This is a genomic window from Achromobacter sp. 413638, from assembly GCF_043119405.1.
Lineage (GTDB): Bacteria > Pseudomonadota > Gammaproteobacteria > Burkholderiales > Burkholderiaceae_B > Achromobacter.
In genome coordinates this window covers 1-55,861 of record NZ_JBICCO010000033.1, presented here as the reverse complement: position 1 = coordinate 55,861, position 55,861 = coordinate 1, and the positions used below count along the sequence as shown (strand labels likewise).

Annotated in this window: 48 protein-coding genes and 2 tRNA genes (1 of these 50 cut by a window edge); 26 read left to right on the top strand and 24 right to left on the bottom strand. The window is 68.1% G+C overall.

Annotated features, from left to right (window positions below; translation table 11 throughout):
- On the bottom strand, window positions 1–399 hold the start of the coding sequence (locus tag ACEU5R_RS15445) for an inositol monophosphatase family protein (protein ID WP_392410735.1). It extends 477 nt beyond the left edge of the window; only the first 399 of its 876 coding nucleotides appear in the window; the start codon lies at window positions 397–399; the stop codon falls past the left edge of the window.
- A 167-nt stretch (window positions 400–566) separates the two neighbouring features.
- Between ACEU5R_RS15445 and mnmC the strand changes: the two genes are divergently transcribed.
- The 6 genes from mnmC to ACEU5R_RS15415 all read left to right on the top strand — a co-directional run bounded on the left by mnmC (window position 567) and on the right by ACEU5R_RS15415 (window position 7,903).
- Window positions 567–2,447 (top strand): FAD-dependent 5-carboxymethylaminomethyl-2-thiouridine(34) oxidoreductase MnmC, encoded by a 1,881-nt coding sequence (gene mnmC / locus ACEU5R_RS15440; RefSeq protein WP_392410734.1) that lies wholly within the window; start codon window positions 567–569, stop codon window positions 2,445–2,447.
- A 281-nt stretch (window positions 2,448–2,728) separates the two neighbouring features.
- A complete protein-coding gene (locus tag ACEU5R_RS15435; RefSeq protein WP_103272517.1) occupies window positions 2,729–4,954 on the top strand; it encodes a TIM-barrel domain-containing protein in 2,226 nt (741 codons plus the stop codon).
- Between the two features lie 235 nt (window positions 4,955–5,189).
- The gene (locus ACEU5R_RS15430; RefSeq protein ID WP_392410733.1) at window positions 5,190–6,278 is read left to right on the top strand and encodes a methionine ABC transporter ATP-binding protein; all 1,089 of its coding nucleotides are present in this window, start codon (window positions 5,190–5,192) and stop codon (window positions 6,276–6,278) included.
- Window positions 6,235–6,888: a methionine ABC transporter permease gene (locus ACEU5R_RS15425; protein WP_103272519.1), complete on the top strand. Its 654-nt coding sequence runs from the start codon at window positions 6,235–6,237 to the stop codon at window positions 6,886–6,888. The genes ACEU5R_RS15430 and ACEU5R_RS15425 overlap by 44 nt, the downstream gene beginning before the upstream one ends.
- Window positions 6,889–6,929: 41 nt before the next feature.
- On the top strand, window positions 6,930–7,727 hold the full coding sequence (locus ACEU5R_RS15420) for a MetQ/NlpA family ABC transporter substrate-binding protein (RefSeq protein ID WP_392410732.1): 798 nt from the start codon (window positions 6,930–6,932) through the stop codon (window positions 7,725–7,727).
- Between the two features lie 100 nt (window positions 7,728–7,827).
- A tRNA-Lys gene (locus ACEU5R_RS15415) sits at window positions 7,828–7,903 on the top strand.
- 197 nt (window positions 7,904–8,100) lie between these two features.
- Here ACEU5R_RS15415 and ACEU5R_RS15410 read toward each other — a convergent pair.
- The 3 genes from ACEU5R_RS15410 to ACEU5R_RS15400 all read right to left on the bottom strand — a co-directional run bounded on the left by ACEU5R_RS15410 (window position 8,101) and on the right by ACEU5R_RS15400 (window position 9,513).
- On the bottom strand, window positions 8,101–8,391 hold the full coding sequence (locus ACEU5R_RS15410) for an MSHA biogenesis protein MshH (RefSeq protein ID WP_392410731.1): 291 nt from the start codon (window positions 8,389–8,391) through the stop codon (window positions 8,101–8,103).
- A 265-nt stretch (window positions 8,392–8,656) separates the two neighbouring features.
- Window positions 8,657–9,076, bottom strand: a complete 420-nt coding sequence (locus tag ACEU5R_RS15405) for a hypothetical protein (RefSeq protein ID WP_103272522.1) — start codon at window positions 9,074–9,076, stop codon at window positions 8,657–8,659.
- Complete coding sequence (locus tag ACEU5R_RS15400) at window positions 9,073–9,513, bottom strand: Fur family transcriptional regulator (protein ID WP_103272523.1); 441 nt, start codon at window positions 9,511–9,513, stop codon at window positions 9,073–9,075. The genes ACEU5R_RS15405 and ACEU5R_RS15400 overlap by 4 nt, the downstream gene beginning before the upstream one ends.
- Window positions 9,514–9,880: 367 nt before the next feature.
- Here ACEU5R_RS15400 and ACEU5R_RS15395 point away from each other — a divergent pair, with 367 nt between their 5' ends.
- Window positions 9,881–10,660, top strand: coding sequence for an AraC family transcriptional regulator (locus ACEU5R_RS15395; RefSeq protein WP_392410730.1), 780 nt, complete (start codon window positions 9,881–9,883; stop codon window positions 10,658–10,660).
- A 167-nt stretch (window positions 10,661–10,827) separates the two neighbouring features.
- Complete coding sequence (locus ACEU5R_RS15390) at window positions 10,828–11,019, top strand: hypothetical protein (protein WP_392410729.1); 192 nt, start codon at window positions 10,828–10,830, stop codon at window positions 11,017–11,019.
- Between the two features lie 9 nt (window positions 11,020–11,028).
- Here ACEU5R_RS15390 and ACEU5R_RS15385 read toward each other — a convergent pair whose 3' ends face one another.
- Complete coding sequence (locus ACEU5R_RS15385; protein ID WP_392410728.1) at window positions 11,029–11,496, bottom strand: YkgJ family cysteine cluster protein; 468 nt, start codon at window positions 11,494–11,496, stop codon at window positions 11,029–11,031.
- A 291-nt stretch (window positions 11,497–11,787) separates the two neighbouring features.
- Between ACEU5R_RS15385 and ACEU5R_RS15380 the strand changes: the two genes are divergently transcribed.
- Window positions 11,788–12,402: a DNA-3-methyladenine glycosylase I gene (locus ACEU5R_RS15380; protein WP_392410727.1), complete on the top strand. Its 615-nt coding sequence runs from the start codon at window positions 11,788–11,790 to the stop codon at window positions 12,400–12,402.
- Here the strand turns inward: ACEU5R_RS15380 and ACEU5R_RS15375 are convergent, their stop codons facing one another.
- On the bottom strand, window positions 12,403–14,307 hold the full coding sequence (locus ACEU5R_RS15375; RefSeq protein WP_392410726.1) for an LTA synthase family protein: 1,905 nt from the start codon (window positions 14,305–14,307) through the stop codon (window positions 12,403–12,405).
- A 329-nt stretch (window positions 14,308–14,636) separates the two neighbouring features.
- Between ACEU5R_RS15375 and ACEU5R_RS15370 the strand changes: the two genes are divergently transcribed.
- Window positions 14,637–16,769 (top strand): AsmA family protein, encoded by a 2,133-nt coding sequence (locus tag ACEU5R_RS15370; protein ID WP_392410725.1) that lies wholly within the window; start codon window positions 14,637–14,639, stop codon window positions 16,767–16,769.
- 19 nt (window positions 16,770–16,788) lie between these two features.
- Here the strand turns inward: ACEU5R_RS15370 and ACEU5R_RS15365 are convergent, their stop codons facing one another.
- Window positions 16,789–18,381 carry a diguanylate cyclase gene (locus tag ACEU5R_RS15365; RefSeq protein ID WP_392410724.1) on the bottom strand — a complete coding sequence of 531 codons (1,593 nt, stop codon included), beginning with the start codon at window positions 18,379–18,381 and terminating at the stop codon, window positions 16,789–16,791.
- An 11-nt stretch (window positions 18,382–18,392) separates the two neighbouring features.
- Window positions 18,393–19,022: a TetR/AcrR family transcriptional regulator gene (locus ACEU5R_RS15360; RefSeq protein WP_103272530.1), complete on the bottom strand. Its 630-nt coding sequence runs from the start codon at window positions 19,020–19,022 to the stop codon at window positions 18,393–18,395.
- 116 nt (window positions 19,023–19,138) lie between these two features.
- Here ACEU5R_RS15360 and ACEU5R_RS15355 point away from each other — a divergent pair, with 116 nt between their 5' ends.
- The 4 genes from ACEU5R_RS15355 to ACEU5R_RS15340 all read left to right on the top strand — a co-directional run bounded on the left by ACEU5R_RS15355 (window position 19,139) and on the right by ACEU5R_RS15340 (window position 22,484).
- A complete protein-coding gene (locus ACEU5R_RS15355) occupies window positions 19,139–19,885 on the top strand; it encodes a 3-oxoacyl-ACP reductase family protein (protein ID WP_103272531.1) in 747 nt (248 codons plus the stop codon).
- 140 nt (window positions 19,886–20,025) lie between these two features.
- Window positions 20,026–20,101: transfer RNA gene (locus ACEU5R_RS15350), tRNA-Lys, on the top strand.
- Window positions 20,102–20,432: 331 nt separating this feature from the next.
- Entirely contained in the window at window positions 20,433–21,356 is a 924-nt protein-coding gene (gene ppk2, locus ACEU5R_RS15345) for a polyphosphate kinase 2 (protein WP_392410723.1), read from the top strand.
- A gap of 102 nt (window positions 21,357–21,458) precedes the next feature.
- Window positions 21,459–22,484: a transporter gene (locus tag ACEU5R_RS15340; RefSeq protein WP_392410722.1), complete on the top strand. Its 1,026-nt coding sequence runs from the start codon at window positions 21,459–21,461 to the stop codon at window positions 22,482–22,484.
- A gap of 7 nt (window positions 22,485–22,491) precedes the next feature.
- On the opposite strand, the gene ACEU5R_RS15335 is transcribed toward ACEU5R_RS15340, so the two are convergent.
- Window positions 22,492–23,520: an isocitrate/isopropylmalate dehydrogenase family protein gene (locus ACEU5R_RS15335; protein WP_392410721.1), complete on the bottom strand. Its 1,029-nt coding sequence runs from the start codon at window positions 23,518–23,520 to the stop codon at window positions 22,492–22,494.
- Window positions 23,521–23,734: 214 nt separating this feature from the next.
- Here ACEU5R_RS15335 and ACEU5R_RS15330 point away from each other — a divergent pair, with 214 nt between their 5' ends.
- The 3 genes from ACEU5R_RS15330 to ACEU5R_RS15320 all read left to right on the top strand — a co-directional run bounded on the left by ACEU5R_RS15330 (window position 23,735) and on the right by ACEU5R_RS15320 (window position 25,621).
- Window positions 23,735–24,421: an HAD family hydrolase gene (locus tag ACEU5R_RS15330; protein WP_392410720.1), complete on the top strand. Its 687-nt coding sequence runs from the start codon at window positions 23,735–23,737 to the stop codon at window positions 24,419–24,421.
- 149 nt (window positions 24,422–24,570) lie between these two features.
- Window positions 24,571–25,218: an OmpA family protein gene (locus tag ACEU5R_RS15325; protein WP_392410719.1), complete on the top strand. Its 648-nt coding sequence runs from the start codon at window positions 24,571–24,573 to the stop codon at window positions 25,216–25,218.
- 79 nt (window positions 25,219–25,297) lie between these two features.
- Window positions 25,298–25,621, top strand: a complete 324-nt coding sequence (locus tag ACEU5R_RS15320; RefSeq protein ID WP_103272536.1) for a 4a-hydroxytetrahydrobiopterin dehydratase — start codon at window positions 25,298–25,300, stop codon at window positions 25,619–25,621.
- 57 nt (window positions 25,622–25,678) lie between these two features.
- Here the strand turns inward: ACEU5R_RS15320 and ACEU5R_RS15315 are convergent, their stop codons facing one another.
- The 3 genes from ACEU5R_RS15315 to ACEU5R_RS15305 all read right to left on the bottom strand — a co-directional run bounded on the left by ACEU5R_RS15315 (window position 25,679) and on the right by ACEU5R_RS15305 (window position 28,250).
- Complete coding sequence (locus ACEU5R_RS15315) at window positions 25,679–26,377, bottom strand: DUF6776 family protein (protein ID WP_103272537.1); 699 nt, start codon at window positions 26,375–26,377, stop codon at window positions 25,679–25,681.
- A 146-nt stretch (window positions 26,378–26,523) separates the two neighbouring features.
- Window positions 26,524–27,210: an N-acetylmuramate alpha-1-phosphate uridylyltransferase MurU gene (gene murU, locus ACEU5R_RS15310; RefSeq protein WP_392410718.1), complete on the bottom strand. Its 687-nt coding sequence runs from the start codon at window positions 27,208–27,210 to the stop codon at window positions 26,524–26,526.
- On the bottom strand, window positions 27,210–28,250 hold the full coding sequence (locus ACEU5R_RS15305) for an aminoglycoside phosphotransferase family protein (RefSeq protein ID WP_392410717.1): 1,041 nt from the start codon (window positions 28,248–28,250) through the stop codon (window positions 27,210–27,212). Before ACEU5R_RS15305 ends, murU begins: the two co-directional genes overlap by 1 nt.
- Window positions 28,251–28,418: 168 nt before the next feature.
- Between ACEU5R_RS15305 and ACEU5R_RS15300 the strand changes: the two genes are divergently transcribed.
- Genes ACEU5R_RS15300 through rsmA form a run of 3 tightly spaced genes read left to right on the top strand, consistent with a single transcriptional unit; the run spans window position 28,419 to window position 33,161 of the window.
- Window positions 28,419–30,791, top strand: a complete 2,373-nt coding sequence (locus tag ACEU5R_RS15300; protein ID WP_392410716.1) for an LPS-assembly protein LptD — start codon at window positions 28,419–28,421, stop codon at window positions 30,789–30,791.
- Window positions 30,788–32,362: a peptidylprolyl isomerase gene (locus ACEU5R_RS15295; protein ID WP_392410715.1), complete on the top strand. Its 1,575-nt coding sequence runs from the start codon at window positions 30,788–30,790 to the stop codon at window positions 32,360–32,362. Before ACEU5R_RS15300 ends, ACEU5R_RS15295 begins: the two co-directional genes overlap by 4 nt.
- 7 nt (window positions 32,363–32,369) lie before the next feature.
- Window positions 32,370–33,161 (top strand): 16S rRNA (adenine(1518)-N(6)/adenine(1519)-N(6))-dimethyltransferase RsmA, encoded by a 792-nt coding sequence (rsmA, locus tag ACEU5R_RS15290; protein WP_103272542.1) that lies wholly within the window; start codon window positions 32,370–32,372, stop codon window positions 33,159–33,161.
- A gap of 76 nt (window positions 33,162–33,237) precedes the next feature.
- On the opposite strand, the gene ACEU5R_RS15285 is transcribed toward rsmA, so the two are convergent.
- Window positions 33,238–34,380, bottom strand: coding sequence for a glycerate kinase (locus ACEU5R_RS15285; RefSeq protein WP_392410714.1), 1,143 nt, complete (start codon window positions 34,378–34,380; stop codon window positions 33,238–33,240).
- Between the two features lie 104 nt (window positions 34,381–34,484).
- Here ACEU5R_RS15285 and pyk point away from each other — a divergent pair, with 104 nt between their 5' ends.
- A complete protein-coding gene (pyk, locus tag ACEU5R_RS15280) occupies window positions 34,485–35,927 on the top strand; it encodes a pyruvate kinase (protein ID WP_103272544.1) in 1,443 nt (480 codons plus the stop codon).
- 106 nt (window positions 35,928–36,033) lie between these two features.
- Here the strand turns inward: pyk and ACEU5R_RS15275 are convergent, their stop codons facing one another.
- Window positions 36,034–37,263, bottom strand: a complete 1,230-nt coding sequence (locus ACEU5R_RS15275; protein WP_103272545.1) for a nucleoside recognition domain-containing protein — start codon at window positions 37,261–37,263, stop codon at window positions 36,034–36,036.
- Window positions 37,264–37,466: 203 nt separating this feature from the next.
- Here ACEU5R_RS15275 and ACEU5R_RS15270 point away from each other — a divergent pair, with 203 nt between their 5' ends.
- Window positions 37,467–39,710 (top strand): acyl-CoA dehydrogenase, encoded by a 2,244-nt coding sequence (locus tag ACEU5R_RS15270; RefSeq protein ID WP_103272546.1) that lies wholly within the window; start codon window positions 37,467–37,469, stop codon window positions 39,708–39,710.
- A 21-nt stretch (window positions 39,711–39,731) separates the two neighbouring features.
- On the opposite strand, the gene def is transcribed toward ACEU5R_RS15270, so the two are convergent.
- The 8 genes from def to glyQ all read right to left on the bottom strand — a co-directional run bounded on the left by def (window position 39,732) and on the right by glyQ (window position 47,264).
- The gene (gene def / locus ACEU5R_RS15265) at window positions 39,732–40,265 is read right to left on the bottom strand and encodes a peptide deformylase (protein WP_212312249.1); all 534 of its coding nucleotides are present in this window, start codon (window positions 40,263–40,265) and stop codon (window positions 39,732–39,734) included.
- A gap of 142 nt (window positions 40,266–40,407) precedes the next feature.
- Window positions 40,408–40,794 carry a lactoylglutathione lyase gene (gene gloA / locus ACEU5R_RS15260; protein WP_392410713.1) on the bottom strand — a complete coding sequence of 129 codons (387 nt, stop codon included), beginning with the start codon at window positions 40,792–40,794 and terminating at the stop codon, window positions 40,408–40,410.
- Between the two features lie 11 nt (window positions 40,795–40,805).
- Window positions 40,806–41,948 (bottom strand): 2-aminoethylphosphonate--pyruvate transaminase, encoded by a 1,143-nt coding sequence (locus ACEU5R_RS15255; protein ID WP_103272549.1) that lies wholly within the window; start codon window positions 41,946–41,948, stop codon window positions 40,806–40,808.
- A gap of 20 nt (window positions 41,949–41,968) precedes the next feature.
- Window positions 41,969–42,952, bottom strand: a complete 984-nt coding sequence (locus ACEU5R_RS15250; RefSeq protein ID WP_103272550.1) for a M48 family metallopeptidase — start codon at window positions 42,950–42,952, stop codon at window positions 41,969–41,971.
- Window positions 42,945–43,667, bottom strand: a complete 723-nt coding sequence (locus ACEU5R_RS15245) for a 1-acyl-sn-glycerol-3-phosphate acyltransferase (RefSeq protein ID WP_103272551.1) — start codon at window positions 43,665–43,667, stop codon at window positions 42,945–42,947. The genes ACEU5R_RS15250 and ACEU5R_RS15245 overlap by 8 nt, the downstream gene beginning before the upstream one ends.
- A 4-nt stretch (window positions 43,668–43,671) precedes the next feature.
- Window positions 43,672–44,217, bottom strand: a complete 546-nt coding sequence (gmhB, locus tag ACEU5R_RS15240; RefSeq protein WP_392410712.1) for a D-glycero-beta-D-manno-heptose 1,7-bisphosphate 7-phosphatase — start codon at window positions 44,215–44,217, stop codon at window positions 43,672–43,674.
- A complete protein-coding gene (glyS, locus tag ACEU5R_RS15235; RefSeq protein ID WP_392410711.1) occupies window positions 44,214–46,352 on the bottom strand; it encodes a glycine--tRNA ligase subunit beta in 2,139 nt (712 codons plus the stop codon). The genes gmhB and glyS overlap by 4 nt, the downstream gene beginning before the upstream one ends.
- A complete protein-coding gene (gene glyQ, locus ACEU5R_RS15230; RefSeq protein WP_103272554.1) occupies window positions 46,353–47,264 on the bottom strand; it encodes a glycine--tRNA ligase subunit alpha in 912 nt (303 codons plus the stop codon).
- A gap of 273 nt (window positions 47,265–47,537) precedes the next feature.
- On the opposite strand from glyQ, the gene ACEU5R_RS15225 reads away from it, so the two are divergent.
- A complete protein-coding gene (locus ACEU5R_RS15225) occupies window positions 47,538–48,305 on the top strand; it encodes a crotonase/enoyl-CoA hydratase family protein (RefSeq protein WP_392410710.1) in 768 nt (255 codons plus the stop codon).
- A 160-nt stretch (window positions 48,306–48,465) separates the two neighbouring features.
- The gene (locus ACEU5R_RS15220) at window positions 48,466–49,989 is read left to right on the top strand and encodes a fumarate hydratase (RefSeq protein ID WP_103272556.1); all 1,524 of its coding nucleotides are present in this window, start codon (window positions 48,466–48,468) and stop codon (window positions 49,987–49,989) included.
- 181 nt (window positions 49,990–50,170) lie between these two features.
- Here ACEU5R_RS15220 and ACEU5R_RS15215 read toward each other — a convergent pair whose 3' ends face one another.
- Together ACEU5R_RS15215 and ACEU5R_RS15210 are read right to left on the bottom strand one after the other, a co-directional pair.
- A complete protein-coding gene (locus tag ACEU5R_RS15215) occupies window positions 50,171–52,474 on the bottom strand; it encodes a filamentous hemagglutinin N-terminal domain-containing protein (RefSeq protein WP_392410709.1) in 2,304 nt (767 codons plus the stop codon).
- A 239-nt stretch (window positions 52,475–52,713) separates the two neighbouring features.
- Window positions 52,714–53,712 (bottom strand): LysR substrate-binding domain-containing protein, encoded by a 999-nt coding sequence (locus tag ACEU5R_RS15210; protein WP_392410708.1) that lies wholly within the window; start codon window positions 53,710–53,712, stop codon window positions 52,714–52,716.
- Between the two features lie 247 nt (window positions 53,713–53,959).
- On the opposite strand from ACEU5R_RS15210, the gene ACEU5R_RS15205 reads away from it, so the two are divergent.
- Both ACEU5R_RS15205 and ACEU5R_RS15200 read left to right on the top strand, forming a co-directional pair.
- Window positions 53,960–54,790 (top strand): MaoC family dehydratase N-terminal domain-containing protein, encoded by an 831-nt coding sequence (locus tag ACEU5R_RS15205; protein WP_392410707.1) that lies wholly within the window; start codon window positions 53,960–53,962, stop codon window positions 54,788–54,790.
- A partial coding sequence (locus tag ACEU5R_RS15200) for a CaiB/BaiF CoA transferase family protein (protein ID WP_392410706.1) occupies window positions 54,787–55,861 on the top strand: 1,075 nt, incomplete at its 3' end. The genes ACEU5R_RS15205 and ACEU5R_RS15200, both read left to right, overlap by 4 nt.

Genomic DNA, 55,861 nt, shown 5'->3' with positions numbered 1-55,861 from the left:
GGCCAGCGGCTGGCCGGCAGACACCGATGTGCCGGCGTGCGCGATCAATGCGATGGAAACCGCGTAGTGGGGGATGTCATGCAGGAAATTGGTGGTGCCATCCAGCGGGTCGATGTACCAGGTGGCGCTGCCTTGGGCCTGTCCACCGGTTTCCTCGGCCACGATGCCGAATTGCGGCGTGCGCGCGCGCAGCTCCTGGATAATGGCGGCTTCGGCTTCGCGGTCCGCCTGTGACACCAGATCGTTGCGCGCCTTGCGATCGATCACGAGATCGGCGCGGTGATGCGCGTAGGATTGCAGGATGGCGGCGCCGGCGTGCGCGGCGGTGACCGCCGCGTCGATCGTGGCGCACAGGTCTATGGGCGAACCCATCGAGCGGGGCTGATCGTAGGTATCCATGCGGCCAGTGTACGCCCCGCATGCGTCAGCCTTGTTGCGTCCGGCCCCAAAACCGCGCCGCGCGTGGCGCGCATCCAACGTCGGCGTCGCGTGGCCGGGCCGCGCTGGGCCGTCGCGTCGTCCGATAATTCGCGTCATTCCCGAATCTGCTTGAATCCTGGTCCCTCATGTCTTCGTCCTATGTTCCCCTGGCGCCGGCGACGGTTGCCCTCGATGCCGAAGGCCGGCTCTACAGTCCGGCCTATGGCGACGTCTACCATTCGCCGGCGGGGGCGCTGGGCCAGGCCGAGCATGTATTCCTGCGGGGCAATGGCCTGCCGGAACGCTGGCGCGGCAGGGATGCCTTCACGGTCTGCGAGACCGGGTTCGGGCTGGGCCTGAATTTCCTGGCGCTGTGGCGGGCATGGCGCGACGACCCGGCGCGCAGCGCGGCGCTGCACGTGCTGGCGGTCGAAGGCCATCCCTTCGCTCCGGCGGATCTGGCCGCGCTGTTGGCGCGCCACGCGCCCGGGCCGCTGGCCGGCCTGGCGCGCGAGCTGGCGGCCCAATGGCCGCTGCCACTGCCTGGCTTGCACCGGCTCGAATTCGACGGCGGGGCCGTCACGCTGACCTTGGCCTTTGGCGAGGCGCAAACCGTGGCGCCGCGTTTGGACGCCTGCGTGGATGCGTACTTCCTGGATGGTTTTGCGCCCGGGCGCAACCCGCGCATGTGGGAACCGGCGCTGCTGCGCGAACTGGCCGCCATGGCAGCGCCCGGCGCGACCCTGGCTACCTGGGCCTGCACCGGCGAGCTGCGTCGGGCATTGTCCGAATCCGGTTTCGACGCGCGCCGTGAAACCGGCTATGGCGGCAAGTGGCACATGACGGTCGCCACCGCCAGGGCAGAGGGCGCGCGGGCCGCGCAGGCGCGCGCCCGCATCCGGCCGCGTGGCCACGCCGTCGTGGTGGGCGCGGGCCTGGCCGGCGCCGGCATCGCGCAAGGGTTGGCGCTACGCGGTTGGCGCGTGACCGTGCTGGACGCCGCTCGTGCCGGTGGCGTGGCGGCGCATGCCGGTCACGTGGCGGCGGCGCTGACGCCGGTGGTGGCGCGTGACGACAATGCGCGCGCCCGGCTGTCGCGCGCGGGCAGCGCGCGGGCGCTGGCGCGTTGGCGCGACTTGCCCGAGGGCGCCGCGCCGCGCGTCTGCGGCACGGTGCAATTGGAGCGCGACGAAGGGCGCGCGGCGGCGCTGGCGGGCACCTTGGAAATGTTGGCGTTTCCCGCCGAGTGGGTGCGGCAGGTTGATCGCGATGAAGCCGGCGCGCTGGCCGGCATGCCGGTGGCGCGCGGCGGCGCTTATTTCGCGCAGGGCATGCTGATGCAGCCGGGCCGCCTGATCGAAACCCTGCTGGCCTTGCCCGGCGTGACGGTGCTGCCGGCGCAGGTCGCGCGCGTCCATCAGGATGGCGGGCAATGGCAGGCGCTGGACGCGGCGGGCCGGGAACTGGCGCGCGCGGACACGATGATCCTGGCCAACGCGGCCGGCGCCCGCGGTGTGTTGGACGCCAGCGGACTGCTGGAGCCCTGGCTGCCGCGCGTGGCGCAGATGCACGCGCTGGCCGGCGAGGTCACGCTGCTGCCCGCCGCGGCGCTGGAGGGCGGACCGCGTTGCATCATTGGCGGCGAGGGCTATCTGTTGCCCGATACCGGCGAGGGCTGCGTGGCCGGCAGCACCTATGTCCATGGCGCGGAACAGGCGCTGATCAGCGCAGAGGGGCAGCAGGTCACGTTGGGCAAGGCCGCCGGCTTGCTGGGCGCCGTCGGTCCGGCCTGGAATGCGCTGACGCCCGGCAGCCTGCCCGGTTGGGCGGGGTGGCGGGCGGTTCTGCCCGGTCGCCTGCCCGCCGTGGGGGAATTGGCCCATGCCCCGGGACTATGGATGGCCGCGGGCTATGCCTCGCGCGGCCTGTCCTGGTCCGCGCTCATGGGAGACCTGATCGGCGCCCGCCTGATGGGCGAACCTTCGCCGCTGGAGCGGGATCTGGCCGGATTGGTGACGCCTCGATGAAGGGCGATGCAAAAGAGGGGTAATTCCTATTGTGACAGGCCGTTATTGACGGCCAGTCACGGAAATTGCGTGGATTTGCCGCAAGATGGGCCCGGTTTCATAGGGCGTGGCAGCGTTTGCGAGGTGCCCGGACGTGCCGGGCCGGGGACCGATGTCAGGCTTTTACGGCCCTTTTTTTGTATGAATTGGTCGCCCAAAAGAGGGACCGAGTTTATTTCAAAGCCCAAATCCGTCAAAATAACGACTTTTGATGGTTTTTGGCTTAAGCCGGGGGATGCTCTGTGCCGCCCAAGTTCGACTTTGCCCATACTACCCAGCTCGATACCATCGAGCTGTTGACGTCTCGCCCCAGTCGCATCGATTTCGACGCGGGCGATGGGTTGCATCTGGTAGTCGAGGCGCATGCGCCTGGGGTTTTCCGCCTGCGCTTCGGCGAGGCGAGTCTGCTCAATGATGACAAGCCGGGCGCGCGTGCGCGCGCCGTCGCGGAAATGCTGCTCGCGCGCCAGGAGGCCGTGGGCGAGTCCACGATCAGTCCGCGCGACGACGGCGACGGCTGGCGTATCGCGCAAGGAGACGTGACACTCGAGGTCCGCTCCAATCCGGTGCGCGTGGCGCTGTACCGCGGCGAGACCAAGGTCTTCGAGTCCGAGGTGTCCGCGCATACGCCCGCATTCGGCCACAATGCGCTGGATGACACCGAGGCGGCCGCCTGGACCGCCGGTTTCACGCTGGGCGCCAACGAGCGCGTCTACGGCCTGGGCGAAACCCCGGGCGACCTGAACCGGCGCGAAGAATCCGTCGTGTCCGACGATCCCGAGCACCGCGCGCTGCCCCTGGCCTGGAGCCCGCAAGGCTGGGGCGTCTATGTGAACACCATGCGCCGCGTCGAGCACGCGGTGGGCGCCGCGCCGGCGGAGTCGGCCTATGTGCTGACCGTCGACGACGCCGTGCTGGACCTGTTCCTGTTCGCCGGCGAGCCGGGCGAGATCCTGAACCAGTACACCGCGCTGACCGGCCGCGCCGGCCAGCCCGTGCTCTGGGCGATGGGCGCCTGGCTGCAGCAGGCCAGCGGCGAGATGCCCACGCAGACGGTGGCCTTGCTGGCGCGCATGCGCGAGAACCAGATTCCGGTCGACGCCGTGACGCTGGCCCAGCCGGCGGCCTGGGGCTTCCTGTCCGACAAGACCGTGTTCGAATGGGACGCCCAGCGCTTCCCGGATGCCAAGCAGATGCTGGCCCTGTTCCACAAGCACAACGTGCATGTGGCGGCCTCCGGCTTTCCGGGCGTGCTCAAGAGCAGCCCGCTGTTCGAGGAACTGGAAGACCGGGGCTGGCTGCTGTCGAAGGACGACGGCTCGGCGCAGGTGTTCGACGGCATTCCCGCGACGTCCGGCCAGCCTTACGGCCTGCTGGACCTGACCTACCGCGACATCTATAACCTCTGGGTCGAACGTCATCGCCAGCTGATCGAGGACGGGCTCGACGCGCCCGCCTGCGACGCGCAGATCGCCATTCCCGACGGCGTGAACGCGCGCAACGGCGAGACCGGCGCGGCGCTGCGCAGCATGTATCCCCTGCTGGTGCGGCGCGCGCTGTTCGATGCCGTGGCCGGCCTGAAGGTGCCGCCCGAGGGCGTGGTGCCCAGTTCCGATCTGTTCCCCGCGGCGCAGCGCCTGCCCTGGCAGACGGGCCCGCAGGCTGAAAACAGCTGGGACGGCCTGCGCCACACGTTGCGCACCGCCTTGTCGATCGGCGCCAGCGGCGTGCCCGTGCAGGTGCACGGCATCGGTTCGGCCTCGCGCGATCTGGCGGGCATGACGCCCGAGCTGTACCTGCGCTGGCTGGCCATGGGTGTGTTCTCCGCGAACTTCTCGTTCCAGGGCGTGAACGGCCTGATGCCCTGGGATTTCGGCGACGAGGTCCTGGCGCATGTCCGCACCTGGATGCAGTGGCGTTATCGCCTGGTGCCCTATGTGCTGGGCGCGATCGAGGATTCCGCGCGCACGGGCCTGCCGGTGCAGCGCTCGATGGCGCTGTCCTTCCCCAACGACGAGCATGCCCACGATTGGGATCTGCAATACCTGCTGGGCCCGGCCCTGCTGGTGGCGCCGATCACCGAGCCCGGCAAGAGCGTGCGGGTGTACCTGCCCAAGGGCGACGCCTGGTGGGACCTGAACACGGGCCATCGCTACGAAGGCGGCACCACCTGGACGCTGGAGTGCGAACTGGGCCAGTTCCCGGTGTTCGGCCGCGAAGGCCACATGCTCTGTCTCGGCCCCGCCGCCCAGCATACGGGCGAGTTCAACTCGGCCCGCATCCTGGACGAGGTCTGGATGTTCGGCATGCCGGTGCACAACCCCGTTGTCATGCGCAACAAGATCCGTGTCATGCAGATGCAGGGCTCGAGCTACATCAAGGGCCTGGAAGGCTTGCGCATCTCGCCGTCCGAGGGGCTGGAGGTCAAGCGCCGCGGCGCCGAGGTCCGTATCTCGCGGGCGCGCTGAGCGACAGGGGCTGCGGCCGGACAGGTCGGCGCCCCCGGTTTTCCGCGCAACGCAAGCCGCGCTGAACAAGGGCAGTCAGGAAGGCTTTCCTTCCCGACTGCCCTTTGCCCTTGATGCGCGGACGTCGCGCTCATGTTTGCTAGCGCTGCTGGCAAATTCTATATTTCTTGTAGTTATAAAAAATGAAAAATACGGTCGTTCTCTTTAGAAGAGAAAAGATACAGAATCGCCTGCCATGATTCACATCGAGAACCTTTCCAAGACCTACGCCACGCCGCATGGCCTGTTCCAGGCCCTGCGCGGCATCAACCTGCACATCGAGCAGGGCGAGGTCTTCGGCATCATTGGTCCCAGCGGCGCTGGCAAGAGCACGCTGGTCCAGTGCATCAATTTGCTGGAGCGGCCGAATGAGGGCTCGATCGCCATCGGCGGCCAGCCGTTGACCGGCCTGGGCGAAGCGCAGCTGCGCGCGCAGCGCCGTCGCATCGGCATGGTGTTCCAGGGGTTCAACCTGCTGTCGCGCCGTACTGTGTACGGCAACGTCGCGCTGCCGCTGGAAATCGCCGGCGTGCCCAAGAGCGAGATCCCGGCGCGCGTGGAGCGCCTGCTGGCCCTGGTCGGCCTGGAGCACCTGCGCGACCGCTATCCCAGCCAGATCAGCGGCGGCCAGAAGCAGCGCGTGGGCATCGCGCGCGCGCTGGCCAATGACCCGGACGTGCTGCTCAGCGACGAGGCCACCTCGGCGCTGGATCCCGAAACCACGCACAACATCCTGGCCTTGCTGCGCGACATCAATCGCAAGACCGGCGTGACCGTGGTCATGATCACGCACCAGATGGAAGTGGTGCGCGAGGTCTGCGACCGCGTGGCCGTGCTGTCGCAAGGCGAAGTGGTGGAGATGGGCAGCACGCGCGAAGTGTTCGCGCAGCCGCGCCACGCAGTCACCCGCGCCATGGTGTCGGCGGCCACCGCGTCCGATCTGACCGACGCTACGCTGGCCGCCGCCAAGCAGCGCATCGAGACACTGGCCGCCGCCCAGCCTGGCCAGGCCGTGCGCCTGCTGCGCCTGTCGCTGACCGGCAACGACGCCTCGGGCGCCTTCCTGTCCGATCTGTCCCGCCAGTTCTCGCTGGACGTGGGATTGGTGCAGGCCCGTGTAGAAGATATCCAGGGCGTGGCCGTGGGCACGATGTTTGTGCTGGTCCAGGGCGCGCCCGCCGCGGTCAAGGACGCCGTCGCGGCGCTGGCCGCCCGTGACATTACCGTTGAAGAAATTGCTCATGAGCCCGCAACTGATCGACCTGCTTATTACGTCGCTGCTTGACACCCTGCTGATGGTGGGCGTGGCCAGCGCCATCGCGGTGTTGATCGGCATCCCGCTCGGCGTGACGCTGACCGTCACGGCGCGTGGCGCCATGCTGGAAAACCAGCCGGTCAACCACGTGCTGGGCGCCATCATCAACGCCACGCGCTCGGTGCCCTTCGTGATCCTGATGGTCGCCATCATTCCGTTCACGCGGCTGGTGGCGCAGACCTCGATCGGCACCACCGCCGCCATCGTGCCGCTGTCGGTCGCGGCCATTCCCTTCATGGCCCGCATCGCCGAGAACGCCATGCGCGAAGTCGATCCGGGCCTGGTCACGGCGGCGCGCGCTATGGGCGCCTCGCCCATGCAGATCATCGTCAAGGTGCTGCTGCCCGAGGCGCTGCCCGGCCTGATCGCCGCCACCATCGTCACCATCGTCAGCCTGATCGGCTATTCCGCCATGGCGGGCGCGATCGGCGGCGGCGGCCTGGGCGACCTGGCCATCCGCTACGGCTACCAGCGTTTCCAGACCGAGGTCATGGCGGCGGTGGTGGTGGTGCTGATCGTGCTGGTGCAGGCCATCCAGAGCTTCGGCGACCGTCTCGTGCGCCGGCTCTCGCACCGCTGAGCCCATTCTTTCCTACTTCCGACATTCGGGATATTCGCAACATGAGCATCAAGGTTTTGAAGTCGTTGGCCGCGTTCGCCCTGGGCGCCGCCGTGTTTGCCCAGCCCGCGCTGGCGCAGGACAAGCCGCTGAAAGTCGGCGTGACCGCCGGCCCGCATGCGCAGATCTTCGAAGTGGTGAAGCAGGAAGCCGCCAAGCAGGGCCTGAACATCCAGATCATCGAGTTCTCCGACTACGTGCAGCCCAACGTGGCGCTATCCTCGGGCGACCTGGACCTGAACAGCTACCAGCACCAGCCTTACCTGGACAACGCCAATGCCGACCGGGGCTACAAGCTGGTCAGCATCGCCAAGACCGTGATCTTCCCGATCGGCATCTACAGCAAGAAGATCAAGTCGCTGTCCGAGCTGAAGGAAGGCGCGCGCATCGGCCTGCCCAACGATCCGACCAATGGCGGCCGCGCGCTCCTGCTGCTGCAGGCCAACGGCCTGATCAAGCTGCGTCCGGAAGCCGGCCTGAAGGCGACGCCGATCGACGTGATCGATAATCCCAGGAAGCTGCGCTTCATCGAACTGGACGCCGCCCAGCTGCCGCGCTCGCTGGACGACACCGACGCCTCGGCTGTCAACACCAACTTCGCGCTCGAAGCCGGCCTGAACCCGGCCAAGGACGCGATCGCCCAGGAGTCGCCGGACTCGCCCTACGCCAACGTGCTGGTGGTGCGCGAGAAGGACAAGGACCGTCCGGAGTTCGCCAAGCTGGTGTCGGTCTATCACAGCGCCGCGGTCAAGCAGTTCATCGAGACCAAGTACAAGGGCGCCGTGGTGGCGGCCTGGTAAGTCAGAGACCGGGTACGCGGCCTGGCTGTTGCGCTGATCTTACGGTCGCAGGATTTTTTGACAAGATCGGGCAAATCAGCCATAATTTCTGGCTTCGGTCGGGTTGTTAGCTCAGTCGGTAGAGCAGCGGACTTTTAATCCGTTGGTCGCGAGTTCGAGTCTCGCACAACCCACCACCCCCCACCACCCCGAATTTCAGCGTATGCCGGGCTCTGTTCCTGGGCGATGCGCTGGTGAGGTTGACGATGACGCCGCTCTCTTTGAGAGCGGCGTTTTCTTTTTGGAGCGCGCTGGTCGGGGGCAAATCCAGGGGCAAATCCTGGGGCAAATTCGAGGTAACAACCCCCGGCATGGCGGAGCCAGGTCAAGCGCTTCAGGACAACAGCCGAGGCCGCATCGCCGCCGTCAGGTCATGCAGGCTCAGCCCGCAGCTGCGCGCGCGTTCGGACAGTGCGGCGCTGTGCTCGAGCGCGCGCTGGCTCTCGGCCAGCAGTACGTCCAACTGTTCTTCCAGCGTGGCGGCCATGGTCCAGGCGTGTTCGGCGAACTGGGAAAAGAAGCCTTCGGCGCAGGTCCTGCAGATCGCGGTGCCGTTTTTCTCCAGCAGCGGAGCGCCTTGCGCAAGCGTCGATAGGCAGAAGGCACAGGCGAGGGTGCGGCTCATGCGTTGAACGGCTCGTGAAATGGGTTGTCGGAAGTGCCCTGCGGCCAGGGCACTTACCAACAACGGCGCGGGCCGCCGACTCTTAAGGCCGGGAAGACGAGGATGACTTGCTCCTGTGCCCCAGCGCGGCTTTGCCAGGTTTTGGCAATTCCCGGGCGATTGTGCGGGTCGCACGCGCGAGACGGGCAAAAAAACGCGCCCCGAAGGACGCGTTGCAAATACCGGGCCTGTGGCCCGGCCAGGGGGTTGGGTTGAGCCGGACGCTTCAGCTCAGGTTGAAGCCGCCCGGGCCGGCCTGGCCCAGCACTTCGCGCGCGCACTGCATGGCTTCGGTGGCACTGGCGACCGCCAGGAACGGCATGTCGAAGGCTCGCGCCATCTTCTCGGCGCGCTTGCGGATCTTCTCCAGCGCCTCGGCGTCCCGCTCCACCGCGATGAAAGCGCGGCAGCGCGCGCGCAGTCGCGGCATGTTCGTCGTCTGCCATTCCACCATCGCCTTGCGGTCTTCGTGTCCGGCTTCCTGCCGCATGTCGGGCACCACCAAGACGAAAGGCTGGGGGTTGTTCACCAGCATCTCCATTTCGCGTATCCAACTGGCGGAATAGCCATCCGGGGCGCCGCCGTGCTTGGCGGTCACGATGGGGAAGTGGGACAGGTCGTGAAAGAAAAACTGATCTCGGTTCATTCGAATTCTCCGTGAAGGTGGGCGGCGGCGCCCTTGCGGCATCCGCAACCGCCGTAGAGCACCAGGCTGTAGGACTCCAGCGCGAAGCCGCTGCGCCTGGCGATGTCTCCGACCAGCCGCGACATCGAGGGATCGCTGGATTCCAGGATCCGGCCGCAATGCGTGCAGACCATGTGGTCGTGGTGCCCCTTGTCGTTTATTTCGTACACGGTGGTGTGCGCGTCGAGCTGCGTGCGCTTGAGCAGCCCGGCTTCCTCGAGTTGCGTGATCACCCGGTACACCGTGGCCAGGCCGATGTTGCTGCGGTCGGCGATCAGGCTGCGGTAGAGGTCCGCCGCGCTCATGTGCTCGCCCGCGTGTTGATGGAAGATGTCCAGGATCTTCAGGCGCGGATAGGTGGCCTTGATGCCTGCATCGCGCAATCGGGTGTGGTCCATGTGGGTTCTCCAGTCAGGGTAGGGCCGGCCTGATGAGAATGATGTCTATTTTCAAAATTTCCCGCTAACGGGATCCCGTCAATCAGTAGCGCAAACCTGCCAATCTCGATTGCGAGCGTATGCGGAGGGGGGGGGCGTGAATCGGGGGACAGTATCGAACCTCAAGCGAACTTCAGGTCAAGCATGTCGCAGCGGATGGACCACGCGATGTCTGCGCATGCGCAAGGCCCTGGGCCGTGCTCGCCAGGCGCCATCCGGGCGTGGGCACATGACGGCTTGCGTGGAATGCCGAGAAAATGAGAATGATGTACATTTGCATATCATCCGCAGACCGGGGCTTCATGTCCCAGCCCACGTTTTTACGATCATGTACCGCGAGGAATCCGCGCTTTTTTCCGGCAATCTCCTGCTGACCCCGCACAGCGTGCGCGGCCGGCGCGAGACCAAGGGCATATACGTGCCGCAACACCGTCACGACGAGGGCATGCTGGCGCTGGTGCACGAGGGCCTGGTGCTGGTCCAGGCGGGCAATGAGGTCTGGACGGTGATGCCGGGCAGCCTGGGCTGGATTCCGCCGGGCGTGATGCACGGCGCGCGCTGGTTCGGCGATGCCCATGGTTCTTTCCTGTTCGTGCGGCCCGACGCCTGCGCGCAGTTGCCCTCTGTCTGCCGGTCCTGGCCGTCGTCGCGGCTGATCGAGGCCGTGGTCGAGCGCATCGCCAGCGGTCCGCCCGGCATGCTGTCGGAAGCGTATCTGGCGCAGTTGTTCGAGGTGCTGCTCGAGGAGGTCCGCCTGCGCGAGCACGATCCCATGCCCTTGCCCATGCCCGAGGACCCGCGCCTGCAGGATCTGGCCAACACGCTCCTGAGCACGCCGGACGATCCTTCCGGCATCGATGACTGGGCGCAGCGCCTGAACATGTCGTCGCGCACGCTGATGCGCCGCTTCCGCCAGGAAACCGGCGTGACGCTCGGCCAGTGGCGGCAGCGGGCGCGCCTGCTGCGCGCGCTGGAGATGCTGGGCCGTGGCGGATCCGTCACCGAGGCTGCGCTGGCCGTGGGCTACGAGAGCACCAGTGCCTTCATCGGCAGCTTTCGGGCGGCGTTCGGCGTCACGCCGTCGCGTTACGTGGCTGGCCGCGACTAGCTCGCCGGCCGAGCGCGTTCCGGGGGCGTTGCTGGCGTCCGCATTTACCGTTCTTTACCCTTTTTCGACAGAATCGCCGATCTTCTGAAATGCCCGCTGTCTACGATGGCGTCAGGGTAGGACAGGCAGGTCTGGCCGTCCGCCCGCGATGCTTCAGGGGTGTACTCATGTCTGTTCAGACGATCCAGATTCTTTCCAGGGCTGGCAGCGGCGGCGTCATCGCGCGCGCCGTGCCCGCCGCGCATGCCGGCGTTCGTCCGCCTGTCGGCGTGCCTGCCTTTCCGGCCATCCTGTGCAAGATCCTCGCGTCGACGCGCAGCGCCTGGCAGCTCGACGGCGCGCCGGCCGGCAAGTCGTAGCGCTGTGGCTCAGGCGGCGGCGGGCTGGTCGGGATGCTGCGGCTGCGGGCCAAGCGGATCGTTTTCCGCGTCGGGGCGCGGCGGCACCGCCGGCAGGCCCAGGGCCAGGCGCAGGCGCTGGCAATCCGGGTTGGGCGTGCCGTCCGGCAGCCAGATATCGAACTCGCGGCAGGGCGTGGGGCGGTTTTCGTAGATGGCGCAGTGGATGCCCGGCTTGCCCAGTTCCCCGCGCAGCGAGATGCAGCGCCCGCCGCCCATTTCCGTGCCTTTCATGCAGGCGCGCAGCGGGCTGAGCTGGGTGACCAGTTCCACGGGCACTTGGCCGCCGTTCTCGCCCGCCAGCTCGCCGCAATAGAACGAGACCCGGAAGTGCGAACAGCACGCGCCACAGTCCAGGCAGGGATTGGCGGCGGGGTCGTCGCCAGCCAGGACGGCGGGCGAAACGAAAGTGATGGGCGAGGTTTCTAGCAAGGACATGGCGGAAAGTCCGTAAGCCTGTCCGGTCCCGGCGTGGACGCAAAACGGGCTTGCGTCGCGCAAGCCCGGCGGGTCGATCCGGGAGGCGCGGGATCGCCCGCGCGGGATCAGGGAAATGGATAGTAGCGGGATTTCCGTCGCGCGATCCACGATTTTTTTGTCACCGGGCGATGCCGGCGAAAGCGCGCCTGCGGACCCGGGCGGCCATGGGATAAATGCGGCGCTGCGCGCGGGGACGGGCGCCTGCCTGGGTTAGCATCTCGTTCTGAGAATGCGCCGGGAGCGCCACCAATGAGCCTCAAGACCGATTTCCCCGATGGGCTGGCCCGCTGCGGCTGGCTCGACGGCTCCGCCGATTACACGGCCTATCACGACCTGGAATGGGGCCGTCCCGTGGCCGACGACCGCGCCCTGTTCGAACAGCTGAGCCTGGAGGGTTTCCAGTCGGGCCTGAGCTGGCGGACCATCCTGAACAAGCGCGAGGCCTTTCGCCGCGGCTTTTCCGGTTTCGATCCGGCGCGCGTGGCCCGCTACGGTGAAAAAGAGATCCAGGTGCTGCTGGCCGATGCCGGCATCGTGCGCCACCGGGGCAAGATAGAAGCCGTGATCAACAACGCGGGCCGGGCGCTGGAAATGATCGAGCGCGTGGGCTCCCTGGCGGCATTCCTGTGGCGCTACGAAGCGCCGCGCAAGGCGCCGTCCAATCGCGGCGCGTCGGTGTCCGAGCAGTCGCAGGCCCTTTCCAAGGCGCTCAAGAAGCTGGGCTGGAAGTTCGTGGGGCCGACCACGGTCTATGCCTTCATGCAGTCTGTGGGCATGGTCAACGACCATGACCCCGGCTGCCATTGCCATGCCGCCTCGGAACGCGCGCGGCGGGAGTTCGCGCGTCCGGGGCAGACCGGCTGATCAGACCGGGTTCGCGGGCCCGGCCTGGCCGGGCAGGGCATAGCGGCCTTCTCGGTAGGCCCAGCTCGGCCACAGCGCGTGCGCCAGTGCCTCGCGCGCCAGCTCGGGATCCAGCGCCTCGGGCGTGTAGTCCTCGGGGGCGGTGTAGCGGTATTGCACCGGCGTCTTGCTGGGCGCCATCACCAGCAGCCGGTCTTCCTTCAGGTACCCATAAGTGTTGTCGTACTGCATGATGGCGCGGCCCGGCGTGCTGCGGGTGAGGTCGTGGCCGATCATGGGGTGCTCGGTGTCGACGCCGGTCAGCGACAGCAGGGTCGGCGCCAGGTCGATCTGGCTGATCAGGCGCTCGTCGCGCCGAGGCTCGATGCCGGCGCCCAGGATCACGGCGGGGATATGGAAGTGCCGCACCGGCACCAGGCTGGCGCCGAACACGCGCGAGTCATGGTCCGCCGCGACCAGGAATACCGTGTTTTCCCAATACGGCGAGGACTTGGCGCGCTCGAAGAAGCGCCCCAGCGCCCAGTCGGCATAGCGCACGGTGTTCTCCACGGTGGCCGGATTGCCGTCGACCTGGATGCGGCCGGCCGGGTACTCCCAGGGCGAATGGTTGGAGACGCTGAAGGCCAGCGTGAAAGTGGGCTGGTCGCCGTCTGCGCGCAGCAGCCGGTCCAGCTGGTTGAACATGTCTTCGTCCGATGCGCCCCAGGTGCCGACGAAGGCCGGATCCACGAAATCCGCGCGGTCCACGACCTGCTTGAAACCATTGCCCAGGAAAAAGCCCTTCATGTTGTCGAAGTGCGATTCGCCGCCGTAGATGAAGCGCGAGTGATAGCCGTGCCGGCCCAGCAGGTCGGCCAGCGAGAAGAAACCGCGCTGCGAGCGCGGCAGCTTCAGCACGGCCTGCGCCGGCGTGGGCAGGAATCCGGTGACGACCGCTTCCAGCCCGCGCACCGAGCGGGTGCCGGTCGCGTAGGCGCGGGTGAAGGCCCAGGACTCGCGGGCCAGGGCGTCGAGTTCGGGCGTCAGGTTGGCGCCGCCCAGCGCCGCGCTGTACTGGGCACCCAGGCTTTCCTCCAGGATGATCACCACGTTGAGCGGACGCTTCGTCTTGCGGGTCGCGGGTTGCGCGTGCAGGCTGGGATAGTCGGCGTTGGCGGGCGGGACGGGCAGGCCCGCCTGCCTGAGCACGCGTTCATGCATCTCGGCTTCGTCCATGTTGCCGTAGACGGCCGACGCGGATTTCTCGTTCTTCATGCTGTAGACGGCATAGAAGACGTTGTAGAGCGAGTTCAGCGCCAGCGTGTTGAGCATGCCGTCGGAGCTGTAGGCCACCGAGGACGGGTTCATGGGGCGGTGGCCCAGCGTGCCGCGGATGGACAGGATCACCACGGCCAGGATCGCCAGGCTGGCCAGCGGCATCTGCCACCAGCTGAGCGGCGCGTCGGGCGCGGCCGGCCAGAACAGGCGCAGCGCGCCCCAGCCGATCAGCGCCACCAGGGCCAGGCCGCCGACCAGCGCGGCCTTGTAGCCGCGCCAGAGCATGCCGGAGACCTCGCGCGGATGCTTCAGGTATTCGACGAACAGGCGGTTGGGGCGGGAGTCGTATTCCAGAATGAAGGCGGGCGAGGCGATTTCCAGGAAGGCCAGCAGGATGAAGCTGGCCAGGTACCACACGGCCGCCGCGTCGGCGGCGAACGAAAAATGGCCGAACCAGGGCGACAGCACGGCGGGCAGTGCCGCCATGACGGCGATCTGGTGCGCGTCGATGCGCAGGCCGCCCAGCATCAGCGGCAGCAGTCCGCCGGCATTGCGCACGCGCTGCCATTGCCACGCGGCCAGGGCCAGGCGGCTGAAAGTCAGCAGCGCGAACGCCGCTGCCACGAAAATCAAGGTTGAATGCCGCATCGGGCCTCCAGGTAGTTCTGCCATCCGTTCCTCGCGGAACGGGTCCATCCGGGTCGCGTAGTCCTGTCTTTTTGTAACTCCGCGCTCCATGCGCCTTCCGGCACGCGCCGTCTGCCCGAATCAGGCGCCGCAGCAAGCGCGGCGGCGCCGGCCGGGCTGCCGCGCCGGTTACGGCGAGCCCTTGACGCGTGCCAGGCCGGAAAAATCCATACACATTCTCGGGCCGGCAAGCTTAACCCGTCCGGCGGGTCGGGCTACCCTATAGGGGACTGAACGGGGCACAGGAGCGGCGACGGCCTGCCATCGTCGCGACGCCAAGGATAATAACCATGACACGCACAAGAAAAGTAGCGATCGGGGTTTTCGCCGTGATCGGCGTGGCCATCGCGGCCCTGGTGGCCGTCGTGGCGCTGTTCGACTGGAACCGCGCCAGGCCGATGATCAACGAGCGCGTCAGCGCCGCCATCGGGCGGCCCTTCGCCATCAACGGCGACCTGAGCGTGCGCTGGGCGCGCGAGCCGGATGAGGGTGGATGGCGCGGCTGGGTGCCGTGGCCGCACGTGAGCGCGCAGGATATCTCCGTCGGCAACGCGCCCTGGGCCAAGGCGCCGGCCTTCGCCACGCTCAAGCGCGGCGAGTTCAGCCTGTCGCCGCTGCCGCTGCTGAGCCAGCGCGTGGTCATCCGGCGCATACAACTCACCGAGCCTGCCGCCGACCTGGAGCGTCTGGCCGATGGCCGGGCCAATTGGCAGTTCACCATGCCCGACACCGGCGAGCCGTCGCCGTGGGTGCTGGACATCAACGAGATCGGTTTCGACAAGGGCCAGGTCGGCTTGCGCGACGAGATCCTCAAGGCGGATCTGACGCTGCAGGTGGATCCGCTGGGCAAGCCTGTTCCTTTCGCCGACGTGGCCGGCGCGGATTTCGCGCCGCAGGCGCCGGCTGATGGCGCGCCCGCCGCCGGATCCCCCGACGTCGCCGCCAGCCCCGCCGCGCGAGCGCCGTCCGGCGAGTCCACGCCGCGCGACTATGTGTTCGGCTGGAAGGTCTCGGGCAAGTACAAGGACCTGCCGGTCAAGGGCGAGGGCAAGGTCGGCGGCATGCTGGCCATGCAGGATGCGAGCCAGCCGTTCCCGGTGCAGGCGGATCTGAGCGTGGGCGGCACGCGCGCGGCGGTGGTGGGCACGCTGCGCGATCCGGCCAGCCTGGCCGCGCTGGACCTGCGGCTCAAGCTGTCGGGCGGATCGATGGCGCAGCTCTATCCGCTGACCGGCGTTACGCTACCCGACACGCCGCCTTACTCCACCGACGGCCATCTGGTGGCGCGGCTGCGGCGCCAGGGCGGCGCGGTGTTCGACTACAAGGACTTCAACGGCAAGGTCGGCAATAGCGACCTGCACGGCGACGTATCCTTCGCGCTGGGCGCGCCGCGCCCCAGGCTGACCGGCAAGCTCTCGTCCAAGCTGCTGCGCATGGCCGACCTGGGGCCGCTGATCGGCGTGCCCTCGGGCAAGGCGGCGCCGGCCCAGGACAAGGACAAGAGCGCGCCCGCCCGGCCGCCCGGCGGCAAGGTCCTGCCGACGCAGGCATTCCGCACCGATCGTTGGCGCGACATGGATGCCGATGTGGCGCTGGAAGCGGCCAGCATCATCCACGACAGCAAGCTGCCCCTGTCCGATCTCAGCGTCCACGTGGTCCTGCAGGACGGCGTGCTGACGCTGGATCCATTGAAGTTCGGCATGGCGGGCGGCAGCATGGCCGCGACGGCGCGCCTGGACGGCTCCGGAGCGCCGCTGTCCGGGCGGATCGAGGTGCATGCGCGGCGCCTGCGCCTGAAACAGCTCTTCCCGGCCTCGCCGTCCATGCAGAAGACGCTGGGCGAGCTTCATGGCGACCTGGCGCTGACGGGCTCCGGCAATTCCGTGGCGGCCCTGCTGGGCTCCGCGACCGGCGACGTGAAGATGCTGGTCAACGACGGCGTGATCAGCCGCAGCCTGATGGAGATCGCCGGCCTGAACGTGGGCAACTACGTCGTCTCCAAGCTGTTCGGCGACGACGAGGTGAAGATCAATTGCGGCGTGGCCGACCTGCAGATGAAGAGCGGCACGATGACGCCGCGCGTGTTCGTGTTCGATACCGAGAACGCGCTGATCGGCATCACGGGAACCGCCGACTTCAAGAACGAGAAACTGAACCTGGATATCACGCCAGACAGCAAGGGCTTCCGTCTCTTTTCCCTGCGATCCCCGCTATACGTGCAGGGCACGTTCGGCAAGCCGGACGTGGGCGTGAAGGCCTTGCCGCTGGCGGCGCGCGGCGCCGGCATGGTGGCGCTGGGCGTGCTGCTGACGCCGGCCGCGGGCCTGCTGGCCTTGATCGGTCCCAGCGCCGACGAGGGCAATTCCTGCGGCGCGCTGCTCAAACAGGCGAAAGGCGCGTCGGCGGCCGGCAAGGGCAAGTAGCGGCGGCGGGAGTCCGTCTTCAGGGCAGGGTGCTGCGCAGGCCGCCGCGCACGAGGTCGTCGGCGGCGGCCACGGCGTTGCGGCCATGGTTCTTGGCGTAATAGAGCGCCTGGTCCGCGCGCTGGTATACCGCCTCCAGCGTGGCGCCGTGCGTGGGATAGTGCGCCACGCCGGCCGACAGCGTGATCGGATGGGCCGACAGGTCGGGATTGGGCGAGGTCGCGATTTTCAGGCGCAGCCGGTGCGCCGCGGCTACCGCGGCGGCCATGGGCACGCCCGGCAGCAGCATCACGAATTCTTCGCCGCCCGCGCGGGCCAGCGTATCGCTGGCGCGGGCGCTGTCCGCCATCTGCCTGGCCAGCCTCTGTAGCGCCCGGTCGCCAGCGGCGTGGCCATAGCGGTCATTGATGTTCTTGAAGTGATCGATGTCGATGACCACGATGGCGACCGGCGTGTCCTCGGCCTGCAGCATCGCCATGGCTTCTTCCAGGCCGCGGCGGTTGAGCAGGCCGGTCAGCGTGTCGGTGGCGCTCTTGCGGCGCAGGTCGCGCATCTTGTGGTGCATGGACGCCAGGCCCATCAGCAGTGCGCGCTTGAGCTGGGTCGCCTCGAAGTACCAGGAGCGCACGCCGCGTATGCCGTCGGCGGAATCCAGGTCCTGCATGCGCTTGGCGAAGCCGGCAAGTTCGCCCAGCGGCTTGGCGATCAGCCTGGACAGCAGCCAGAGCGACGCGATGGACAACAGCAGCAGGGGCAGGGTGTTGCGGGCGGTGGCGAGCAGCAGGTCGCTCAGGGGCTGCAGCGTGCCCGCCACCGGTCGCTGTGCGATGAGGCTCCAGCCCGTGCTCGGCACCGGCGCATAGCCGGCCAGCATCTCGCGGCCCTGAGCGTCGACGAAGCGCAATTCTCCCGTCTCGCCGCGCAGCGCGGGCGCCAGCGCCTGCAGTTCGGCCGCCGGCTTGCCCAGCATGCTGCGGTCGCGGTCATAGATCAGTGTGCCGTTGCGGTCCATGACGCGCAGGACCGAGTCGTCGCGGTGGAAGTGCTGGCCCAGCAGGCGGTCCAGCACGTTGTCCTGGTACAGATACAGCGTGCCGGCGATATAGCCGATGTAGCGCTTGTCGGCCGAGAAGATCGGATGCGTGTAGAGAATGAGCCAGCGGCCGCTGCGGCCCTGGAACGGTTCGCTGATGGTGGGGCGCTGGGTCTGTATCGCGTCCTGCGCGGCCGTGCTGTGCATCTGCCGGCCCAGCAGGTCCGGCACGGAAGCCGAGGCTGACAGCACCTTGCCCTGCGGCGACACGATGAAGCTGGAGTTGAAATGGCCGAGCTGCGTTTCCTGGCGGCGGGTTTCCTCGGCCATCAGTTCCGGATGCGCCTGCATGTCCGCCAGCATCTCGGCGCTGAACGCCAGATAGCGGCGCAGGTCGTTCAGGAAATACTCGGTGGTCGCGGCCAGCTTGGATGCATAGGCGCGGTTGTCTTCCTGCGCGTTATGCAGCAGCAGGTCGCGCTGCACGAGATAGCTGGCGTGCAGGCCGCCCGCCAGCACCAGCATGATCGACAGCAGGCTGATCCAGAGGATGAGGCGCCGCAGGTCGATGCGGATCATGGCGCCGTTCTTCAATAGGGGGCGTGGTCCGGAGGCGGGACGCCGGCCAGCGCGTCCCAGGAGCACATGGCCTGCCGCGCCACGGCCTGCAGCGTCTTGCGGCTGGCGCCGTCGCGCGCCTGGATGGACATGCCGTGCAGCACCGTGGTGTAGAACGCGGCCAGTCCTTTCAGGTCCGCGTCGTCAGGCAGTTCGCCGCCGGCCGCGCCCTGGTTCAGCCGCGCCAGGATGCGGGCCTGCATCTCGCGCCGGCCTTCACACAGGAACTCGCCGATGCCGGGCGGGCTAACCGTGCCCGCCGGCGCGCCCAGCACGATCATGCAACCGGGAGGCAGGCCGGGCGTGGTGAAACGCTCGGCCGCTGCCAGCAGCATGCCCTGCATGGCGTCGCGGGCGCTGGGCGCGTTCTGCAGCGCCTGGCGCGCGGCGCCGCCGTCGGTCTGGCGGTACAGCTCGACGGCCTCGCGGAACAGCGCTTCCTTCGAGCCGAACGCGCCATAGAGACTGGGCGAGTTGATGCCCATCGCCGCCGTGAGGTCGGTCAGCGATGCGCCTTCATATCCTTTCGACCAGAAGACCTCCATGGCCTTGCGCAAGGCCTGGTCGCGGTCGAAGTTGCGGGGGCGTCCTCGTTCTGCCATGCGTGCGATTTTAAGCTGGCGCAGTATTTTGTGTTGATCGATAAGAAAATCATTGACGCCAGCGAGGCGGGGCGGCGATGATATTTGTATTAATCACTACAAATTAAGGTGTCTCCATGCGAAATCTCCAGGGCAAAGTGGCGTTCGTGACCGGCGGCAGCCGCGGCATCGGCGCCGCCATCGTCCGGCGGCTGGCGGCCGACGGCGCGGACGTGGCCTTCACCTATGTCAGCGCATCGTCGGCCGGCAAGGCCGGCGAATTGGTCGCCGAAATCCAGGCCGGCGGCGGCAGGGCGCTGGCCATCCAGGCGGATGCGGCAGACGCGGATCAGCTGCGCCGCGCCGCCGAACGAGCGCTGGATGAGCTGGGGCCGGTCGACGTGCTGGTCAATAACGCCGGCGTGTTCATCGCCGGCGATCTGGCGCAGGCCAGCCTGGACGACTACGAGCGCACGATGGCCGTCAACGTCCGCGCGCCCTTCGTCGCCGTGCAGGCGCTGCAGCCGTCCATGCCCAACGGCGGCCGCATTATCAACATCGGCAGTTGCCTGGCCGAGCGCGCCGGCCGCGCCGGCGTGACGATCTATGCCGCCAGCAAGTCCGCCTTGCTCGGCCTGACGCGCGGGCTGGCGCGCGACCTGGGACCGCGCGGCATCACCGTCAATGTGGTGCATCCAGGGCCGATCGACACCGACATGAACCCGGCCGACGGCGAGCGCGCCGGCGACATGGTGGCGGTGCTGTCCTTGCCGCACTATGGTGAAACCCGGGACATCGCCGGTATGGTCGCCTTCCTGGCCGGCCCTGATGGGCGCTATGTCACGGGCGCGAGCCTCGCGGTGGACGGGGGATTCGCGGCCTGAGAGGAAATTTTCTTGAGAGCGACTTGCACGATTCAAAAAAGCTCTCTATAATCTTTCTTCTTCGCTACTCACACATCAGCGACAGCGAATCGCAGCAGAAACCGCAAGGGGTCTGAGTGATTGATAAGTGAGTTTGCGTCGGGCTGTTAGCTCAGTTGGTAGAGCAGCGGACTCTTAATCCGTAGGTCGAGTGTTCGAGCCACTCACAGCCCACCAGAATACCGAAGGCCGTTGACGAATCCGTCAACGGCCTTTTTGTTTTCGCGGCCTACCTAGGCTGGCGTAGCCTGCGCCACCCGTCAGCATTCCCACCTATACCCCCACGTTCATTTCCGGCATTTCAACCGTCACGGTCAACGTCGTCGGCAATGGCAATGGCAATTGCGACGATGGGGGCTGCCGCTATTCCCACAGCGGGCGTGCATGGGCGTGACAGAGGGCCGCATTGGCCCGGGACAAGCGCCTGTCATATTCATCGTCCAGAATCGGGCGGGACAGGTATGTGCCTGCAAGACAACAGCGCGCCCGGCGCGCCATGGGGGGCTACATGGATAACGCACTCGAACGCGACGGCGTGGCCGCGCTGGAGCGGCAACTGCGCCTGCAGGCGGATCTGATCGACAGCCTGGACGAAGAGCTGGAGCTGGAACTGGACGATCGCCGGCTGGACGGCGAAGATACCTCCGACGAAGACTGGCGCGCCAATCGCCAGCGCTATTTCCGTGAACTGCTGCGCCTGCAGGGCGAGCTGGTCAAGCTGCAGGACTGGGTGGTGCACTCCGGCCATCGCCTGGTCGTGCTGTTCGAGGGGCGCGATGCCGCAGGCAAGGGCGGCGTCATCAAGCGCATCACGCAGCGCCTGAATCCGCGCGTATGCCGCGTGGCCGCGCTACCGGCGCCGACCTCGCGCGAGCGCACGCAATGGTACTTCCAGCGCTATTCGGCGCATCTGCCCGCCGCGGGCGAGATCGTGCTGTTCGACCGCAGTTGGTACAACCGCGCGGGCGTGGAACGGGTCATGGGCTTTTGTAATGATGCCGAGTACGAGGAGTTCTTCCGCTCCGCGCCCGAGTTCGAGAAGATGCTGGCCCGCAGCGGCATCCAGATCATCAAGTACTGGTTCTCGGTGTCGGACAACGAACAGGAAGCCCGCTTCGAGAGCCGCATCAACGATCCGCTCAAGCAATGGAAGCTGAGCCCGATGGACCTGGAGAGCCGCCGCCGCTGGGAGGCATACACGCAGGCCAAGGAAGTCATGCTGGAGCGCACTCACATCCCTGAGTCGCCCTGGTGGATAGTGCGGGCCGACGACAAGAAAAAGGCCCGCCTGAACTGCATCACCCACCTGTTGGACCAGGTGCCCTATCTGCCGGTGGATCACCCGGAAGTGCAGTTGCCGGAGCGCGTGCATCACGAGGACTACCTGCGCCATCCCGTGCCCGAGCACATGTTCGTGCCGGACCGCTATTGAACTGGCCGGCGCCTGTCTTCCGACTGTCACATTCCGGCGTCACCATCCCGATCCCAGGGCGGGCCGCAACGGCCCGCCATCGCTACGCCATGAGCGCGGATCATGATGACGACATCGACGGCAGCCGGCTATGAATCCGACATCTCGGGCCTGATCTGCGCTTTCCGCTTCACACCGGACGGTCCCGGCGCCGAACTTGATCCGCAGACGCTGGAGCAGCGACTGGCGGACAGCGCGAACGAATCGGAAGAGGGCGATTTCCTCTGGCTGCACATGAACCTGTCCCAGGCCGGCTGTGTGCGCTGGCTGCGGGCGCATCTGGAACTGTCGGACGCCTTCATCGCCATGCTGGGCGAGGCGGCCCATTCGACGCGCATCGAGCAGCAGGAGCGCGCGCTGGTTGCCGTGTTCAACGACGTGATCTTCGATTTCGAGCGCACGCCGGCCCAGGTGGCCACGCTGTGGGTCTGCGCAAGGCGCAAGCTGCTGGTCACGCTGCGCCACAAGCCGTTGCGCTCGCTGGACCGGCTGCGCGAGCATGTGCGCCGGGGCGAGCGCTTCCGTTCTCCGGCCGAGCTGCTGGCGCACCTGATGCGGGATCAGGCCGACCTGATGACCGAGATCGTGCGCAAGGCCAGCCTGGATGTGGACGGGATCGAGGACCGCTTCCTGGCCGCGCATGCGGGACCGGCGCGGGTGGACCTGGCGGCGACGCGCCGGGTGCTGGTGCGGTTGCAGCGCACGCTGGCCCCCGAGCCGGGCTCGGTGTTCCGCCTGCTGGCGCGTCCGCCGGCCTGGCTGCAGCCGCGCGACGTGCAGGAGCTGCGCGAATCGACGGAAGAATTCTCCGTCGTGCTGGGCGACATGGCGGGCCTGATCGAGCGCATCAGGCTGCTGCAGGAAGAGATCGCGGCGCGCCTGCAGGAACAGAACAACCGCACGCTGTTCACGCTGACGCTGGTCACGGTGCTGGCCCTGCCCATCAACATCATGGCCGGCCTGTTCGGCATGAACGTGGGCGGCATCCCGCTGGCGGAGGACCGTGGCGGTTTCTGGATCATCTGCGCGCTGGTGGCGGTGTTCACCGCGGCGGTGGCCTGGGTGGCGCACCGCCGACGCCTGCGCTGACTGCCCGCTAGAGCCGCCGGCAGACCGCCTCGGCGAACTGGCGCGTGCCGGCCGTGCCGCCCAGGTCGCGCGTGGCCACCTTGTCGGCGTTGATGGTGGCGGAGATGGCCTGTTTCAGCCGCTGGGCGTCGCCGGCACGGCCCACATGCTCCAGCATCATGGCGGCGGCCAGCATCAGCGAAATCGGATTGGCCACGCCCTTGCCCGCGATGTCGGGGGCCGAGCCATGCACCGCCTCGAAGATGGCCGCGTCCCTGCCGAAGTTCGAGCCGGGCGCCATGCCCAGGCCGCCGACCAGGCCGGCCAGCTGGTCGGACAGGATGTCGCCGAACAGGTTGGTGCACAAGAGCATGTCGAAGCGCCAGGGATTGAGCACGAGCTGCATGGCGCAGGCGTCCACGATCATGTCGTCCATCTCGACCCGGCCCTCGTACTCCTTGGCGACATGCTTGCAGGCCTCGAGGAACAGGCCGGTCAGCGCCTTGAGAATGTTGGCCTTATGGACCACGGTGATTTTCTTGCGGCCATGCCGGACCGCGTACTCGAACGCGAAGCGGGCAATGCGCTCGCTGCCTTCGCGCGTATTCATGCCGGTGCAGACGGCCGCCGCGTGCGGATCGTTGCCCTGCGGGATGTAGAACTCGTGCGCGACATAGAAGCCGCCCAGGTTTTCCCGGATCAGCACCAGGTCGATATTCTCGTAGCGGCCGGGCACGATGGTGTTGACCGGGCGGACGTTGCCGAACAGCTCGAATTCCTCGCGCAGGCGCACATTGGATGAGCGGAAGCCCGTGCCGACGGGCGTGGTCAGCGGCCCCTTCAGCGCCAGCCGGCGCTCGCGGATGCTGGCCAGCGTGGCGGCCGGCAGTGGATCGCCCGCGCTGGCGACGCCGGCCATGCCGGCCTGCTGCACGTCCCAGTCGAACGGGCTGCCCAGGGCGTCCAGCACCTGCACGGTGGCTTCGACGACTTCCGGGCCGATGCCGTCTCCGGGTATCAGGGTTGCGGGGATACGGGACGGAGAAGTCGGGTTCATGGCATCACCTTGGTAGTTCGACCGGAGCAGTCGTCCGGGCATTTTTACCATGGCGACACGGCGGCGAGGCCGCGTCCTGCCGGCCCGGCGGTTGGCCGGGAGGGCGCGCTGCCGTTAAGTCCAACCTAAATGTCGGTTGCATGGAGACTGAATCACAGCGGGGGCGCGGCTTCTTATAGTGATTGCTTCCGCAGTTTTCCGGAGTGTCCTTTCCATGTCTGTTACGAACACCGGCGCCAGCCCCGTCCATCCTCGTCCCGATGCCGGGAACGGTTTTCCCCAGGCGGTGCTGTTCGACCTGCTGACCGCCTTGCTCGATTCCTGGACGGTCTGGAACGCCGCCGCCGGTTCGGAGCCGCAGGGACGCGCGTGGCGCGCGGAGTACCTGCGCCGCACCTATGGTTGCGGCGCCTACCTGCCCTATGAGCAATTGGTGGCCGAGGCCGCCGAGGCGGTCGGCCTGCCCGCTTCCGCGCCTGCCGCGCTGGAGGCGAACTGGGGGCTGCTGCCGGCCTGGGACGGCGCGCGCGAGCTGCTGGCGGCGCTGCGTCCGCATAGCCGGCTGGGCGTGGTCACCAACTGCTCCAGGGCGCTGGGACATCGCGCCGCCGCGCTGCTGGGCGTGGACTGGGACGTGGTCGTGACGTCGGAAGAGGCGGGCTACTACAAGCCGGATCCGCGGCCTTACCAGCTGGCGCTGGCGCGGCTGGACGTGCAGCCCGGGCGCGCCGCCTTCGTCGCGGGCTCCGGCTACGATCTGTTCGGCACCAGCCGCGTGGGCCTGCGGACCTATTGGCACAACCGCGTCGGCCTGGCGCTTCCGCCCGGCGCGCCCGAGCCGGAACGCCAATCGCCGGGCCTGGCCGAGGCGCTGCCGTGGCTGGCGCGCTTTGGCGCCTGAAAGCCTGCCGGCGCTCGGCATCGGCCGGCCGCAGTCGGTCGCAAGGACGAGAGCGGCCTCTACAAAATGTTGCGCGCGGCTCCGGCGCGCTTGCTAGCATGGATCAGCCGGAATCTCCCGGCTGATCCGACGGGTAAGTGGAGGTTGTCATGAACTCAAGAACAATGTTCAACCGTATCGCTGTGGTCGTTGTTTCGGGAGGGCTGCTGGCGGGCTGCGCCACGCAGCAGCAGAACAATACCGCCATAGGCGCGGGCGCGGGCGCGGCGGTGGGCGCGGGCCTGGGCGCTCTGATCGGCAATGGCAAGGGCGCCGCGATCGGCGCGGGCATCGGCGCCGTGGCGGGCGGCCTGGTCGGCTACAACTGGAAGGTCGTGAAGGACGATGTGCAGAAGTCCGGCGCGTCCTCGCTGGGGATCGACGTGGTCGAAATGCCCGACGGCAGCCTCAAGGTCAATATCCCCAGCAATGTCTCGTTCGATACCGACAAGACCCAGCTCAAGCCGGCGCTGCTGCCCGTGCTGGATTCCGTGGCGCGCTCGCTCAATCAGCACCAGGAGCTGCGCGCCAAGGTCGTCGGCCATACCGACAGCACCGGGGCGATGGCGCATAACCAGACCCTGTCGGTCAACAGGGCCAAGAGCGTGACCGACTACCTGGCGCGCCAGGGCGTGGCCGCCGGCCGCCTGTCGGTCGAGGGGCGCGGGCCGAACGATCCGATCGGCGACAATGCCACCGCCGAGGGGCGCGCGGCGAACCGGCGGGTGGAGATCTACCTGTACGCCATTAAGCAATAGGCGCGGCCGCGGTCCGGCGAGCGAGGCGGCGGGCGCGGGGCGCCGCCGCCTTGAGCCATTTGATAGCCAGGAGTCCATCATGAGCATGTTTCCGCCCGCGCGCATCGGCGCCCAGATCGCGGTGGCCGCGTTGAGCGGCTGGCAGGCCGTTGCCGAGCGCGACGCCATCGAGAAACGCTACCGCTTCGCCAACTTCAATGCCGCCTTCGCCTTCATGGCGCGCGCCGCCATGTTCGCGGAAAAGCTGGACCATCATCCGGAATGGACCAACGTCTACAACCGGGTGGATGTGCTGCTGACCACGCATGACGCGGGCGGTGTCACCGAGCTGGATGTGCGCATGGCGCAGTTCATGGACGAGGCGGCGCAGCAGCTGGGCGCCACGGCGCCGAAGGCGGCGTGAAGGGCCGGCTCCAGGCGGGGCCGGAATGGGCGCGGGGGCCGCGCCCGGCGGGGGCGATCAGTTGCGCACGTAATAGATGCGCATGGCCTGCTGCTTCTGCGCGCCGTCCATCACGCGCAGCACCACGACCTTGGGCGTGAAGCCCTCGGGCAGCTTGAGCTGGCCGAGCGCGTAGTCGTAGCGGTCCACGTTCAGCGTCGGGCCTTCCGGCGTGATGGTGGCGACGCGGCCATTGGGATAGCTGCCGTCGATGGAGAAGGTCAGCGTGCCCTTGAACGGCGCGCCCTGGCGCTCTTCGCGCATCACCAGCACCTGGAAGTCGAGCAGGCCGGGCGCGCGCTTGAACGTGGCCGAGCGGATGCCCAGGTTGCCGCCGCGCGGGTCGGGCGGCATGGCGTCCTGGAACAGCACCAGTTCCTTGTTCAGCGCGTCGATCTTGCTGCGGGCCTCGGCCAGGTCGGACGTGAGCTTTTCATGGCCGGTCTTGTTGGCGTCGCGCTGCTGGGTGGTTTCTTCCAGCTGGGACTGCAGGCGCTGGCGTTCCAGGTTGGCGGCGCTGAGTTCGCTGTGCAGCTGTTCGGATTGCTCCACCGTCAGGCGCTGCGGGCCGTAATTGGTCTGCAGGAAAAGCACGCCGCCGGCGCCCAGCCCGATGCCCACCAGAAGCAGCACCAGCCAGCGCGGCATGCGCCGCGTGCGTTGGCCCGGCTGATAGACGGAGGGCTTGAATACGGCCCGTTGCGATTTTCCAAACATCCCCAAATTCCTAGAAAAACTCTGCGACGTATGCGGCAGGCGCGCCTGAGGCGCGCCAAAGCGTCAGAGGATACCCCGCCAGCGAGGGTGGTTGGGCGCGCGGACAAGCCTGGTTGCGCACCTTGATATTGTGAAATATGTGGACGTCAGCAGGGCTTGCCGCCGAGTTCGGCGTCCAGCTCGGCCAGCCGTTCCGGCGTGCCGACGTCGGTCCACCTGCCCGTGTGGCGCGCGCCCCGCACTGCGTTGCGCGCCATGGCCTGGCGCAGCAGGGGGGCCATCCGGGCCGCCGTGCCTCGGGCCAGGCCCGCGAACAAGCCAGGATGGTAGACGCCGATGCCGGAGAAGGTCAAACGCGGGCCGTCGCCATCATGGACCCGTCCGTCCGGTTCCAGCACGAAATCGCCGTTTGGGTGGTGCTGGGGGTTGTTCACCAGCAGCAGCCAGGCGCTGTCCGGCTTCAGGTCGGCGGCCAGGGCGTGGGCGGCGTCCGGCTGCCAGTCGCACCAGACGTCGCCGTTGACCACCAGGAAGGGCGCGTCGCCCAGCAGAGGCAGCGCCTGGACGATGCCGCCGGCGGTTTCCAGCGCCGTCTGTTCGGGCGAATAGCGTATGCGCACGCCGTGGTTCGATCCGTCGCCCAAGGCCTGTTCGATTTCGTGGCCCAGCCAGGCGTGGTTGATGACGATGTCCCGGATGCCGGCTGCGGCCAGGCGCCGCAGGTGCCAGACGATCAGGGGTTGGCCGCCCGCCGGCAGCAGGGGCTTGGGCAGCCGGTCGGTCAGCGGGCGCATGCGCTCGCCGCGGCCCGCGGCCAGGATCATGGCCCGCATCAGAACGTGTACCCGACTTTGGTTTCGTGGCCGTCCAGCGAGTCCAGCAGGCGCAGCAGGGGAGTGAACACGCCGTAGCGCTGCGCCACCTGCCGCACATAGCCGTTCACGCGGGGCATGTGGTCCAGGTAGTGCTTCTTGCCGTCGCGGTGGTTCAGGCGTGCGAACACGCCCAGGATGCGCAGGTTGCGCTGCAGGCCCATCCATTCATAGGCGCGGTGGAATTCGGCGAAGTCGGCATCCACCGGCAGGCCGGCGGCGCGCGCCATTTCCCAGTAGCGGATCGCCCAGTCCAACTGCTGGGGCTCTTCCCAGGTGGTGCGGGCGTCGGTCACCAGCGAGGCCAGGTCATAGGTGATGGGGCCCGCCAGCGCGTCCTGGAAATCGATGATGCCGGGATTGGGGCCATATTGAGGCTGGTCGCAGACCATGAGATTGGGCGAATGGTAGTCGCGATGGACCAGGACCGTGGGCTGTCCGCCGTTGCTGGCGGACAGCAGCGCGAAGATCTTCTCCAGTGCGCTGCTCATCTTGTCGTCCAGCGTCACGCCGTGATGCCGGCTCACGTACCATTCCGGGAAGAGCGTGAGCTCCTGCGCCAGTCGGGCCGTATCGTAGGGCGCCAGGCCGGTGACCGGCGCCTGCTGCATCTTGACCAGGGCGGCCAGGGCTTCGCGGTACAGGGTCTGCAGCTCGCGGTCGCCGATGCCGGCGCGGATGCGCTCGACGTAGTTCTGCTGGCCCAGGTCGGACAGCAGCAGCAGCCCCTGGCCGAGGTCCTGCTCCAGCACGGCAGGCACATTCAGGCCGACGCCGCGCAGCAGCCCGCCCACATGCAGGAATGGGCGGCAGTCTTCGTGCTCGGGCGGGGCATCCATGACGATCAGCGTCCGGTCGCCCGCGTCCAGCCTGAAATAACGGCGGAAGCTTGCGTCGGCGGAAGCCGGGCGCAGGGTGTCCACGGCCAGGTTCAGGGAGGCGGGCAGGCCGGTCAGCCAGTTGCGGATCTGCGTCAGGCGGGGGTCTAGAGGGGTTTTCAAGAAAGATCCGTGTGGGAAGGACGATATTGCGGAATTTTGCGCCCGGCGCACATAAGTCTGGGCGCGTGGCGCGGCTTCTCTATAATACCGGGTCATTTCCGTTGGCTTTGGCTCCCTGCGAGCGCCAGTGCCGGCTTCTTCCATCGTCGATAAGGGCTTTTTTCACTCGTGCGCAAGGTTCGGTGGTTGATCCTATCTGCTGTCAGCGTTGCCGGGGCCGCTCAGGCCCAGGGCAGCCAAGGGACGGCCGCGTCAGCAACGCCCGCCGCTTCGGCGCCCGTGCTGCGCACGTCCCCCGGCCTGAGGCTGCACAGCCTGCCGGACGGCAATATTCCCGCTTATCTCGAAGCCGATTCAATCGACGGCGATCCGGACTCCGACCTGACCCTGACCGGCAACGCGCAGGTGCGCCGTATCGACGGCGTCATCAAGGGCGACCGCATCAATTACCGCAAGGACAGCGGCGAGGTCGACGTCGAGGGCAGCGCGCGCATGATGCGCGACGGCACCCTGGTGACCGGTCCGCGGGCCAAGTTCAACGTCGACAAGTACACGGGCGAGATCGAGAAGCCGAATTTCTGGATGGGCGCCACCGGCGGCTTCGCCATCGCCGAGCACGCGGATATCTTCAGCAAGTCGCAGATGCGGCTGCACACCGTGACCTACAGCGGCTGCAACTGCGAGAAGCCGTCGTGGTACATCAAGGCCACCACGGTCGACGTCGATTTCGACGAGAACGAAGGCGTGGCGCGCAACGGCGTGCTGTATTTCAAGGACGTGCCGATCCTGGCCTCGCCCTACATGACCTTCCCGGTCAAGAAGGAGCGCAAGTCGGGCTTCCTGGTGCCGACCTACGGGACGACCAGTCAGGGCGGCCTGGACATCTCTATACCGTATTACTTTAACCTGGCGCCGAACTACGACCTGACCTTGCAGCCGCGGTATTTTTCCAAGCGCGGCACACAGCTGGGCGGCGAGTTCCGCTATATGGGGTGGGCCTACAACGGCACGCTGGTTGGCACATACCTGCCGAACGACCAGGTCCGCGACCGGGATCGCTGGATGTTCCGTTGGACGCACCAGCAGGTATTGGGCAATGGCTTTTATACCGATTGGGATTACGCCAAGGTTTCGGACAACAACTACTTCCGCGATATTTCCCAACTGGGCCTGAACCAGGCTTCCACGACCTACCTGCCGCAGCGCGGCCGGGTCGGTTGGAGTTCGAATTACTGGAGTACCTACGTCCAGGTCTACAAGTATCAGACCCTGCAGGATCCGGACGCGCCGCTGATTCCGCCCTACGACAAGGTGCCTGAACTCTATCTGCGCGGCGCACGCTACGATTGGGGCGGCTTTGACGTCGACTGGACGTCCACCGCCGTGCGTTTCCGCCAGCCCCTGGTCAGCTCGGTGCGCTATGGTCCGGATGGCGATCGCCTGCAGTCCTATCCCACGATTTCCTATCCGATCGTCCGGCCGGGCTGGTTCATCGTGCCCAAGGCAGGCGTGAATTTCACGCAGTACCAGACGAATTGGTATCGCACCGATTGGCCCGGCATGCCCGGGTCGTCGAATTTCCCGCGCGGCGCGTCGCGCACGGTGCCGATCTTCTCGGTGGATGCCGGTCTGGTGTTCGACCGTGAAACCACGCTGTTCGGCAAATCGTCCATTCAGACGCTGGAGCCGCGGCTGTACTATCTCAGGGTGCCGTACCGGGATCAAAGCCGCTTGCCGGTGTTCGACACATCGCTGGCCGATTTCAGTTTCTCGCAGGCGTTCGAAGAGAATACGTACTCCGGCGGCTGGGACCGCATCGCGAACGCGGATCAGGTGACGGCGGCATTGACGACGCGCTGGCTGGATGCGAACACCGGGTTCGAGCGCCTGTCCCTGTCGGCGGCTCAACGCATCTACTTCGAGAACCAGAAAGTCACGCTGCCCAATGAGACGCCGCGCAACAACGTGCGGTCGGACTTCCTGGTGGCCGCCAGCGCTGCCCTGACCGACACGTTGAGCACCGACTTGGCCGCTCAATACAATCCCTATGACAATCGCTGGTCGCGCGCCTTGGTGAGCACGCGCTGGTCGCCTCAGCGGCTGACGACGGTCGCGTTGTCCTATCGTTACCAGCGCGACCCGCAGCCCGGGGTCTATTACCAGCCGCAGGGCCAGAACCAGGTCAGCTTGGCCGTGCAGTGGCCGTTCACGAAGCGCTGGTATGGCGTGGGCCGGGTCGATTATTCCCTGCGCTCCGGGCCGAGCTCGACCGTGGCGAACCTGAACGACTCTCCCCGCGTCACCCAGGCCATCGCAGGTCTGGAATACAAGGGTGATTGCTGCTGGGTGGGCCGCGTGGTCTACCAGCGTTACGCGGTGTCGGCCAAGGACGCCAACTCCGCCGTGTTCTTCCAGCTTGAGTTGACCGGCCTGGGTTCCCTCGGAACCGACCCGATGACCCTGCTGAACAGAAGTATCCCCGGCTACAGCCGCATTACCCCGCCTGTGCCGAACGGGACCACATTTGAAAGGTATGAATGATGCGTAGGTTGCACTCCTTGCGCCGCCTGTCCGGCAGCGCCTTGCTGTTGGCCCTTTGCGCCGGCTTGCCGGCTGCTCATGCGGCGGAGTCCGCTGGCAAGGGCGGCGGCAAGCCCGCCGCCGCGCAAAAAAGCGCGGCGCCCGCGCAGTCCGAGCAGTTCGTCGATGGCATTGCCGCCGTCGTCGACAAGGACGTGATCACGCTGCGCGAACTGCATGAAGCGTCGCTGCGCATCGCCGGCGACCTGAAGGCGCGCGGCATCCAGGTGCCTGACGGCCAGACGTTGCAGCACCAGGTGCTGCAGCGTCTCATCATGGAACGCGTGCAGCGCCACGAGGCCGACCGCATGGGCATCCGCGTGGATGACGCGCAGGTGGACCAGGCCACCCAAGCCATCGCGGCGCGCAACAAGATCGGCGTGGACCAGCTGCGCAAGGAAATCGAAAAATCGGGCGTGTCCTGGGATAGCTATCGCAAGTCCCTGCGCGACGAGATCCGCATGGACCGCCTGCGCCAGCGCGCCGTCGATTCCAACATCGTGATTTCGGACGCGGAAGTCGATGCCTTCCTGCGCGACCAGCGTCGCAACCCGGCGTTCGCCGCGCAGACGCAGGCCGAATCCCAGCCTCAGCCGCAGGCGCAGCCGGAACCCGTGCCGGAGCAGGCGGCGGCGCCCAGCGGGCCGATGCTGTATGCGCTCGCGCAGATCCTGGTGCGTGTGCCTGAAGGTTCATCGCCTGAGCAGTTGACCGCGTTGCGCAAGAAGGCCGAGGGCCTGCTGGCCCGCGCCAAGCGCGGCGACGATTTCGCCAGCCTCGCGGCCGCGTCCTCCGACGGTCCCGAGGCGCTGCAGGGCGGCGTCATGGGCGTGCGTCCGCTGGACGGCTGGCCCGACCTGTTCGTCAAGGCGGTCGGCAATCTGCAGAAGGGCCAGGTCAGCGCCCTGATCCAGAGTGGCAACGGCTTCCACATCATCAAGGTGCTGGACCGCGGCACCGCGCAGCCGGCTCCGGCCCGCACCGCCCGCGCGCCCGCGCCTGCCCAAGCGCCGCAGCCGAAGTCCCAGCCGCAGCGCGCGCAGCCGCCGGCATCCACGCAGGTCACGCAAACCCGCGCGCGCCACATCCTGATCAAGACGTCCACGGTCATGAGCGACCAGCTGGCGCGTCAACGCCTGGAACAGGTGCGCCAACGCCTGGTGGCGGGCGATGCCAAGTTCGAAGACATGGCGCGTCAATATTCGCAGGACTCGACCGCGCCGCAGGGCGGTGAGCTGGGTTGGCTGAATCCCGGCGAAACCGTGCCGCCGTTCGAATCGGCGATGAATGCGTTGCAGCCTGGCGAAATCAGCCAGCCGGTGCAATCGCCGTTCGGCTGGCACCTGATCCAGGTCGAGGAGCGCCGCCAGCATGACGCGACCGACGAAATGGCGCGCATGAAGGCCCGCCAGATCCTGTTCGAGCGTCGCGCCCAGCCCGCCTTCGAGGATTGGCTGGACCAGTTGCGCGCCCAGGCCTACGTGGATAACCGCCTGGAAAAGCAACAGCGCATCCAACAGAACAACCGCTAGGCCGCTCATGTCTCAACACCAGGCGCGCAAGCGCTTTGGCCAGAACTTCCTGACCGACGACAGCGTCGTCGAGTCCATCGTCCGGGCGGTCGCGCCCGCCCGTGGCGATGCGGTGGTTGAAATCGGGCCCGGCCTGTCCGCGCTCACCCGGCCGCTGCTGGAGCGGCTGGATCGTCTCACGGTGGTCGAGATCGATCGCGATCTGGCCGCGCGGCTGCGCAAGCAGTTCGAGGCCGACCGCCTGACGGTGGTCGAGGCCGACGCGCTGACCGTGGATTTCGCGCAGTTCGGCCCCGGACTGCGCGTGGTCGGCAATCTGCCGTACAACATCTCCAGCCCGCTGCTGTTCCACCTCATGGCCTCGGCCGACCACATCCGCGACCAGCATTTCATGCTGCAACGGGAAGTGATCGACCGCATGGTGGCCGAGCCCGGCTCCAGCGACTACAGCCGCCTGTCGGTGATGCTGCAATCGCGCTACCGCATGCACAAGCTGTTCGACGTGCCGCCCGAGGCCTTCGACCCGCCGCCCAAGGTGGTGTCGGCGGTCGTGCGCATGATGCCCCTGCCCGGGGACCGCCTGCGTCCCGTCAGCGCCAGGGCGTTCGAGACGGTGGTGGCGCGGGCGTTTTCCCAGCGTCGCAAGATGCTGCGCCGCGTGCTGGCGGACTGGGCGCCCCAGGTGCCCTGGGAAGCGCTGGACATCGCGCCCACGGCGCGCGCCGAGGACGTGTCGGTGGACCGGTATATCCGCCTGTCCGACGCGCTGGTCGCGGCGGGCGTGCTGCAGGCCGGCTGAGCGCCTGACCCTTTCTTCACCATACTGGCTCCCTTGATTGCCGGCCTGCCGCAAGCGCGGCAGCCGGCGCTCTGCGCTACAGCATGCGCTTCTGCGCGGCCATCCATAGCTGCATCACGTCGCGCGCGCGATCGTGCAGCAGGCGTTCGGCGTCGTTGAGTGCCTGCTGCAGCGTGATGGGGCCGGGCGCGAGGCTGAACGCCGCGCTGATGCCGCAGGCGTGCAGGGCCTCATAGCCTTCGCCCAGCGAGCCGGCCAGGGCCACCACGGGCACGCCTGCCTGCCGGGCGATCCGGGCGACGCCGGCCGGCGTCTTGCCGCGCAGCGTCTGCGCATCCATCCGGCCTTCGCCGGTGAACACCAGCGTGGCGCCTTCCACGGCTTGCGCCAGTCCGCCCAGCTCGGCCACGATGTCCACGCCGGGGCGAAAGCGCGCGTCCAGGAATGCCTTGGCCGCGAAGCCCAGGCCGCCCGCGGCGCCCGCGCCGGGCGCATCGCGATGGTCGACCCCCAGGCTGCGCGCGCAGATGTCGGCAAAACGTTCCAGCGCCTGGTCCAGCTCATGCACCTGTGCGGGCGTCGCGTCTTTCTGCGGACCGAATACGTGCGACGCGCCCTGCGGACCGCAGAGTGGATTGTCCACGTCGCTGGCCACGTCGATGCGCGCGCCGGCCAGCCTGGGGTCGAGTCCTTGGACATCGATGGAGGCGATCCGCGCCAGCGCGCCGCCGCCAGGCGGCAGGCTGTGCCCCTCGGCGTCCAGCAGCCGCGCGCCCAGCGCGGTCAGCATGCCGGCGCCGGCGTCGTTGGTGGCGGAGCCGCCCAGGCCCAGGATGATGTGACGCGCGCCGGCGTCGAGTGCAGCCAGGATCAGCTCGCCCACGCCGTGGCTGCTGGCGCGCATCGGGTCTCGGCGCGCCGGCGCGATCAGCTCCAGGCCGGAAGCGGCGGCCATTTCGATGATGGCCGTGCCGTCCGCCAGCATGCCCCAGACCGCGTCGACCTTGTGGCCCAGCGCATCGTTCACGGTCTGCATGCGCGCTTCGCCCGAGGCCGCGGCGAGCACCGCCTCGACCGTGCCCTCGCCGCCATCGGCCATGGGCACGCAGACAGTCTGCGCGCCGGGAATAGCGGCTTTCACGCCGCGGGCGATGGCCTCGGCCGCGGCTGGCGCGGAAATGCTTTCCTTGAACGAGTCGGGTGCGATGACGATTTTCACGATGCGGACAAGCCTGGTCAGGATAGGTGGCGTTCATGATACCCGCGCGCTCGCATCGCGTCGTACCATAGCGTTTCCGTTGTTTCTTGCGAGATAGGATTCCCATGCCCGTACTGCGCCGCACCAAAATTGTCGCCACCCTGGGACCGTCGACGTCGACGCCCGAGCGCATCGAGGCCCTGATCCGGGCCGGGCTGGATGTGGCTCGACTGAACTTCTCGCACGGCAGCGCCGACGACCACCGCGAACGCGCGCGCCTGGTGCGCGAGATCGCCGCGCGGCAGGGCCGATACGTCGCGATCATGGGCGACCTGCAAGGACCGAAGATCCGCATCGCGCGCTTCACCGACAAGCTGGTGCAACTGCAGGTGGGCCAGCCCTTCACCCTGTCGCGCGTCCATCCCAAGGAAGCGGGCACGGCCAGCATCGTCGGCATTGATTACCCAGAGTTGGTGCAGGACTGCCGCGTGGGCGACGAGCTGCTGCTCGACGACGGCCGCGTGGTGCTGGTGGTGGATAGCGTCGAGGGCGACGAGGTCCGCACCACCGTAACTGTCGGCGGCCCGCTGTCCAACAACAAGGGCATCAACCGCCGCGGCGGCGGCCTGTCCGCGCCCAGCCTGACCGACAAGGATCGCGTCGACATCAAGCTCGCCGCCGAGATGGAACTGGATTACGTGGCGGTCTCGTTTCCGCGTTACGGCAGCGACATCGACGAGGCGCGGACCCTGCTGCACGCGGCCGGCAGCGATGCCTGGATCATCGCCAAGATCGAGCGCGCCGAGGCCGTGGCCGACGACGAGGCGCTGGATGCGCTGATCCGCGCCAGCGACGGCGTCATGGTGGCGCGTGGCGACCTGGGCGTGGAAGTGGGCGACGCCGAGCTGGTGGGCATCCAGAAGCGCATCATCCAGCACGCGCGCACGCTGAACAAGGTCGTGATCACGGCCACGCAGATGATGGAGTCCATGATCTCCAGCCCTATGCCCACGCGCGCCGAAGTCTCCGACGTGGCCAACGCCGTGCTCGACTACACCGACGCCGTCATGCTGTCGGCCGAGAGCGCCTCGGGCCAATACCCGGTCGAGACGGTGCAGGCTATGGCGCGCGTCTGCCTGGGCGCGGAAAAGCACCCGACCTCGACCCAGTCGCACCATCGCCTGGGCGAGACCTTCACGCGTTGCGACGAGACCATCGCGTTGGCCGCCATGTACGCGGCCAACCACTTCCCCGGCGTCAAGGCCATCATCGCGCTGACCGAAAGCGGCCACACGCCGCTGATCATGTCGCGCATCCGTTCGGGCGTGCCGATCTACTGCTACAGCCCGCACAGTGTCACGCAGAATCGTGTGACGATGTTCCGCGGGGTCTACACGATTCCCTTCGCGCCGTCCGACTACGAGCCCGCCGACCTGAGCAACGCGGCCATCGACGAACTGCGCAAGCGCAACCTGGTGCAGAGCGGCGACTGGGTCATCCTGACCAAGGGCGATTTCTATCGTGACAGCGGCGGCACCAATGGCATGAAGATCCTGCTGGTGGATTGATGCGGGTGGGTCGGGCCGCGTCAGGTCGGGCCGAGTCAGGCGCGGCCGTGCAAGGCCGGGCCCTGCCTGGCCCGACAACGCCGTCGCCGGCTCGAAGGCGCGGCGTTCAACCGAAGAACCAGTAGCACACGCCGATTGCGGCCAGCACGCCGGCCGCGTCGGCCACCAGCGCGCAGGCCACGGCGTGGCGCGCGCGCAGGATGCCCACCGAGCCGAAGTACACCGCCAGCACGTAGAAGGTGGTCTCGGTGCTGCCTTGCACCACGGTGGCCAGCAGCGCGGGGAAGCTGTCCACGCCGAAGTGCGTCATGGTCTCCAGCATCAGCGCGCGCGCCGCGCTGCCGGAAAAGGGCTTGACCAGGGCGGTGGGCAGGGCGTCCACGAAGCGCGCGTCCCAGCCCGCCTGCGCGGCCAGCCAGCGGATGCCGTCAAGCAGGAAGTCGAGCGCGCCCGAGGCCCGCAGCATGCCCACCGCGCACAGCATGGCCACCAGGTAGGGCAGCAGGTTCTTGGCGATGTCGAAGCCTTCCTTGGCGCCCTCGACGAAGGCCTCGTACACCGGCACCTTTTTCCAGGCGCCGGCCAGCAGGAACAGCAGCAGGATGCAGAACAGCGTCAGGTTGCCCAGCAGCGAGGACAGCGCGGCGATGGCGGTGGCCGTCATGCTGGCCAGCAGCGCCATGAAGCCGCCCAGCGCCAGCGCGCCGCCGCCCAGCCAGGCCAGCACCACCGGATCCGTCAGTTTCAGGCGCTGGCAGAACGCCACCGCCAGGAAGCCGGCCAGCGTGGAGGCGCAAGTGGCCAGCAGAATGGGCAGGAACACCAGCGTCGGATCGGCCGCGCCCTGTTGCGCGCGGAACATGAACAGCGACACCGGCAGCAGCGTCAGCGACGAGGCATTGAGCACCAGGAACAGGATCTGCGCGTTGCTGGCGGTGTCGGGCTTGGGATTGAGCGACTGCAGCTCGCGCATGGCGCGCAGGCCGATGGGCGTGGCCGCGTTGTCCAGGCCCAGGCCGTTGGCGGCGAAGTTCAGCGTGATCAGGCCGATGGCGGGATGGTTGCGCGGCACCTCGGGCATCAGGCGCGCGAACAGCGGGCCGAGCAGCCGCGCCAGCCGTTCCACCAGGCCCGCGCCCTCGGCGATGCGCAGGAATCCCAGCCACATCGTCAGCGTGCCGAACAGCAGCACCATGACTTCAACCGACACGCGGGCCATGTCGAACAGGCTGGCGATCATGGCGCGGAAGACCTCGGCGTCGCCGATGGCGAGCCAGCGGTAGAACGCGGCTGCCGCGGCGGCGAGAAAGAAACTCAGCCAGAGTTTGTTCAGCATGTCTTGGGCCTGATGGTACGAAAAATGGGCCGCGCGGCGTCGGCCCTGCGCGCCTGGGCGCGGGGCGCGGTTCGACTGGGCGCCCGGGCATTGTCGCAGAGTCGGACGGCCCCCGCGTGGTCGCGCGTCCGCAATTCTGGTACTTTGACCCGATGCGTCCCAGGGCCGACGGCCCGGGGACGACGACAGCAAAAGGGGAGCCCATGGATTTCAACGCCTGGCGCCGGCGCCGCGTTTCCGAACCTGCCTACCGTTGGGCGCGCCGCGCGCTGCCGCCCATGTCCGCGACCGAACGCGAGGCCATCGAGGCCGGCGACACCTGGTGGGAGGCCGATCTCTTCAGCGGCAATCCGGACTGGCGCAAGCTGCTGGACGTGCCGGCCGCCACGCTGACGCCGGACGAGCGGAAGTTCATCGACGGGCCCGTGGCGCAGCTGTGCGCCATGCTGGACGAATGGGATATCAGCTGGAACCGCCGCGACCTGCCGCCCGAGGTCTGGGCCTTCCTGAAGGCGCAGCGCTTCTTCGGCATGATCATCCCGCGCCGCTACGGTGGCCTGGGCTTCTCGCCTTACGCGCATTCCGAGGTGGTGCGCCGCATCTCCGCCTACTCGGTCACCGCCGGCGTCACCGTGATGGTGCCCAACTCGCTCGGACCGGGCGAGCTGCTGATGCAGTTCGGCACGCCGGCGCAACGCGACTACTGGCTGCCGCGCCTGGCCGACGGGCGCGAGATTCCCTGCTTCGGCCTGACCAGCCCCGAGGCCGGCTCGGACGCGGCCTCCATGACCGACACCGGCGTGGTCTGCCGCCAGGTGGTGGATGGGCGCGAGCTGATCGGCATCCGGCTGAACTGGCACAAGCGCTACATCACGCTGGGGCCGGTGGCCACGGTGCTGGGGCTGGCCTTCAAGCTGTCCGATCCCGACGGCATCCTGGGCGAGCCGCGCGACATCGGCATCTCGGTGGCGCTGGTGCCGGTCGATGCGCCGGGCGTGGAAATCGGCCGGCGCCATCTGCCCGCCATGCAGGCCTTCCAGAACGGCCCCAATCGCGGCCGCGACGTGTTCGTGCCGCTGGACGCGCTGATCGGCGGCGAGGAACGCGCCGGCCACGGCTGGCAGATGCTGATGAGCGCGCTGGCGGCCGGGCGTGGCATTTCGCTGCCCTCGCTGTCGGCGGCGGCGGCCGCGCTGGGGGCTCACGCCACCGGCATGTACGCGCGTGTGCGCGAGCAGTTCGGCCTGCCGGTGGGGCGCTTCGAGGGCGTGCAGGAAAAGCTGGCCAACCTGGCCGGCAACGCCTACCTGGTCGAGGCCGCGCGCCGCCTGACCTGCGCGGCCCTGAACCAGGGCGTCAAGCCGGCCGTGGTATCCGGCATCATGAAATATCACGCGACCGAGCGCATGCGCCAGTCGGTCAACGACGCCATGGACGTGCACGCGGGCCGGGGCGTGATCGACGGGCCGCGCAACTACCTGGGTTCGCTGTACCGCGCCGTGCCCATCGCCATCACGGTCGAAGGCGCCAACATCCTGACGCGCAACCTGATCATCTTCGGCCAGGGCGCCATCCGCGCGCATCCGTACCTGATGCCCGAGATGCTGGCGCTGGGCAATCCGGACGAAGAGCGCGGCATGGAGGTCTTCCACGACGTGTTCTGGCGTCATCTGCGGCACGTCGGCATGACGTCCCTGCGCGCCATCGGGCGGGCCTGGACCGGCGGCATGCTGGCGCCCACGCCCACATCGGGGCCGACGGCCCGCCACTACCGCAGGCTGGGCCGCTACGCCGCCGGCTTCGCGCTGCTGGCCGACGCCTCGCTGGCCAGCCTGGGCGGCGCGCTCAAGCGCCGCGAGCTGCTCTCCGCAAGATTGGGCGACATTCTGTCCGAGCTGTATCTGTTGTCGGCCGTGCTCAAGCGCTGGGAAGACGAAGGCCGCAAGCACGACGACCTGCCGCTGGTGCGCTGGTGCATGGAGCAGGGCGCGGCTCGCATCGAGGGCGCCATGGACCAGGTGCTGTCCAACCTGCCGGGCCGGGTGCTGGCCTGGGGCCTGCGCGCCGCCATCCTGCCGCTGCGGCTCGCCAAGGGGCCGGACGACGCCTTGACGCGCGAATGCGCCGAGCTGTTGCTCAAGCCCTCGCCCACGCATGACCGCCTGGCTGCGGAACTGCAACGCGAGCCCGGGCCGGACCCGCTGGGGCAGCTGACGCGCGCGTTCGCGCTGGCGGAAGCGGTGCAGCCGCTACGCGACCGGCTACGCCAGTCCGGCCTGCGCGACTGGCGCGAGGCCCATCGGCAGGGCGCCATCACCGATGCGCAGGCGGCGCAGCTGGAGGCCGCCGAGGCATCGGCGGCCGAGGTGCTGCAGGTGGATGATTTCGCGCCGGAGGAACTGTCGCCCGGCGCGGGCCGCGACAATGCGCAGCCCAGCGGCGATTGAGGCCGCCGTGTCGCGGCGTCCTCAATCGTCCTTGTTCGGGTCCATGCCGGGGAACAGGATCTCGGTGTAGCCGAACTTGCTGAAGTCCTGGATGCGGGACGGATACAGGCGCCCGATGAGGTGGTCGCATTCATGCTGCACCACGCGGGCGTGAAAGCCCTCGGCCTCGCGCTCGATCGGCTGGCCCTGCGGATCCAGGCCGGTGTAGCGGATATGGCGGTAGCGCGGCACCAGGCCGCGCAGGCCGGGCACCGACAGGCAGCCTTCCCAGCCGTCTTCCATCTCGTCGGACAGCGGCGTGATGACCGGATTGCACAGGATGGTCTGCGGCACCGCCGGCGCGTCGGGATAGCGCTCGTTGCGGTCGAAGCCGAAGATCACCAGTTGCAGGTCCACGCCGATCTGCGGCGCGGCCAGTCCCACGCCCTGGGCGGCGGCCATGGTCTCGAACATGTCCGCGACCAGCGCGCGCAGCTCGGGCGTGCCGAAATGCTCCACGGGCGCGGCCACGCGCAGCAGCCGAGGGTCGCCCATTTTGAGGATGGTGTGAATCATGATGGCGTCGTGGTTGTTTGTCGATCAAGCGTATCCCCCGCGCGCATGAAGCAGGCGCGGCGCAGAGCGGGGCGGCGCGGATCCGGCTCTGCCGGTCCGCTGCCGCGCCCCCTGGGGGGAAGCGCGCAGCGCTTCGGGGGGGTCAACCCTTTTTCTGGATGAACTCGATCTTGTAGCCGTCGGGGTCTTCGACGAAGGCGATAACCGTCGTGCCGTGCTTCATCGGGCCGGCTTCGCGAGTGACCTTGCCGCCGCGTTCCTTGACCTTGTCACAGGCTTCGTAGGCATTGTCGACTTCCAGGGCGATGTGGCCGTAGCCGCTGCCCAGGTCGTACTTGTCGGTGTCCCAGTTGTGGGTCAGCTCGATGACGGCGCCTTCGGCCTCGTCCTGGTAGCCGACAAAGGCCAGCGTGAACTTGCCGTCCGGATAGTCGTTGCGGCGCAGGACGCGCATGCCGAGCACGTTGGTGTAGAAGTCGATGGATTTGTCGAGGTTGCCGACTCGCAGCATGGTGTGTAGCAGGCGCATGTTGGTGTTTCCTATGCGGTCAGGGTGGAAGGGAGCGCCGGCTTCTGGCCGGCGGCGGTCCCGCGGATGCCGAGTTCGGACAGCGCCTCGCCCATGGCCTGGACGGCTTGCCGCATCTGGTCGGCTGCGAAGGCGCCGATGCAGCCGACACGGAAGGAAGGCTGTTCGGTGTTCTTGAAATTGCTGAGCACGTAGCCTCGGCGCTTGAGCGCGTCGACGAAGGCCTGCAGGTCCCAGGCCGGCGTGTCCGGGGCCAGTACATTGACGACGATGGGGCCCTGCAGCGCCGGCGGCAGCCAGGGCGTCAGGCCGATCTCGCCGACGCCTTGGTACAGCGCGCGCATATTGGCCGTGTAGCGCGCCAGGCGCGCCTCGCGGCCTTCCTCATGATAGCGCGCCAGCGCGACGGCGAAGGCGGCCAGCGTGGGCGCGGGCGGGGTGAAGCGCGGCCCGGCGTTGGGCTGCAGGCTTTGCTGATAGATGTCGGCCAGGTCCAGCGACCAGCTGCCGGCGCGGCCCTGCGCGGCGTCCAGGCTGTCGCGCCGCGCCACCACGAAGGCGGCGCCGGGCAGGCCCTCCAGGCATTTGTTGGCGGTCAGGGCCACCGCGTCCACGGCCGGCAGGTCCGACAGATCCAGCGGCAGCGCGCCGAAGGCCGAGACCGCGTCGATGATGACGCGCCGTCCCAGCGCCTGCGCGACGCGGGCGATGGCGGGCGCATCGTGGCAGATGCCGCTGCTGGTTTCGCTGTAGACCAGGGCCACGTGGCTGATCGTCGGGTCCTGTTCCAGGGCCTGGGCCACGGCCTGCGGATCGATGCGGTCGCGCACGCCCACGTACAGCGGCACGGCCACGCGGCCGGCCTCGGCGGCGAGCCGCTGCAGGCGGCTGGCATAGGCGCCGGTGGACGGCACCAGCAGGCGTCCGCCTGGCGGCACCAGCGTGCGGATCGCGGCCTCGACAGCGAAGTGACCGCAGCCGGGCAAGGCCAGCGCGACATGTTCGTCGGGCCGCGCGCAGGCGGCGCGCAGCACGCCGGCGCAGACCTGGCGGTAGAGTTCGCGGAAATCGTTGTCCCAGGGCGCATAGTCCTGCGCCGCGGCGGCCCTCACCCGTGCGTCGGTGGTCACCGGGCCGGGAATCAGCAGCAGCATCGTCGTGTCTCCAAGGCGCCTCAGAATTGAGGCAGGGATGCCGGATCGTGGCGCCGCAGGATGTTCTTGGCGTCCTCGAAATCGGGCAGGATCTGGCCCACTTCGCGCCAGAAGTCCTGGCTGTGGTTCATTTCGCGCAGGTGGGCCAGCTCGTGCGCGATCACGTAGTCGATGATGGCCGGCGCGAAGTGGATCAGGCGCCAGTTCAGCATGATGTTGCCGTCGCTGGTGCACGAGCCCCAGCGGGTCGCGGCGGAAGACAGCCGCCAGCGGCGGATCTTCAGGCCGCTGATCTGCAGGAAATGCGCCAGGCGCGCGCCGAACCAGGCGCCGGCGCGCTGTTGCAGCCAGGCCTGGGCGGCGTCGCGGATGCGGCCCTGGTCGGCGTTGGCGGGCAGGGCCAGCCACAGCGTGTCGCCGTCCCGTGGGGCGTCGGCGTCGCCCGAGAGCGCGGCCTGGCGGCTGTCGCCGCCCACGCCGATGACGATGCGCCGGCCCAGATAAGGCAGCTCGCCGCCGGCCTGCCAGCGCGTGTGCGCCATGGCCAGCTGCCGCTTGCGGGCGTGCCATTCGCGCAGCTTATTCAGGATCCAGCGGGCTTTCTCGCGCACCGCGTCGTCGATCTGGCCCAGCGTGACCCAGTTGGGCGCGGTGACGCGCAGGCCGTCGTCGGTGATGACGAAGCCGATGCTGCGGCGGCGCGAACGCAGCAGCACGAAGCCGATGGGCTGTTCGTCGGTGTTCACCTCGCGCCAGCGGGCGCCGGGCGGCAGTGGATCGGGGCAGGGCGTCGGCACGCGGGCCGAGGCATTCGGGGACAGCGTCAGCAGCGGTTCGCCCGAGTGGGCGGGGGACGGATCCGGCAGACGCGCCGGGGACGGCGCGTCAGGCGCGGGGCGCGGTCCGGGCGTCGCGCGCGGCGCGGCGTCCGCCGGCGGCACGCCTTCCGGCGCGCCGGTTTCCCGCGAGTCGAACAGGAGTTCGAGCTGAGCGCTGCTAGACATACCTTTCAGGGTTGAGACGCCGCATTTCCCCTTCGATCCAGTCCTGGACCTTCTGGTTCAGTTCCTCGGGGGGGAGTCCCTGAGATTCTATCGCGGGTCCGATGGACAGCGTAACCAGTCCCGGGCGCTTCACGAAGGCGTTGCGTCGCCAGCATTCGCCTGCGTTGTGCGCCACCGGGATGACCTTGGCGCCGGTGCGCGAGGCCAGCAGCGCGCCGCCCATCTTGAAGCGGCCTGCCTGGCCCGGGGGCACGCGCGTGCCTTCCGGAAAGAGCAGAGGCCAGCGGCCCTCGTCCATGCGCTTGCGACCCTGGGCGACGACCTGCTCGAAGGCGTCGCGGCCCTTGCTGCGGTCGATGGCGATCATGCGCAGCAGCGCCAGGCCCCAGCCGAAGAACGGCACCATGTGCAGTTCCTTCTTGTAGACGAAGCAGACTTCGCGCGGCATGTAGGCGGGGAAGAACAGCGTTTCCCACGCGGACTGGTGCTTGGACAGGATCACGGCCGGGCCGTCGGGCAGGTTTTCCCAGCCCTTCACCTGCCAGCGGATGCCGCAGATCACGCGCGCGCCCCAGATCGCCAGGCGCGGCCAGCCCACGGTGAGCTTGTAGCGCAGGTGCAGCGGCAGCGGCGCCCACAGGACGCAGGCGAAGGCGTAGGGAATGACCGTGACGATCAGGAAAATGGCGTAAAGCAGCGAACGGAGCCGGGCCATCGGGTCAGGCCTCTTTGTCTTGCAACAGCAGGTCGACCACGGCCGACAGGTCGTCGCAGATGCGCGTGCCGGGCGGCAGGCCGCCCTTGGCCTGCGTCTTCGCGCCGTTGCCGGTCAGCACCAGCCAGGGCGCGCAGCCGGCGGCCGACGAGGCCTGCAGGTCGCGCAGCGAATCGCCCACCGCCGGCACGTCGTTCAGGTTGGCGTCGTAGCGCGCGCCGATCTGCTCGAACATGCCGGGCAGCGGCTTGCGGCAGACGCAGTTGTCGTCCGGCCCGTGCGGGCACAGGAAGACGGCGTCGATGCTGCCGCCGGCGGCGGCCAGCTCGCGCCGCATCTTGGCGTGGATGGCGTTGAGCGTGTCCATGTCGAACAGGCCGCGCGCCAGTCCCGACTGGTTGGTGGCAACCACCACCTTCCAGCCGGCCTGGGTCAGCCGGGCGATGGCCTGCAGGCTGCCGGGCAGGGCGATCCATTCGTCGGGACTTTTGACGAAGGCGTCGCTGTCCTGATTGATGACGCCGTCGCGGTCGAGGATGATCAGTTTCACTGTGCCAGCCTGGAAATGTCGGCGACCTGGTTCATCAGGCCATGCAACTGGCCCAGCAGGGCCAGCCGGTTGGCGCGCACGGCCGGGTCCTCGGCCATGACCATGACGTCGGCGAAGAAGGCGTCCACCGGCTCGCGCGCCTGGGCCAGCGTGCGCAGGCTGGCGGCGAAGTCGCCGGTCGCGAACTGCGCCTCGGCCTGCGGGCGCAGCGTCGCGACCGAGGCGGCCAGCGCCTTTTCGGCGGGCTCGACCAGCGCGGCGTCGTTCACCTGGCCGATCTCGCCCTCGGCCTTCTTGAGCAGGTTGCCGATGCGCTTGTTGGCGGCGGCCAGGCTGGCGGCTTCGGGCATCTGCGCGAAGGCGGCCACGGCGCGCACGCGCTCGCCCACCTGATGCAGCGGCGGCGTCAGCGCGATCACGGCTTCGACCGCGTTGCGGTCGGAATCGGCGATCAGCTGGTTGCGGTAGCGTTCATAGATGAAGGCGCGCACCTCGGCCAGCGTGTCGGCGGGGATCTTGCCGGCAGGGAAGGTGCCAGCGGCCAGGTCGAGCAGACCGTCCAGCGACAGCGGGCCGTCCTGGTTGATCTTCAGCCAGCCGCCGGCGGCCAGCTGCTCGAAGGCGCTGATCAGGCCCAGCGCGGCGCGGCGCAGGCCGAAGGGATCGCGCTCGCCGGTGGGCGCCAGGCCGATGGCCCAGATGCCGACCAGGGTTTCGGCGCGTTCGGCGATGAACAGCGTGGCGGCGGTCAGCGTGTCGGCGTTGACCGGGACGTCGCAGCGGTTGCGGTACTGGGTGCGCAGCGCCTCGACCACGCTGGCCGGTTCGCCGTCGCCGGCCGCGTAGTACGCGCCCATGATGCCTTGCAGCTCGGGGAACTCGCCCACCATGTTCGAGCCCAGGTCGGCCTTGGCCAGCAGGGCGGCGCGGTCAGCGGCCGAGACGTCGCCGCCCAGCTGCTGCGCCACGCCCCGGGCGATGGCGCGCACGCGCTCGACGCGTTCGAGCTGGGTGCCCAGCTTGTTGTGGTAGACGATAGCGCCCAGCTGCTCGACGCGCGCGGCCAGCGGCGTCTTGCGGTCGGTGTTGAAGAAGAACTGCGCGTCGGCCAGGCGCGGGCGCACCACGCGCTGGTTGCCTTCGACGATGTTCACCGGATTGGCCGTGTGCATGTTGCTCACGATCAGGAAGCGGTGCGTCAGGCGGCCGCTGGCCGGGTCGAACAGCGGGAAGTACTTCTGGTTCAGGCGCATCGTCAGGATCAGGCATTCCTGCGGCACCTGCAGGAATTGTTCCTCGAACTCGCCCACGTAGACGGTGGGATGCTCGACCAGCGCGGTGACTTCGTCCAGCAGCGCGGCGACTTCCGGATCGTCGCCCAGCGTGGCGGACAGGCGGCCGGCGTGGTCCAGCAACTGGCGCTCGATGTCGGCGCGGCGGCCCTCGAACGAGGCCATGACGCGGCCCTTGTCGGCCAGCGTGGCGGCATAGGCGTCGGCGTCGGGTATCGCCACCGGGCCATTGCTCATGAAGCGGTGGCCCAGCGTTTCGCGGCCGGCGGCCAGGCCCAGCGCGGTCACGGGCACCACGTCGGCGCCGTGCAGCGCGATCAGGCCGTGGGCCGGACGCACGAACTTGACGGTGGTCACGCCGTCGGCCAGCTGATAGCGCATGACCTTGGGAATGGGCAGGCCGTCGATGGCGGCGGCGATGCCTTCCTGCAGGCCCGTGGCCAGCGCGGCGCCGGGGGCGGTGCCGCGGGCGACCAGGTAGTCCTGCTTGCCGTCGGATTCGCGTTCCAGCGTGGCCAGGTCGATGTTTTCCAGGCCCTTGGCGGCCAGCTTCTTTTGCAGCGCGGGCGTGGCCTGGCCGTCTTCGGTCAGGCCGATCTTCACCGGCATCAGCTTTTCGGCGTAGGCCTGGTCAGGGGCCTGGGCCAGCACGGCCGACAGACGCACCGCCAGGCGGCGCGGCGTGGCATAGGCCTCTGTCGTGCAGCCATCGGCCAGCAGGCCATGGCGCGCCAGCGTGGCGCGCACGCCTTCGGCGTAAGCCTGGCCCAGCTTCTGCAGGGCCTTGGGCGGGAGTTCTTCGGTCAGCAGCTCGACCAGCAGGGGGCGGATGTTCGTCGTCATTTATGCAGTCTCCCCGGCGGCCTGGTCGCGGTCCAGCATGGGAAAGCCCAGCCGCTCGCGGGAGTCGTAGTAAGCCTGGGCGACGGCGCGCGACAGGTTGCGGATGCGGCCGATGTAGGCGGCGCGTTCGGTCACGCTGATCGCGCCGCGCGCGTCCAGCATGTTGAAGGTGTGCGCGGCCTTCAGCGTGGCCTCGTAGGCAGGCAGGGCCAGCGGCACGTCCATCAGGCGCTTGGCCTCGGCTTCGTAGTCGTTGAAATGCGCGAACAGCATCTGGGCCGAGGAATGCTCGAAGTTGTAGGTGGACTGCTCCACTTCATTCTGGTGGAACACGTCGCGGTACAGCACGCGGCGGCCGTTGGCGCCTTCGGTCCAGACCAGGTCGTACACGCTCTGCACGTCCTGCAGATACATGGCCAGGCGTTCCAGGCCATAGGTGATCTCGCCCGTGGTCGGCGTGCAATCCAGGCCGCCGACCTGCTGGAAGTAGGTGAACTGGGTCACTTCCATGCCGTTGAGCCAGACTTCCCAGCCCAGGCCCCAGGCGCCGAGTGTGGGATTTTCCCAGTCGTCCTCGACGAAGCGGATGTCGTGCTCGGCCGGGTCGATGCCCAGCGCCTTCAGCGAGCCGATGTACAGGTCCAGGATTTCCGGGGGCGCGGGCTTGAGCACCACCTGGTATTGGTAATAGTGCTGCAGGCGGTTGGGGTTCTCGCCGTAGCGGCCGTCCTTGGGGCGGCGCGAGGGTTGCACATAGGCGGCGCGCCAGGGCTCCGGACCGATGGCGCGCAGGAAGGTGGCGGTGTGCGAGGTGCCGGCGCCGACTTCCATGTCGTAGGGTTGCAGCAGGGCGCAACCCTGCTTGTCCCAGTATTCCTGGAGCGTAAGGATGATTTGCTGAAAAGTGAGCATAGGATTCTTGGAAATCGGCCGCGGGGCAGGGCCTGCCCATGGCGTGGCAAACCGGGCATTTTAACTGGCCCGGGGCAGGGCCGGGCGCGTGGGCGGGAATGGGGCCGGATCAGGCGCCGCCCGCTGGCCGCCGGGGCCGGCGCGCGCCTGGCGGACACCCCGGCCGGGTACGCCTGCGCCGGCAAACCAATGGTCGTATGATTCCGGCTTGTACCCAAGTCTTATATAAAACTGGAACTCGATTCCGGCAGACCCGAAAAAAGGAGTTGTCCCATGTCCGACCTGATCACGGTGGAAGTCACCGACGGCATCCAGATCATCACGATCAACCGTCCCGAGGCCAAGAACGCCATCAACCTGGAAACGGCGCAGGCCATGGCGGCGGCGCTGGATCAGCTCGATAGCCGCGACGACGTGCGCATCGGCATCCTGACGGGCGGCGGCGGCACCTTCTCGTCGGGCATGGACCTCAAGGCTTTCGCCAAGTCCGGCCAGCGTCCCTACGTCGAGGGCCGCGGCTTCGCCGGCCTGACCGAGCGCCCTCCCAAGAAGCCGCTGATCGCGGCCGTGGAAGGCTACGCCCTGGCTGGCGGCTGCGAAATGGCGCTGGCGTCCGACCTGATCGTGGCCGCCAGCAACGCCAAGTTCGGCCTGCCCGAGGTCAAGCGCGGCCTGGTGGCCGGCGCCGGCGGCATGCTGCGCCTGCCGCGCCGCCTGCCGTACCACATCGCCATGGAAGTGATCCTGACCGGCGACATGCTGCCCGCCGAGCGCGCCCATGCCTTCGGACTGGTCAACCGCCTGACCGAGCCGGGCGGCGCCCTGGCCGGCGCGCTGGAGCTGGCCCGCGCCATCGTCGAGAACGGCCCGCTGTCGGTGCAGACCGCCAAGAGCATCGTGTCCCAATCGGGCGACTGGTCGCAGGACGAGATGTTCGACCGCCAGCGTCCGCTGACCGCGCACATTTTCACCTCGGCCGACGCCAAGGAAGGCGCCACCGCCTTCGCCGAGAAGCGCAAGCCGGTTTGGCAAGGTAAATAGGACATGCCCCCACGCCGCACTCGCTACGCGAGCTTGCTGCCCCCCGAGGGGGCTTTTTGCCTCGGGGCGGCCCAGCGGCAAAAATAGTGCTTTCCCCTTTCCGTGCAGCCGGTCGCCCCGGCCGCGTTTTCACGTTTTCCCTCTAGACAGCAAATTCGCCATGTCCGTCATCATCAAGGAAGAAGACCTGGTCCAGTCGATCGCCGACGGGATCCAGTTCATCAGCTACTACCATCCGGTGGACTACATCCGCCACTTGGCCCGCGCCTACGAGCGCGAGGAAAGCCCCGCCGCGCGCGACGCGATGGCGCAGATCCTGACCAACTCGCGCATGTGCGCCGAAGGCAAGCGTCCGCTGTGCCAGGACACCGGCATCGTCAACGTGTTCCTGAAGGTCGGCATGGACGTGCGCTTCGACACCAAGCGCAGCCTGCAGGAACTCTGTGACGAAGGCGTGCGCCGCGGCTACCTGAACCCGGACAATCCGCTGCGCGCCTCGGTGCTGGATGATCCGCTGTTCGCCCGCAAGAACACCCGCGACAACACGCCCTGTATCCTGCACGTCGACCTGGTCCCCGGTGACAAGGTCGACGTGCAGATCGCGTCCAAGGGCGGCGGTTCCGAGAACAAGACCAAGTTCGTCATGCTCAACCCCAGCGACTCGCTGGTGGACTGGGTGCTCAAGACCGTGCCGACCATGGGCGCGGGCTGGTGCCCGCCCGGCATGCTGGGCATCGGCGTCGGCGGCACCGCTGAAAAAGCCATGCTGATGGCCAAGCAGTCGTTGATGGAAGACATCGACATGTACGAACTGCTGGCGCGCGGCCCGCAGAACAAGCTGGAAGAGCTGCGCATCGAGCTGTACGAAAAGGTCAACGCGCTGGGCATCGGCGCCCAGGGCCTGGGCGGCCTGACCACGGTGCTGGACGTCAAGATCAACACCTTCCCGACCCACGCGGCTTCGAAGCCCGTGGCCATGATCCCGAACTGCGCCGCCACCCGCCACGCCCACTTCGTGCTGGATGGCTCGGGCCCGGCGCGCCTGGATCCGCCCTCGCTGTCCGAGTGGCCGGAAGTGCACTGGGCGCCGGACTACAACAAGTCCAAGCAGGTGGACCTGAACACGCTGACCAAGGAAGAAGTCGCCAGTTGGAAGCCAGGCCAGACCCTGCTGCTGTCGGGCAAGATGCTCACCGGCCGCGACGCCGCGCACAAGCGCATCCAGGACATGCTGGCCAAGGGCGAGCAACTGCCGGTGGACTTCACCAACCGCGTCATCTACTACGTGGGCCCGGTCGATCCGGTGCGCGACGAAGTGGTTGGCCCGGCCGGTCCCACCACCGCCACCCGCATGGACAAGTTCACCGAGATGATGCTGGCGCAGACCGGCCTGATCTCCATGATCGGCAAGTCCGAGCGCGGCCCGGTCGCCATCGAGGCGATCCGCAAGCACGGCTCGGCCTACCTCATGGCGGTGGGCGGCGCGGCCTACCTGGTGTCCAAGGCGATCCGCGAAGCCCGAGTGCTGGCCTTCGAGGACCTGGGCATGGAAGCCATCTACGAGTTCGATGTGAAGGACATGCCGGTGACCGTGGCGGTGGACGCCCAGGGCATTTCGGTCCACAACACCGGACCGAAGGAATGGCAGGCCAGGATCGGCAAGATCCCGGTCGCTGTGGCTTGACCGGCGGTTTCGCGTGAAGCCGCAAGCGTGAGGGTTCGCCCTCGTTCGCGGCGCGCCTGATGAGGCGCGGGCGGCTCAGGAACGACAAGGCCCCGGCCAGGAAACTGGCCGGGGCCTTGTTTCATCGGATCGGGCGCGGCGCGCTTGCGGGACCGATCCGTCTTTCCCTACCGGACCGCGCTCACGGGGCAGGGGTGTACGTCGCCTTCGAGTCCACGATGTCGCTGTCTACACCAACGTTCAGGCCCACGAGGATGTTGTGGTGCTTGCCGTTCGAAATGACGGGGCCGGAGGCTTCGGATCTGAGGATGCGACCGTCGGCGTTGAGGCCGACCAGCCCGCCGGCCAGGAAGTTGTTGGACCAGACCTCGCCCGTGGCCAGGGAATCGCTGATCTCGGCTCCGGCCGCGTTCACGCCGACCAGTCCGCCGGGGGCGGCGTCGTCACCTCGGACCGTCGCCCTGGCGATCGCGTGTTCGATGCGGGCACCCTTGGAGGAGTTCATGCCGGCCAGCCCGCCCAGGTTGCCGCCGTGATGATCGGCGGTGTTGCGATTGGTGACCTCGCCGTCGAAGCTGACGTGTGAGATCAGGCCTCTGTTCTCGCCGACCAGCCCTCCGACGGCGTCGCTGTTCATGCTGGCGATCCGTCCCGAGGCGCGCACCTGCCTGATGACGCCCTGATTCTGGCCAGCCAGTCCGCCGATGGCGCGCGCGCCATGCTCGGATGCAATGTACAGATCCTTCAGGTCAAGATCGCGGACAGTGCCGCTTGAAACGCCAAACAGGCCCAGGTTGTCGAATGTAGAGTCTTGTCGAGACGCGTCGTGCTTGATGTAGAGGCCGTCGATGGCATTGCCCAGGCCCGCCAGGGTGCCGCGGAAGCTGTTGGCTTCCTGCTGGCCTACCGGCCGGAAACCGCTACCCTGATTCCAGTTGCGCGTGTCGCTGGCGTCGATGTCATTGCCCAGCACGTAGCGTCCGGTCAGGTTGCTTTCCATCTCCTGGAGTTGGCGCGCATCATGGATGACGGCATAGGCCTGCCCGTTCAGCGAGAATCCGGCGTCGGCGCCGGACAGTGTCACTTTCACGTCCTTGCCCAGGCGATAGTCGGCGTTCTCGCCATGCGCCAGCGCCAGGCTGGCTCGGCGTCCCCTGGCCTGGAAGTCGGCCGCCAGCAGGATGTTGTCGCGGGCGGACAGGCTCAGCGTGTGGTCGTTGTTCCAGGCGACGGCCTCGTTCACCTGGAGGTCGGCTTGAGTGGATGCCAGCGACACGTTGTTGCGGCCCAGGTGGCGGGCCAGCGCGGCGGCGCTGATGCGGGTCTGGCCGGCCGCGGCGTCCGGTGCGACGGTGATACGGTTCGACTCCAGCGTCAGCCAGCCCGTGCGTCCGGGCGCTGATCGCGTGTCCACCTGGCTGGCGTCGGCCAGGCTCAGCTGCCCGCCGCTCAGCGTGATTCGGCCGCCGTTGCCCGCGCCCGCGGCGCGTGCGAGCAGGTCGCCGGTCACGGCCACCGTCTGGCCGTACAGCTGGATCTGGCCGGCATGGCCGGCATGCGCGCTGACGTCCAGCACGCCGCCGGCAGTGATCTTCGCGCCCTGGCCCACGGCCACGATGAGGCTGCCCTGTTTCGTCAGGGTCGCGGCCTCGATCAGGCCCTTGTCGTTCACCGCCGCGCGCAGCATGGCCTGCTCGGCCAGTGCCGGCGAAACCGCCTGCGTTCCAAGGGCTTGCAGGGCCTGGCCATCGCGGGCCAGCGTGTCCAGCGCGGCTTCATCGATCTGCACGCTGAGCGCGCCGTTGCCGATGCGCGTCAGCGTGACCGCCTTGCCGGCGGCCATGGCGATGGTGCCGCCGGGCGCTTGCATGGTTCCCTGGTTGTCCACCTGCCCGCCGACCAGGGCGATGAAGCCGCCCGCCCTGGCATTCAGGCTGCCCTGGTTGACGACCCTGGCGGACTTGCCCTGGGTGGCATAGCGGTAGTTGCGTCCGCCGAGGAAGTCCCTGTTGCTCAGGGCGAGCGTCGAGGCGGCCAGCGCGCCCACGTTGATCTGCGAGTTCGGTCCGAACAGGATGCCGTTGGGGTTGACCAGGAAGACCTGGCCGTTCGCATTCAGCTGACCCAGGATCTGGCTGGCCGAGTTGCCGATCACGCGGTTCAGCGCCACGGCGGATGGGTACGGCTGCCGGAAAACGACCTGCTTGCCTTCGGCGATGTTGAAACTGTCCCAGTTGATGATCAGATGGGGGCCGCCTTGGGTGATGTGGCTGATTCCCCCGTTGTCGCCGGGAGCGCTGGACAAGTCGGCGGAGCCGAGTACGACCCTGCCGCCGTTGGGCAGCGTCGCGTCCGCATGCGCGGCGCCGCAGAGCAGCAGGGTGAGCGCCGCGCTGCCGTGCAGCGCCTTGCGCCAGGCCTTGCCGATGCGGCGCGTCCTGCCGGTGCGGCGCTTGGAGTGGGGAAGGGAATGGGGGGCATGCATGATCCGGAACTCCCGCGAGTGATTGGGCGGGCCACCGTAGCATGGGGGCGCGGCGAGATGCGCCGGACGCAGGCGATGCGCGATGAAATCTGATTTTTACCAATCCATCATCGTTGAAATGAAGATTCAGGATGTTCAGCGAGGATTGGTGTCCGAACCAGGATGCTGTTCACGAGTGGGTGCGCGGGTCGGCAAGCGTGTACCGGCGGGGTCGCCGGCGTGGCGGACCTTGCCGGTCGTCAGCGGGACTTGAGCGGCGTTTTCGTGGCACGCGCGGTCTTGGACGCAGGGCGCGCCCTGGCGGGCCTGGCTGGCGCGGTATCTGTCACCTGCGATGTGTCGCCGGACTCGTCGCGCGACTCCTGTATCTGCGCGATCAGCTCGCGCGCGCAGCCGGGCAGGGCGTCGATGTCGCGCAGCAGCAGCTTGCGCTCGCGCACCACCCAGGGTTCGTCCAGCTCGACCACGCGCAGGCCCTGGCTGGCGCCGTAGCGCCGTGCGGCCGAATCCGGAATCACGCCCACGCCGACGCCTGCCTGCACCATGCGGCAGATGGAATCGAAGCTGTAGAGCTGGATGCGCTGGGGCAGGCGCTGGCCGGCCATTTCCAGCTGTTCGCGCAGGAAGGCCACCAGCGTGGAGCCTTCGTGCATGGTGATGAAGGGATAGCTGACGGCCTCGGTCAGCTTGACCTTGGCGCGGTCCTGCAAGGGGTGGCCGTTGGGCGTCACCAGCACCAGGCGGTCGGTGCTGAAGTGGATGGCCTGCAATTCAGGCGCGTCCACCGGGCCGGCCACGATGCCCAGGTCGGTGGTGCCGTCGCGCACGCCGCGCACGATGTCGCGCGTCAGCCGCTCCTGCAGGTCCACGGTCACGCCCGGATGCCCGGCCAGGTAGCGGGCCAGCAGGTCGGGCATGAACTCGGTGACCGCCGTGGTGTTGGCGAAGATGCGGATATGGCCGGCGTCGCCGTCGGCCTGTTCCTGGAAGTCGTGCTTCAGGTGGTCCACCTGGCGCAGGATCACGCGCGCATGCTGCAGCAGGCGCTGGCCGGCGGGCGTGATCTCCACGCCCCGGCTGTCGCGGTACAGCAGGCGGGTATTGAGCTGGTTCTCCAGCGCCTTGATGCGCACGCTGACCGCGGCCAGCGACAGGTGGGCGCGCTTGGCCGCCTGCGTCAGGCTGGGGGATTCGGCGATGTGGATGAACAGGCGGAGGTCGGGCAGATCAAAGTGCATGCGCCATATTAGTGATCCGTGGCGCGACGCGCCAGCCTGCGATCTTCGGAATCTGTCTGGCGCAGACGCTCCCGAGCGGGGCAGCGCGGAGCCGGCTTTGCCGGTCCGCGGCTGCGCCCCCTTGAGGGGGAGCGCGCAGCGCTCGGGGGTGGTCCCCCTAAAGCCAGGCTTGAGCAAAAATGAATTCACAGGGAGCGCGCATTCCAGGCATGCTCCCGCCATGCAACCCTCGACCAAGGATATCGGCATGACCTCCAACGACCCCGCCGCCTGGATCGGCAGCAGCGAGCGCCTGGCCGACGCGCTCGATCCCGGCCATGCCGCGCGCATCGCCGCCGCCCTGGGCGGGCCAGCGCCGGCCCGCGGCGACGCGTTGCCGCCGCTGTGGCAATGGGCCTTCTTCATCAGCGCCGTGGGCCAGGATGGACTGGGGACGGATGGCCATCCCTCGCGCGGCGGTTTCCTGCCGCCGGCGCATGACCGCAACCGCATGTGGGCCGGCGGCCGGGTCGAATTCGTCCGGCCGCTCAGGGTCGGCGTGCCGGCCGAGCGTCTGTCCACGGTGGCCGACGTAAAGGAAAAGACCGGCCGCACGGGTGCGCTGCTGTTCGTCACCGTGCGCCACGAATACCGCCAGGACGGCGAGGCCGCGATCCTGGAGGAACAGGACATCGTCTACCGCCAGCCCACGCCGCCCAAGCTGTCCGGGTCCGAGCCTGCGCCCGAGGCGCAGTGGCGCGACCCGGTCGAGCCGACTTCCGTGCTGCTGTTCCGCTATTCGGCGGTGACCTTCAACGGCCACCGCATCCACTACGATCATCCCTATGTCACCACTGTCGAGGGCTATCCCGGCCTGGTGGTGCACGGGCCGCTGATCGCCACCGAGATGGTCGCCGCCTTCGTCCGCGCCCATCCCCAGGCCAGGCTGAAGCATCTGTCGTATCGCGGCCTGCGGCCGTTGATCTCGCCCACGCCCTTCCATGTCGCGGGCCGGCTGGAGGGTTCGGGGCTGGCCAGGCTGTGGGCCGAGCAGGACGGCACCCTGGCGCACCAGGCCGAACTGAGGTTCGAGGCATGAGCGCGCCCGCCCCCCGCCCGCTGGACGGCATCACCGTCGTCAGCCTGGAGCACGCCATCGCCGCGCCGTTCTGCACCCGCCAGCTGGCCGACATGGGCGCGCGCGTCATCAAGATCGAGCGCCCCGGCGCGGGTGATTTCGCCCGTGGCTATGACGAGCGCGTGCGCGGCCTGTCCTCGCACTTCGTCTGGACCAACCGCTCCAAGGAAAGCCTGACGCTGGACCTCAAGCGTGACGAGGCCGGCGACGTGATGGAACGTCTGCTGGCCGGCGCCGACGTGCTGGTGCAGAACCTGGCGCCGGGCGCGGCCGCGCGGCTGGGGCTGTCGTTCGAGGCGCTGCATGCGAAGCACCCGCGCCTGATCGTCTGCGATATCTCCGGCTATGGCGAAGGCGGCCCGTACCAGGACAAGAAGGCCTACGACCTGCTGATCCAGAGCGAAAGCGGTTTCGTGTCCGTCACCGGCACGGCCGACGGCCCGTCCAAGGCCGGCTGTTCCATCGCCGACATCGCCGCTGGCATGTATGCCTATTCGGCGATCCTGAACGCGCTGCTGCTGCGCGGCAGGACCGGCGAGGGCAGCCGCATCGACGTGTCCATGCTGGAAAGCATGGTCGAGTGGATGGGCTATCCCATGTATTACGCCTTTGACGGCGCGCCGCCGCCGCTGCGCGCGGGCGCGGCCCACGCCACCATCTATCCCTACGGGCCGTTTCCCGTGGGCGGCGGGGCCACCATCATGCTGGGCCTGCAGAACGAGCGCGAGTGGCGCGTGTTCTGCGCCCAGGTGCTGCGCCAGGCCGAACTGGCCGAGGATCCGCGCTTCCTGTCCAACTCGCAGCGCACCGCCAATCGCGAGGCGCTGCGCACGCTGATCGTCGACGCCTTCGCCGGCCTGGACATCGATCAGGTCACGCAGCGGCTGGAGGACGCACAGATCGCCAATGCCCGCGTCAACGACATGGCCGGGGTCTGGGCGCATCCCCAGCTCCAGGCGGGGGGGGGGGGGGGGGGGGGGGGGGGGGGGGGCGGGGGGGGGGGGGGGGGGGGGGGGGGGGGGGGCCCCAAAC

Excerpts from the sequence above, each read along its gene's own strand:
- mnmC (WP_392410734.1), top strand. The coding sequence starts at position 567 with ATGTCTTCGTCCTATGTTCCCCTGGCGCCGGCGACGGTTGCCCTCGAT.
- ACEU5R_RS15430 (WP_392410733.1), top strand. The coding sequence starts at position 5,190 with ATGATTCACATCGAGAACCTTTCCAAGACCTACGCCACGCCGCATGGC.
- ACEU5R_RS15425 (WP_103272519.1), top strand. The coding sequence starts at position 6,235 with ATGAGCCCGCAACTGATCGACCTGCTTATTACGTCGCTGCTTGACACC.
- ACEU5R_RS15420 (WP_392410732.1), top strand. The coding sequence starts at position 6,930 with ATGAGCATCAAGGTTTTGAAGTCGTTGGCCGCGTTCGCCCTGGGCGCC.
- ACEU5R_RS15410 (WP_392410731.1), bottom strand. The coding sequence starts at position 8,391 with ATGAGCCGCACCCTCGCCTGTGCCTTCTGCCTATCGACGCTTGCGCAA.
- ACEU5R_RS15405 (WP_103272522.1), bottom strand. The coding sequence starts at position 9,076 with ATGAACCGAGATCAGTTTTTCTTTCACGACCTGTCCCACTTCCCCATC.
- ACEU5R_RS15400 (WP_103272523.1), bottom strand. The coding sequence starts at position 9,513 with ATGGACCACACCCGATTGCGCGATGCAGGCATCAAGGCCACCTATCCG.
- ACEU5R_RS15395 (WP_392410730.1), top strand. The coding sequence starts at position 9,881 with ATGTACCGCGAGGAATCCGCGCTTTTTTCCGGCAATCTCCTGCTGACC.
- ACEU5R_RS15390 (WP_392410729.1), top strand. The coding sequence starts at position 10,828 with ATGTCTGTTCAGACGATCCAGATTCTTTCCAGGGCTGGCAGCGGCGGC.
- ACEU5R_RS15385 (WP_392410728.1), bottom strand. The coding sequence starts at position 11,496 with ATGTCCTTGCTAGAAACCTCGCCCATCACTTTCGTTTCGCCCGCCGTC.
- ACEU5R_RS15380 (WP_392410727.1), top strand. The coding sequence starts at position 11,788 with ATGAGCCTCAAGACCGATTTCCCCGATGGGCTGGCCCGCTGCGGCTGG.
- ACEU5R_RS15375 (WP_392410726.1), bottom strand. The coding sequence starts at position 14,307 with ATGCGGCATTCAACCTTGATTTTCGTGGCAGCGGCGTTCGCGCTGCTG.
- ACEU5R_RS15370 (WP_392410725.1), top strand. The coding sequence starts at position 14,637 with ATGACACGCACAAGAAAAGTAGCGATCGGGGTTTTCGCCGTGATCGGC.
- ACEU5R_RS15365 (WP_392410724.1), bottom strand. The coding sequence starts at position 18,381 with ATGATCCGCATCGACCTGCGGCGCCTCATCCTCTGGATCAGCCTGCTG.
- ACEU5R_RS15360 (WP_103272530.1), bottom strand. The coding sequence starts at position 19,022 with ATGGCAGAACGAGGACGCCCCCGCAACTTCGACCGCGACCAGGCCTTG.
- ACEU5R_RS15355 (WP_103272531.1), top strand. The coding sequence starts at position 19,139 with ATGCGAAATCTCCAGGGCAAAGTGGCGTTCGTGACCGGCGGCAGCCGC.
- ppk2 (WP_392410723.1), top strand. The coding sequence starts at position 20,433 with ATGGATAACGCACTCGAACGCGACGGCGTGGCCGCGCTGGAGCGGCAA.
- ACEU5R_RS15340 (WP_392410722.1), top strand. The coding sequence starts at position 21,459 with ATGATGACGACATCGACGGCAGCCGGCTATGAATCCGACATCTCGGGC.
- ACEU5R_RS15335 (WP_392410721.1), bottom strand. The coding sequence starts at position 23,520 with ATGAACCCGACTTCTCCGTCCCGTATCCCCGCAACCCTGATACCCGGA.
- ACEU5R_RS15330 (WP_392410720.1), top strand. The coding sequence starts at position 23,735 with ATGTCTGTTACGAACACCGGCGCCAGCCCCGTCCATCCTCGTCCCGAT.
- ACEU5R_RS15325 (WP_392410719.1), top strand. The coding sequence starts at position 24,571 with ATGAACTCAAGAACAATGTTCAACCGTATCGCTGTGGTCGTTGTTTCG.
- ACEU5R_RS15320 (WP_103272536.1), top strand. The coding sequence starts at position 25,298 with ATGAGCATGTTTCCGCCCGCGCGCATCGGCGCCCAGATCGCGGTGGCC.
- ACEU5R_RS15315 (WP_103272537.1), bottom strand. The coding sequence starts at position 26,377 with ATGTTTGGAAAATCGCAACGGGCCGTATTCAAGCCCTCCGTCTATCAG.
- murU (WP_392410718.1), bottom strand. The coding sequence starts at position 27,210 with ATGCGGGCCATGATCCTGGCCGCGGGCCGCGGCGAGCGCATGCGCCCG.
- ACEU5R_RS15295 (WP_392410715.1), top strand. The coding sequence starts at position 30,788 with ATGATGCGTAGGTTGCACTCCTTGCGCCGCCTGTCCGGCAGCGCCTTG.
- rsmA (WP_103272542.1), top strand. The coding sequence starts at position 32,370 with ATGTCTCAACACCAGGCGCGCAAGCGCTTTGGCCAGAACTTCCTGACC.
- pyk (WP_103272544.1), top strand. The coding sequence starts at position 34,485 with ATGCCCGTACTGCGCCGCACCAAAATTGTCGCCACCCTGGGACCGTCG.
- ACEU5R_RS15275 (WP_103272545.1), bottom strand. The coding sequence starts at position 37,263 with ATGCTGAACAAACTCTGGCTGAGTTTCTTTCTCGCCGCCGCGGCAGCC.
- ACEU5R_RS15270 (WP_103272546.1), top strand. The coding sequence starts at position 37,467 with ATGGATTTCAACGCCTGGCGCCGGCGCCGCGTTTCCGAACCTGCCTAC.
- def (WP_212312249.1), bottom strand. The coding sequence starts at position 40,265 with ATGATTCACACCATCCTCAAAATGGGCGACCCTCGGCTGCTGCGCGTG.
- gloA (WP_392410713.1), bottom strand. The coding sequence starts at position 40,794 with ATGCGCCTGCTACACACCATGCTGCGAGTCGGCAACCTCGACAAATCC.
- ACEU5R_RS15255 (WP_103272549.1), bottom strand. The coding sequence starts at position 41,948 with ATGCTGCTGCTGATTCCCGGCCCGGTGACCACCGACGCACGGGTGAGG.
- ACEU5R_RS15250 (WP_103272550.1), bottom strand. The coding sequence starts at position 42,952 with ATGTCTAGCAGCGCTCAGCTCGAACTCCTGTTCGACTCGCGGGAAACC.
- ACEU5R_RS15245 (WP_103272551.1), bottom strand. The coding sequence starts at position 43,667 with ATGGCCCGGCTCCGTTCGCTGCTTTACGCCATTTTCCTGATCGTCACG.
- glyS (WP_392410711.1), bottom strand. The coding sequence starts at position 46,352 with ATGACGACGAACATCCGCCCCCTGCTGGTCGAGCTGCTGACCGAAGAA.
- glyQ (WP_103272554.1), bottom strand. The coding sequence starts at position 47,264 with ATGCTCACTTTTCAGCAAATCATCCTTACGCTCCAGGAATACTGGGAC.
- ACEU5R_RS15225 (WP_392410710.1), top strand. The coding sequence starts at position 47,538 with ATGTCCGACCTGATCACGGTGGAAGTCACCGACGGCATCCAGATCATC.
- ACEU5R_RS15220 (WP_103272556.1), top strand. The coding sequence starts at position 48,466 with ATGTCCGTCATCATCAAGGAAGAAGACCTGGTCCAGTCGATCGCCGAC.
- ACEU5R_RS15215 (WP_392410709.1), bottom strand. The coding sequence starts at position 52,474 with ATGCATGCCCCCCATTCCCTTCCCCACTCCAAGCGCCGCACCGGCAGG.
- ACEU5R_RS15210 (WP_392410708.1), bottom strand. The coding sequence starts at position 53,712 with ATGCACTTTGATCTGCCCGACCTCCGCCTGTTCATCCACATCGCCGAA.
- ACEU5R_RS15205 (WP_392410707.1), top strand. The coding sequence starts at position 53,960 with ATGACCTCCAACGACCCCGCCGCCTGGATCGGCAGCAGCGAGCGCCTG.